The sequence below is a fragment of the Bradyrhizobium tropiciagri genome (assembly GCF_001189845.1).
GTDB classification, from domain to species: domain Bacteria; phylum Pseudomonadota; class Alphaproteobacteria; order Rhizobiales; family Xanthobacteraceae; genus Bradyrhizobium; species Bradyrhizobium tropiciagri.
Genome location: NZ_LFLZ01000030.1, coordinates 1 through 57,671, shown reverse-complemented (window position 1 = coordinate 57,671; position 57,671 = coordinate 1). Strand labels below are relative to the sequence as shown.

The 57,671-nt window shown below is 61.2% G+C and carries 45 protein-coding genes, 1 tRNA gene and 6 pseudogenes (1 of these 52 running past the window's edge); 18 read left to right on the top strand and 34 right to left on the bottom strand.

All coding sequences use genetic code 11. The features are described 5' to 3' along the window. Together AKN84_RS49255 and AKN84_RS50990 are read right to left on the bottom strand one after the other, a co-directional pair. Positions 1 to 321 carry the 5' portion of an IS66 family transposase gene (locus AKN84_RS49255; protein ID WP_244485432.1) on the bottom strand. 66 nt of this gene lie to the left of the window's left edge, so only the first 321 of its 387 coding nucleotides appear in the window; its start codon is at positions 319 to 321; the stop codon falls past the left edge of the window. A 336-nt stretch (positions 322 to 657) separates the two neighbouring features. Continuing rightward, the gene (locus AKN84_RS50990) at positions 658 to 1,347 is read right to left on the bottom strand and encodes an effector protein NopP (RefSeq protein ID WP_488226066.1); all 690 of its coding nucleotides are present in this window, start codon (positions 1,345 to 1,347) and stop codon (positions 658 to 660) included. Between the two features lie 433 nt (positions 1,348 to 1,780). Here AKN84_RS50990 and AKN84_RS50020 point away from each other — a divergent pair, with 433 nt between their 5' ends. Both AKN84_RS50020 and AKN84_RS45885 read left to right on the top strand, forming a co-directional pair. Then, positions 1,781 to 1,903, top strand: coding sequence for a hypothetical protein (locus AKN84_RS50020; protein WP_283805538.1), 123 nt, complete (start codon positions 1,781 to 1,783; stop codon positions 1,901 to 1,903). Between the two features lie 518 nt (positions 1,904 to 2,421). Beyond that, positions 2,422 to 2,787 carry an IS4/Tn5 family transposase DNA-binding protein gene (locus tag AKN84_RS45885; RefSeq protein WP_244485430.1) on the top strand — a complete coding sequence of 122 codons (366 nt, stop codon included), beginning with the start codon at positions 2,422 to 2,424 and terminating at the stop codon, positions 2,785 to 2,787. 98 nt (positions 2,788 to 2,885) lie between these two features. Here AKN84_RS45885 and tnpB read toward each other — a convergent pair whose 3' ends face one another. The 3 genes from tnpB to glmS form a co-directional block, all read right to left on the bottom strand. Beyond that, a complete protein-coding gene (gene tnpB, locus AKN84_RS23290; RefSeq protein WP_050422938.1) occupies positions 2,886 to 3,041 on the bottom strand; it encodes an IS66 family insertion sequence element accessory protein TnpB in 156 nt (51 codons plus the stop codon). Next, complete coding sequence (gene tnpA, locus AKN84_RS50750) at positions 3,038 to 3,391, bottom strand: IS66-like element accessory protein TnpA (protein ID WP_430649923.1); 354 nt, start codon at positions 3,389 to 3,391, stop codon at positions 3,038 to 3,040. Before tnpA ends, tnpB begins: the two co-directional genes overlap by 4 nt. Positions 3,392 to 4,093: 702 nt before the next feature. Continuing rightward, complete coding sequence (glmS, locus tag AKN84_RS23280; protein WP_050422936.1) at positions 4,094 to 5,920, bottom strand: glutamine--fructose-6-phosphate transaminase (isomerizing); 1,827 nt, start codon at positions 5,918 to 5,920, stop codon at positions 4,094 to 4,096. 925 nt (positions 5,921 to 6,845) lie between these two features. On the opposite strand from glmS, the gene gmd reads away from it, so the two are divergent. Next, positions 6,846 to 7,931, top strand: a complete 1,086-nt coding sequence (gene gmd, locus AKN84_RS23275; protein ID WP_050422935.1) for a GDP-mannose 4,6-dehydratase — start codon at positions 6,846 to 6,848, stop codon at positions 7,929 to 7,931. Further along, positions 7,912 to 8,922, top strand: a complete 1,011-nt coding sequence (gene fcl / locus AKN84_RS23270; protein ID WP_128971087.1) for a GDP-L-fucose synthase — start codon at positions 7,912 to 7,914, stop codon at positions 8,920 to 8,922. Before gmd ends, fcl begins: the two co-directional genes overlap by 20 nt. 276 nt (positions 8,923 to 9,198) lie before the next feature. Here fcl and AKN84_RS23265 read toward each other — a convergent pair whose 3' ends face one another. The 3 genes from AKN84_RS23265 to AKN84_RS23255 all read right to left on the bottom strand — a co-directional run bounded on the left by AKN84_RS23265 (position 9,199) and on the right by AKN84_RS23255 (position 16,378). After that, on the bottom strand, positions 9,199 to 10,329 hold the full coding sequence (locus AKN84_RS23265; RefSeq protein WP_050422973.1) for an MFS transporter: 1,131 nt from the start codon (positions 10,327 to 10,329) through the stop codon (positions 9,199 to 9,201). Between the two features lie 1,182 nt (positions 10,330 to 11,511). Further along, positions 11,512 to 12,462 (bottom strand): sulfite exporter TauE/SafE family protein, encoded by a 951-nt coding sequence (locus AKN84_RS23260; RefSeq protein ID WP_244485426.1) that lies wholly within the window; start codon positions 12,460 to 12,462, stop codon positions 11,512 to 11,514. Positions 12,463 to 13,276: 814 nt separating this feature from the next. Then, positions 13,277 to 16,378 (bottom strand): efflux RND transporter permease subunit, encoded by a 3,102-nt coding sequence (locus AKN84_RS23255; protein WP_050422933.1) that lies wholly within the window; start codon positions 16,376 to 16,378, stop codon positions 13,277 to 13,279. 798 nt (positions 16,379 to 17,176) lie between these two features. Between AKN84_RS23255 and AKN84_RS23250 the strand changes: the two genes are divergently transcribed. Continuing rightward, positions 17,177 to 17,252: transfer RNA gene (locus AKN84_RS23250), tRNA-Ile, on the top strand. A gap of 735 nt (positions 17,253 to 17,987) precedes the next feature. Here the strand turns inward: AKN84_RS23250 and AKN84_RS23245 are convergent. The 9 genes from AKN84_RS23245 to sfnG form a co-directional block, all read right to left on the bottom strand. Then, positions 17,988 to 18,773, bottom strand: a complete 786-nt coding sequence (locus AKN84_RS23245; protein WP_050422932.1) for a class I SAM-dependent methyltransferase — start codon at positions 18,771 to 18,773, stop codon at positions 17,988 to 17,990. Positions 18,774 to 19,070: 297 nt separating this feature from the next. Further along, positions 19,071 to 19,193, bottom strand: a complete 123-nt coding sequence (locus tag AKN84_RS50015; protein ID WP_283805535.1) for a hypothetical protein — start codon at positions 19,191 to 19,193, stop codon at positions 19,071 to 19,073. Positions 19,194 to 21,242: 2,049 nt separating this feature from the next. Beyond that, a complete protein-coding gene (locus tag AKN84_RS23230) occupies positions 21,243 to 22,439 on the bottom strand; it encodes an acyl-CoA dehydrogenase family protein (RefSeq protein ID WP_050422929.1) in 1,197 nt (398 codons plus the stop codon). Positions 22,440 to 22,461: 22 nt separating this feature from the next. Then, entirely contained in the window at positions 22,462 to 23,250 is a 789-nt protein-coding gene (locus AKN84_RS23225) for an ABC transporter ATP-binding protein (RefSeq protein WP_050422927.1), read from the bottom strand. A 60-nt stretch (positions 23,251 to 23,310) separates the two neighbouring features. Further along, a complete protein-coding gene (locus AKN84_RS23220; protein WP_050422926.1) occupies positions 23,311 to 24,642 on the bottom strand; it encodes an ABC transporter substrate-binding protein in 1,332 nt (443 codons plus the stop codon). A gap of 27 nt (positions 24,643 to 24,669) precedes the next feature. Continuing rightward, positions 24,670 to 25,713 carry a branched-chain amino acid ABC transporter permease gene (locus tag AKN84_RS23215; RefSeq protein ID WP_050422925.1) on the bottom strand — a complete coding sequence of 348 codons (1,044 nt, stop codon included), beginning with the start codon at positions 25,711 to 25,713 and terminating at the stop codon, positions 24,670 to 24,672. A gap of 3 nt (positions 25,714 to 25,716) precedes the next feature. Then, positions 25,717 to 26,607 carry a branched-chain amino acid ABC transporter permease gene (locus AKN84_RS23210; protein ID WP_050422924.1) on the bottom strand — a complete coding sequence of 297 codons (891 nt, stop codon included), beginning with the start codon at positions 26,605 to 26,607 and terminating at the stop codon, positions 25,717 to 25,719. After that, positions 26,607 to 27,524 carry an ABC transporter ATP-binding protein gene (locus AKN84_RS23205; protein WP_050422923.1) on the bottom strand — a complete coding sequence of 306 codons (918 nt, stop codon included), beginning with the start codon at positions 27,522 to 27,524 and terminating at the stop codon, positions 26,607 to 26,609. Before AKN84_RS23205 ends, AKN84_RS23210 begins: the two co-directional genes overlap by 1 nt. Before the next feature lie 16 nt (positions 27,525 to 27,540). Then, positions 27,541 to 28,641: a dimethylsulfone monooxygenase SfnG gene (sfnG, locus tag AKN84_RS23200; protein WP_050422922.1), complete on the bottom strand. Its 1,101-nt coding sequence runs from the start codon at positions 28,639 to 28,641 to the stop codon at positions 27,541 to 27,543. An 822-nt stretch (positions 28,642 to 29,463) separates the two neighbouring features. Here sfnG and hisN point away from each other — a divergent pair. From hisN to AKN84_RS50740, 3 genes and pseudogenes are all read left to right on the top strand, one after another. Continuing rightward, complete coding sequence (gene hisN / locus AKN84_RS23195) at positions 29,464 to 30,255, top strand: histidinol-phosphatase (protein ID WP_050422921.1); 792 nt, start codon at positions 29,464 to 29,466, stop codon at positions 30,253 to 30,255. A 145-nt stretch (positions 30,256 to 30,400) separates the two neighbouring features. Next, a pseudogene (locus AKN84_RS50745) lies at positions 30,401 to 30,547 on the top strand (DeoR family transcriptional regulator); the annotation flags it as partial. Between the two features lie 53 nt (positions 30,548 to 30,600). Next, positions 30,601 to 30,876 (top strand): sugar phosphate isomerase family, encoded by a 276-nt coding sequence (locus AKN84_RS50740; RefSeq protein WP_430649922.1) that lies wholly within the window; start codon positions 30,601 to 30,603, stop codon positions 30,874 to 30,876. Between the two features lie 342 nt (positions 30,877 to 31,218). Here the strand turns inward: AKN84_RS50740 and AKN84_RS45870 are convergent. The 11 genes and pseudogenes from AKN84_RS45870 to AKN84_RS50985 all read right to left on the bottom strand — a co-directional run. Further along, positions 31,219 to 31,497: pseudogene (locus AKN84_RS45870) on the bottom strand (IS5/IS1182 family transposase); the annotation flags it as partial. Next, positions 31,497 to 31,648: pseudogene (locus AKN84_RS49235) on the bottom strand (type 2 isopentenyl-diphosphate Delta-isomerase); the annotation flags it as partial. The pseudogenes AKN84_RS45870 and AKN84_RS49235, both read right to left, overlap by 1 nt. Positions 31,649 to 31,682: 34 nt before the next feature. Next, positions 31,683 to 32,570 carry a terpene synthase family protein gene (locus tag AKN84_RS23190; RefSeq protein WP_050422920.1) on the bottom strand — a complete coding sequence of 296 codons (888 nt, stop codon included), beginning with the start codon at positions 32,568 to 32,570 and terminating at the stop codon, positions 31,683 to 31,685. Beyond that, a complete protein-coding gene (locus AKN84_RS23185; RefSeq protein ID WP_050422919.1) occupies positions 32,567 to 34,117 on the bottom strand; it encodes a hypothetical protein in 1,551 nt (516 codons plus the stop codon). Before AKN84_RS23185 ends, AKN84_RS23190 begins: the two co-directional genes overlap by 4 nt. 280 nt (positions 34,118 to 34,397) lie before the next feature. After that, positions 34,398 to 35,396, bottom strand: coding sequence for a polyprenyl synthetase family protein (locus tag AKN84_RS23180; protein WP_050422971.1), 999 nt, complete (start codon positions 35,394 to 35,396; stop codon positions 34,398 to 34,400). A 134-nt stretch (positions 35,397 to 35,530) separates the two neighbouring features. Next, complete coding sequence (locus tag AKN84_RS23175) at positions 35,531 to 36,874, bottom strand: cytochrome P450 (RefSeq protein WP_050422970.1); 1,344 nt, start codon at positions 36,872 to 36,874, stop codon at positions 35,531 to 35,533. Further along, positions 36,874 to 37,717: pseudogene (locus tag AKN84_RS45865) on the bottom strand (SDR family oxidoreductase). The gene AKN84_RS23175 and the pseudogene AKN84_RS45865 overlap by 1 nt, the downstream one beginning before the upstream one ends. Further along, entirely contained in the window at positions 37,704 to 38,012 is a 309-nt protein-coding gene (locus AKN84_RS23170; protein WP_050422969.1) for a ferredoxin, read from the bottom strand. Before AKN84_RS23170 ends, AKN84_RS45865 begins: the two are co-directional and overlap by 14 nt. Position 38,013: 1 nt before the next feature. Further along, on the bottom strand, positions 38,014 to 39,303 hold the full coding sequence (locus AKN84_RS23165) for a cytochrome P450 (protein ID WP_050422918.1): 1,290 nt from the start codon (positions 39,301 to 39,303) through the stop codon (positions 38,014 to 38,016). Between the two features lie 94 nt (positions 39,304 to 39,397). Then, a pseudogene (locus AKN84_RS23160) lies at positions 39,398 to 40,593 on the bottom strand (cytochrome P450). Positions 40,594 to 41,360: 767 nt separating this feature from the next. Further along, positions 41,361 to 41,651 carry a hypothetical protein gene (locus AKN84_RS50985; RefSeq protein ID WP_050422917.1) on the bottom strand — a complete coding sequence of 97 codons (291 nt, stop codon included), beginning with the start codon at positions 41,649 to 41,651 and terminating at the stop codon, positions 41,361 to 41,363. 85 nt (positions 41,652 to 41,736) lie between these two features. Here AKN84_RS50985 and AKN84_RS49230 point away from each other — a divergent pair. Next, positions 41,737 to 41,915: pseudogene (locus tag AKN84_RS49230) on the top strand (DUF3606 domain-containing protein). 757 nt (positions 41,916 to 42,672) lie between these two features. Here AKN84_RS49230 and AKN84_RS23150 read toward each other — a convergent pair. The 5 genes from AKN84_RS23150 to AKN84_RS47810 all read right to left on the bottom strand — a co-directional run bounded on the left by AKN84_RS23150 (position 42,673) and on the right by AKN84_RS47810 (position 44,864). Then, the gene (locus AKN84_RS23150) at positions 42,673 to 43,134 is read right to left on the bottom strand and encodes a hypothetical protein (RefSeq protein WP_050422916.1); all 462 of its coding nucleotides are present in this window, start codon (positions 43,132 to 43,134) and stop codon (positions 42,673 to 42,675) included. Positions 43,135 to 43,176: 42 nt separating this feature from the next. After that, on the bottom strand, positions 43,177 to 43,458 hold the full coding sequence (locus AKN84_RS23145; RefSeq protein ID WP_050422915.1) for a hypothetical protein: 282 nt from the start codon (positions 43,456 to 43,458) through the stop codon (positions 43,177 to 43,179). Position 43,459: 1 nt separating this feature from the next. After that, complete coding sequence (locus tag AKN84_RS23140; RefSeq protein ID WP_050422914.1) at positions 43,460 to 43,894, bottom strand: hypothetical protein; 435 nt, start codon at positions 43,892 to 43,894, stop codon at positions 43,460 to 43,462. 128 nt (positions 43,895 to 44,022) lie between these two features. Continuing rightward, the gene (locus AKN84_RS23135) at positions 44,023 to 44,265 is read right to left on the bottom strand and encodes a hypothetical protein (RefSeq protein WP_050422913.1); all 243 of its coding nucleotides are present in this window, start codon (positions 44,263 to 44,265) and stop codon (positions 44,023 to 44,025) included. 212 nt (positions 44,266 to 44,477) lie between these two features. Further along, positions 44,478 to 44,864 (bottom strand): hypothetical protein, encoded by a 387-nt coding sequence (locus tag AKN84_RS47810; protein WP_162240899.1) that lies wholly within the window; start codon positions 44,862 to 44,864, stop codon positions 44,478 to 44,480. Between AKN84_RS47810 and AKN84_RS23125 the strand changes: the two genes are divergently transcribed. From AKN84_RS23125 to AKN84_RS23085, 8 genes are all read left to right on the top strand, one after another. Next, positions 44,863 to 45,276: a hypothetical protein gene (locus AKN84_RS23125; protein WP_128971082.1), complete on the top strand. Its 414-nt coding sequence runs from the start codon at positions 44,863 to 44,865 to the stop codon at positions 45,274 to 45,276. The two genes, AKN84_RS47810 and AKN84_RS23125, sit on opposite strands and share 2 nt — an antisense overlap. Before the next feature lie 172 nt (positions 45,277 to 45,448). Next, the gene (locus tag AKN84_RS23120; RefSeq protein ID WP_050422910.1) at positions 45,449 to 46,849 is read left to right on the top strand and encodes an IS1182 family transposase; all 1,401 of its coding nucleotides are present in this window, start codon (positions 45,449 to 45,451) and stop codon (positions 46,847 to 46,849) included. Between the two features lie 630 nt (positions 46,850 to 47,479). Further along, positions 47,480 to 47,776, top strand: a complete 297-nt coding sequence (locus AKN84_RS23115; protein ID WP_050422909.1) for a hypothetical protein — start codon at positions 47,480 to 47,482, stop codon at positions 47,774 to 47,776. Positions 47,777 to 48,256: 480 nt separating this feature from the next. Then, a complete protein-coding gene (locus AKN84_RS23110; RefSeq protein ID WP_050422908.1) occupies positions 48,257 to 49,057 on the top strand; it encodes an ATP-binding cassette domain-containing protein in 801 nt (266 codons plus the stop codon). Continuing rightward, positions 49,054 to 50,613 carry an ABC transporter permease/substrate-binding protein gene (locus AKN84_RS23105; protein WP_050422907.1) on the top strand — a complete coding sequence of 520 codons (1,560 nt, stop codon included), beginning with the start codon at positions 49,054 to 49,056 and terminating at the stop codon, positions 50,611 to 50,613. Before AKN84_RS23110 ends, AKN84_RS23105 begins: the two co-directional genes overlap by 4 nt. A 761-nt stretch (positions 50,614 to 51,374) precedes the next feature. Beyond that, positions 51,375 to 52,706: a pilus assembly protein TadG-related protein gene (locus AKN84_RS23095; RefSeq protein ID WP_050422905.1), complete on the top strand. Its 1,332-nt coding sequence runs from the start codon at positions 51,375 to 51,377 to the stop codon at positions 52,704 to 52,706. Further along, positions 52,703 to 53,281, top strand: a complete 579-nt coding sequence (locus AKN84_RS23090) for a TadE/TadG family type IV pilus assembly protein (protein ID WP_050422904.1) — start codon at positions 52,703 to 52,705, stop codon at positions 53,279 to 53,281. The genes AKN84_RS23095 and AKN84_RS23090 overlap by 4 nt, the downstream gene beginning before the upstream one ends. A gap of 2 nt (positions 53,282 to 53,283) precedes the next feature. Further along, the gene (locus AKN84_RS23085; RefSeq protein WP_050422903.1) at positions 53,284 to 53,661 is read left to right on the top strand and encodes a TadE/TadG family type IV pilus assembly protein; all 378 of its coding nucleotides are present in this window, start codon (positions 53,284 to 53,286) and stop codon (positions 53,659 to 53,661) included. 265 nt (positions 53,662 to 53,926) lie between these two features. On the opposite strand, the gene AKN84_RS23080 is transcribed toward AKN84_RS23085, so the two are convergent. Continuing rightward, a complete protein-coding gene (locus tag AKN84_RS23080; RefSeq protein WP_050422968.1) occupies positions 53,927 to 54,658 on the bottom strand; it encodes a metallophosphoesterase family protein in 732 nt (243 codons plus the stop codon). Positions 54,659 to 55,008: 350 nt separating this feature from the next. Here AKN84_RS23080 and AKN84_RS23075 point away from each other — a divergent pair, with 350 nt between their 5' ends. Continuing rightward, the gene (locus tag AKN84_RS23075) at positions 55,009 to 57,561 is read left to right on the top strand and encodes a putative bifunctional diguanylate cyclase/phosphodiesterase (protein ID WP_128971079.1); all 2,553 of its coding nucleotides are present in this window, start codon (positions 55,009 to 55,011) and stop codon (positions 57,559 to 57,561) included. The last annotated feature ends 110 nt before the right edge of the window (positions 57,562 to 57,671 follow it).

Below are 57,671 nucleotides of genomic sequence, written 5' to 3'. Positions count from 1 at the left end.
ACGGCCCTCCGCTCCGTCAGGCAGCCTGCCTCCAATCACATCGTCGTTGGCGGCGGCACGAGCCGCCTGCGCGCTGATGGTGAAGAGAGACAGCTGTCCGATATCCAGTGTCTCGGAGCGCGCACCGAAGATCGCGCGCTTGTACTGGGACAGGATCATCAGGAGCTTGTCGTTCTCCTGGATCACAGCGTCGCGGTGAGCGATCGCTGCATCACGCTCGGTCGCCAGCGTGCTGCATTCCTCCGACAACGCTGCAAGCCGTGACGATAGCGCCATCACGGTTTGTCGGAGCAATGCTGGATCGGAAGGCAAATCACTCATGCAGAGTAATTCTACAACAACTCCGCATGAGTGACGAACGCCTCTCGAGAATGATCAACCAGCTCGTACCGGCTGATCCACAGGTCGCATCGGCACACGCTTGCAGTCCGAGCTATCGCCGACCTTCCCGCTTCGCGTCTGCACGAATTGCTGCCCTGGGAATGGAAGCTCCCGCACCAAGCCGACGAGCCCACCGATCAGCAAGCTGCCTAACCTTCACGCAGCGATATCATAACGCTACACGGGTTCGATCCTAGGTCTTGATCGTAAGCCGCAGATGTCGGTTGGTCTGCGCTCCGAGCTCCACCTCGTTCATGGATTGGTGTAGATCTCACGTCACATAAAGTCTCCATCCGAGTCGGACGCTGACGAAGATTCAGGATCGCTGGCGTATTTGGAGAGATACGTCGAATGCTGGGTATCACGCCGCCATTCACCATCCCTGTAGCTCCAGGGTCCGGACCGGGTTGGGTCAAGTACCATATCGTCTCGGTCCACATGGACGAAGCCCATTTGTTCTGCACGGGTTCTCGCTTCGTCATTCGCAGGACGCCAGTTCACCAGAGGCCGTTCGCCGTCTCGCCCAAGTTGATGCTCGAGCAGAATATCGCCGGCATTCGAAACGAGCGGATGAGCAACCTGGAAATCCACGATGGACGTGACGTCAGTTCGACCGGGAAACTGTTCTCGCCAGCCTTGGCTGTTGAAGTCAGTCATAGGAAATCCGCCTTCCGTTCTTTGGAGACCGACGCTCCTATTTCCGAGTTGGTAGCTGTAATATCGGGCGGCGTCCGAATCTCTTCGGATGCCATAATCCCTAGCGACGTCCGCCGTGCGCCTAGCCCTTTCGGATACAAATTGTGAGTATTCCTGTGGATTGTTGGCGATATGATCGATTTCTGCGCCATGAAAAGTCCTCATCTCTCGCCGGAATCTCTCTTGGTTGATCTCGATAATAGGAGGTCTTGGATTGTTGTAGTAACTTGGACCCGAGGATGAGCTGGCGTCGGAATCCTGCAATCGCATTCTAGAAAATGCGTCCGCGAAGTCGTCGGCATTCCCGCGCTCCGGGGAGCTTGCGCGATGATATTCATCATCGGATGGAACATCCGACCAATTGTTAATTCGACCGTACATGACGACCACACTCCTATGGATGTTGTATTGTGTTCAGGTCGTTAGACCTGACTCCGCTGATAAGCAGCTTAGCTGTCCGTAAGCTGACGCGGGCAAATAAAGGGAGAACTAAATTCGGTGAAACGACAGGGCGAGGCGCGCAGTCCGGCGCCGCGCTCGCCGGGGCGTCTTCATAAGTGTCGTCCGTGAAGAAGTGTCCAAGCCGTTGAGTGAGAGTCGGTTTTTGGCCCCGCTGCGATACGAGATTGCAAGCTTTTCACGGCGGAAGGCCGGAAAGCCTGCAGAGTAGCCAGCCGTGATTCCTTCGTAGCGGAGGCGCGCGATGCGCCCGAAGAAGCCGGAAACGACGGGGGAAGGCGACCTGTTTCGCGCCAGGTTCGATCGGATCATCCACCTGAAGCACGAGCAAGGGTTTACTCGTTGCTTTCTTGAGGCGTTTCCGTGATCAGGATCTTTTCGATGCGGTCCGGCTTGGCATGGAACGCGACCAAACTCAGTGGCTCTCGTCGCCATTCAGGGCGGATGAAGCCTGACCACGGGCCGATCTTGAGTAGTCGATTAATTGTAATTGCAAAGTTCGGTGTCATACATCCTGGTGCGCGTTAGACTCAGAGCAGGGGCCGAATGCGTCAATGCTTATCCGTTCCTGTGCCTTGCCAGAAAGAAAGTGGAGACATCGGCAGACATTATAACGACGAGCGGTCCCTGAGCGGTCGGCAGTCACCTCCGATTTTTTCTGCACTATCACCTCGCCGCAATCAGCCCGCAACGTGATGACGCTGTTCACAAACAGGAAGGGGCCGCGGCTGTTCGGCTCAACAAGGAGCCGCTAAGCGATGGCGCCCGCAAGTTCGTTGGTATCCGTCCGGTGAAGCTTTCAATTACCCACATCTTCGAGCGGGCTTGCCCAATCTGAATCGGGCGTGATTCTGTCCATGACGCCGAATCACTGGGGCGTCATGGATGAATGTTGGATCGGAGCCCGGCTCGGCCGGCTGGCAAGATGCCGAGTCGGCTGCGGCGAGTCTTCCGGGTAAGCGTCTGCAACGTCGTTTACGGCGGTTGCTGGAGCAGCTTTCCGCCGCCCCGGGTAAGCCGGTCCCAGCGGCCTGTGGCGATTGGGCTGCGACGAAGGCGGCCTATCGATTTTTCGACAATCCGCGTCACCGAACACGGTGTGATGGCGGGACATTTCGCTGCGACCGCAGCGCGCTTCAAAGCCAGCGGAGGGCCTGTCCTGATCCTTCAGGACACGACCGAGTTCATCTACAGTCGCCAGTCGCCCGGCAAGATCGGGTACACGAAGACCATCAACGCTGGGCGCTATAAAGCCGGACAATGCCCCTCCGGCGTAACGGCGCAGGGGGATCCCACGTCCGCACGAGGGGCAGGCGGAGGAATCCAGCCGTGGCCGACCCTGGCTGGCGTTAGGGCGCCTCCGCCACATAATCTCGTCCGACACATAAGAACGGATCGGCTCCAAAGGCCTCGCTCACCAGCATCGCCAGCGAGTCCATGCCGCGGCGGAAATCGACCGGCTCCGTCGCAATCCAGATCGACAACCCAGCTCGAAGCCCGATCATCGACCAGCCGTCCCGACCGCCGCCAGCACCTCGCACAGTGCCTGCCGGTCGACTGTCGCCCTAACACGGATGCGAACCGCGCCGACCTCGATCTCGATCGTCGCCTGCTCCTCACTAGGGCCGCCACGGCCGGTGATCGCGACCGGCACAAAGCCAACTGGCATGCCTCTGTCCCCGTGCTCCGCGACCTGCGACCGCGTGGTCTGGCGACGCCACAGGAACAACAAGCTTGGACTGATGTCGTGTCGTCGCGCCACCGCGGACACGCTCGCACCCGGCGCAAAACTCTCCGCGACAATCGTCGCCTTTGCATCGGTCGACCAGCGCCGACGCCGGCCCGTCCCGGTGATGATCTCGACACGCTGCAGCGTGTCAGCGCGTGTTCGAGGATAGGTATATGCCTATCCTTATCGCTATCCTTACGACTATCCTTGGACATTGTGACCTCGCGACAAACCATTCCGCGAGATCTTCCTAGCCGACCAGATCAACCTTCAGCGCGTGGTCTCCGCATGACGCTCACCATGCTCAAGTTGGCCGACATGGCGCGCATGCTGGCATTTTGAAAAAAGTCAGTTGCCGCGCCTACGCGCTACCAATGAGCTAGCCGCGGCGGAGGAGCCCGAAGCTCCCTACGCCGGTCTGCTCGTCGGTTTCGGCAAGGGCGCGAGGATACCGAGCATCGGTTCCGAAATCTGCTTCAGGGTGATTTGGCCCTGTAGGAAGGCGGGCCTGGTGCCCATCAGCGTTAGTCAGGGGTTAGGATGATGACCCAAACAAGATTGAATCTGCTCGTCCAGCTAATCGGTCTATGATTGACCTGTTGATGCCGGGATCGTTCCCCTTCGAAGCTCACCTGTCTGGCCGATCAGCGGAGCCAGGGGCGGCGCAACAGGATTGCGTGAGCGCGCAACCAGACAGAAGCTACAAGCAACTTCGGATGCAACTATATCGAGAACTTTTCCGGCTCCGTCATCCACGACCAACACAGCGGAACGCAAACCCAACAGCCCGATGCCGAGGCGGGAGGCTCCGACATTACCACCGCGGCTTCATTCGACAGTCACCGATTTGGCGAGATTACGTGGCTGATCTACGTCCGCGCCTCTTACGAGGGCGGCATGGTAAGCCAAGAGCTGAAGCGGAATGGCATAGACCATCGGCGCAAAGTTTGCGACCATCTCCGGCAGCACAATGGTCATGAGTGTGTCTAGCGTCGCTTCCAAAGCGCCCTTCGCATCGGTGATCAGAACGATCTTGCCGCCGCGAGCTGCAACTTCTTGCATATTCGATACGGTTTTCTCGAAGAGCTCGTCGTAAGGCGCAATCGTCACCACAGGCACGGCCTCATCGATCAAGGCGATCGGTCCGTGCTTGAGCTCGCCGGCAGCATAACCTTCCGAGTGAATATAGGAAATTTCCTTCAACTTGAGTGCGCCCTCCAACGCCAGGGGGGCAGACGTGCCACGGCCGAGATAGAGCACGTCCCTCGAGTTGGCGATATCACCCGCGAGCTTTTCGATCTGCGGCTCGATCAACAGCGCCGCAGCAATCAACCGCGGCACTTCGATGAGCTCTCGGACGAGCTTCGATTCATGGATCTCTGAGAGCTTACCGCGCTCTCTTCCTGCCGCGACGGCAAGCACCGCCAATACCATCAGCTGGCAGATGAATGCCTTCGTAGAAGCGACGCCGATTTCTGGCCCCGCCAGCGTCGGCAGCATGGATTCGCTCTCGCGCGCAATCGTCGACGTAGGGACGTTGACCACAGATATCGTGTGCAGGCCCTGACTCTTGGCGTATCGCAGCGCAGCTAGTGTGTCAGCGGTTTCGCCGGACTGTGAGATGACGATCGCGAGATCGCCCTGACGCAAAGGCGCCTCCCTATAGCGGAACTCGGAGGCTACATCGATCTCAACAGGCAAGCGAGCTAACCGCTCGAACCAGTATTTGGCGATGTGACCGGCGTAGTTTGCCGTTCCGCACGCGGTAATTGAGATGCGCCGAATGGAGTTAAAATCGAACGGCAATGTGAGCGGCAGGGCTACGCGCTCGCCTGCCGTATCAAGATAGTGCGCCAGTGTTTTGCAGGCCACTCTCGGCTGCTCGTGGATTTCCTTGGCCATGAAATGGCGATAGTTCTCTTTATCCACAAGGAGTGACGATACGCCAGGCTTTGATGTCTCCCGCTGCACGACGGAGCCGTCTGCGCCATAGATCACGCAAATCGCTCGGGTAAGCACGGCCCAGTCGCCGTCTTCAAGATAGGTGATGGTGTCGGTCAACGGCGCGAGCGCGATCGCGTCCGATCCTAGATACACTTCGCCGTTGCCATGTCCGATCGCGAGGGGCGATCCCTTGCGCGCACCGATCAAAAGGTCGTCGTGAGCCTTGAAGAGGAATGCAAGCGCGAAGGCGCCGCGCAGCCGCGGCAGCGACGCTTGTACTGCATCCTGCGGCGAGTAGCCATTCTTGAGATAAGATTCGACGAGATGCGCCACCACCTCCGTGTCCGTCTCTGAGCGAAAGTTGGCCCCATCCCGCTCCAGCTCGGCTCGCAACTCGCGGAAGTTTTCAATGATTCCGTTATGAACGACCGCGACATTCTCCGTCGCATGCGGATGAGCATTGCTCTCGGTCGGTTTTCCATGAGTCGCCCAGCGGGTATGACCTATACCGGTATGCCCCTCGGGCGGACAATAGCGCAGCCGCTCCTCAAGGTTTCTCAGCTTACCTTCAGCCCGCCGGAGCTCGATACGTAGCCCTTCGAGCGTCGCAAGGCCTGCGGAGTCGTAGCCACGATATTCCAATCGCTTGAGCGAAGCGACCAACTGCCCGACGACCGGACCACGCCCCAAGATGCCGACAATTCCACACATATCGATTAATGCCGCCCAAGTTCAAAGAACCCGACGTCCCCGACAGGAAATCTGGTCATGAAATTCGCTTTCGACAAAAACTGACTTTCGCTGGATAGCGACGATGGCGTCATTGCCGCACGAGGCCGCCGCAAGGATACGTCGTGCAAGTAGTGTGGCGTCACCTTACAACGTCCTGCTCTCGCATTCACGCAACCGTTCTAGGGTTTGTCGCGCTGGTGTAATAGGCTCATCAGCCTCTGACGGTTTCCAGCTATGTGGGTCGGGATGAGACTAATTGATTGCCACCGAAGCTCCATTGTACGAACGTAAGCTTTCGATATCGAACCTGTTCGAAGAACTATACCAACGTTTGCTGCATTCTCACATTTCGTGCTCGCGTCGACCATCCAACGCTTACGAGAGCGGGCCGTCAGAAGAAGAGCGATGATCATCGTCGATGATCCTGCTGCCCAGACTACGGGTTCCGTTAAGAAGAAGGATCCGGGCATTTTGTAGGGCTAATGTTGTTGATGCGCAGGCTTCGCCGTGCTCTGGCTTACGTGCAGAGTTCAGACGAATACATCGACTACGCGGCTTCAGCAAGTCACCCGCTTGCGCCATGGCCACACCGAGCGAATGCACGCACCCAATGAGAGATAGAGAACACGGACTGCGGCCTCTCTGATTGACGTATGCACATAACGGGGTTCGCCATCTGCGATGGTTCGTTGGTTTTCATTTTGAAGCTCGATGGATATTCCCCCTCCAGCACGATTTAAATCAATGTATATAGTGTGCATTTCAGCACGATGTGTATGACTAGATCTAACGATCGGCTTCCTCTGATTGCGGGTGAAGTGCGCCGGCAGATTTCTCGAGAATCCCGTTTCGCAAAGGAACGATTCGAAGGGAAGCTTTCTTTCCAGCGCAGCTAAGAGAGACCATGGCGGCTCAGGATTCGAAGCGGCGCGTTGCGCTGATCACCGGCATCACCGGGCAGGACGGTGCGTATCTCGGCGAATATCTGCTCGGTCTCGGCTATACCGTGCACGGGATCAAGCGCCGCTCATCCTCGTTCAACACTGCGCGCGTCGACCATCTCTACCAGGATCCGCACGCCGGCAACGTGCCGTTCCTGATGCACTACGGCGACATGACCGATTCGACCAATCTGATCCGGCTGATGCAGCAGATCCGGCCGACCGAGATCTACAATCTTGCCGCCCAGAGCCACGTCCAGGTCAGCTTCGAGAGCCCGGAATACACCGCCAATGCGGACGCGATCGGCGTGCTGCGCCTGTTGGAGGGGATCCGTATCCTCGGCATGGAGAAGGAGACGCGGTTCTATCAGGCCTCGACCTCGGAGCTGTACGGGCTCGTGCAGGAGGTGCCGCAGAAGGAAACGACGCCGTTCTATCCGCGCTCGCCCTACGGTGCCGCCAAGCTCTACGGCTACTGGATCACGGTGAACTACCGTGAGGCCTACGGCATGTTCGCCAGCAACGGCATCCTGTTCAACCATGAGAGCCCGATCCGCGGCGAGACGTTCGTGACGCGCAAGATCACCCGCGCCGTCGCCCGCATCGAAGCCGGCTTGGAGAACAAGCTCTATCTCGGCAATCTCGATGCCAAGCGCGACTGGGGCCACGCCCGCGACTATGTCGAGGGCATGCACAAGATCCTGCTGGCGGACGAGCCCGGCGACTTCGTGCTCGCGACCGGCGAGACGCGGTCGGTGCGCGAGTTCGTTGAACTTGCGTTTGCCGAGGTCGGCCGCAGCATCGAATGGCGCGGCAAGGGTGTCGAGGAGATCGGTGTCGACAAGGCGTCCGGCAATACGCTGGTGCAGATCGACCCGGCCTATTTCCGCCCGACCGAGGTCGATCTTCTGATCGGCGACGCCAGCAAGGCGCGCGCCAAGCTCGGCTGGGCGCCGAAGACGCCGTTCGCGCAACTGGTGAAGGAAATGGTCGCCAGCGATCTCGTCGAGGCCAGGCAGGATGCGGCCAATGGCAAGCACGGCGTTTGAACTGAAGGGCAAGACGGTTTTCGTCGCCGGCCATCGCGGCATGGTCGGCTCGGCGCTGATGCGCCGGCTGGCGCGCGAAGATGCCGATCTGCTGACGGTGTCGCGCAGCGAGGTCGATTTACGCGACCAGGCGGCGGTGAATTCCTGGTTCGCCGGGAAACGGCCGCAGGCCGTGTTCCTCGCCGCCGCCAAGGTCGGTGGCATCGTTGCCAACAACACGCTGCGCGCCGAATTCCTTTACGACAATCTGGCGATCTCGACCAACGTGATCCAGGCGGCCCACGCCAATGGCTGCGAGAAGCTGATGTTCTTCGGCTCGTCCTGCATCTATCCGCGCCTGGCGCCGCAACCGCTGCGCGAGGATTCGATGCTGACCGGCCTGCTCGAGCCGACCAACGAGCCCTATGCGATCGCCAAGATCGCCGGCATCAAGATGGCCGAGGCCTATCGCAGCCAGTATGGCGCCGATTTCATCAGCGTGATGCCGACCAATCTCTACGGTCCCGGCGACAATTATCATCCCGAATATAGCCACGTCGTCGCCGCACTGATCCGCCGCTTCCACGAGGCGAAGGCCGCGGGAGCCAGCAATGTCGTGGTGTGGGGCACCGGCACGCCCCGCCGCGAATTCCTCTATGTCGACGATCTCGCCGACGCTTGCATCCATCTGATGAAGACCTATTCCTCGCCGGAACTGGTCAATATCGGCACCGGCGAGGACATCACCATCGCCGAGTTCGCCCTGTTGGTCGCGGCCGCCATCGGCTTTCGCGGCGAGATCAGCTTCGACACCTCGCGCCCGGACGGCACGCCGCGCAAGTTGCTCGACGTCAGCCGACTGGGCAGGCTCGGCTGGCGCGCCCAGACCTCACTGCAGGAGGGCATTCAGTTGGCGTATCGGTCGTATCTCGCCGACAGCAGATGGACGGCCAGAGTAGCCGCGTGTCCCGATCAGCGGGCGCAGGGCCGATCCCAGAATACTCGGCGGTGAATGTCTCAACATAGCCGGGCCGCTCACGCAGATAATCAACTTCGCCGCGCAGTCGACCGAGTTCGTTAACAACAACGCTCGGTGGGACGCCCAACGCCGAGTGATCCGGTGTGTCAAAGCCGCGGCTCAGCCAGCCGACTTGCAGGGACAGAGGCATAATCTACGTGCCGTTCCACAGCCATTGCGAGCTATCGACGCTCGGCACGAACGCCGCCTTGCGACCGGTCATTAGCTCGACGCGCGTCGCTATTCCCTCTGAGCCGACGCTTAGAGAGACTATGCCATCACCATCCGCGCCGACAGCGTCGCGATGCACATGAGCACACCTAACATCGCGAACGCCAACGGCAAGCCGACCATGTGTGCGACGAGCCCGATGCTGGCGGGACCGACCAGTATACCCGCATACCCGGCTGTGGTGATGACTGCAATCGCAACGCCTACGGGCATCACTCTCTGTTTGCCGGCGCGTCGACACAGTACGGGTACAACATTTGAAACACCCAATCCAATAAGCACGAACCCCGCCATGGCAATCAACGCAATCGGCGCGGCCACCACGGCCAAGAAGCCGGTCAAGATTGGCACGGTCCCGAGCATCAATGTGGTACGGTCGCCGAGCCGAGCTACCATGGTATCTCCGCTGAGACGGCCTGCGGCCATCGCAATTGAGAAGAACATACAACCAAGGCCGCCGCGCGCCTCTGCGAGGAGGCCTTGCCCAACGAGAAGCAAAGCGCTCCAATCAAGCATTGCACCTTCGACGAGAAAGGTGATAGCCGCGAGTACGGCTATCAGCAACACACTACGATTGGGCAAGACAAACAACGGTTCCTGCGGTCTCAAACTCATGGCGAGCAGCCGCGGCCAAGCTGACATAATCGCGATCATCATTAAGGCCGAACAGACCAACGTCGAGATAAGCGGGCCACGCTGCAGCGAAAGGAACGAGGTCACCGCGGCAGAGCCGGTGAATTCGCCAATGCTGTACTGGGCGTGGAAGCCGGACATCAATGGACGTCCAGTGGCGTGCTCCAATTCGATCGCATGAATATTCATGGCTACGTCGATCGAACCAAGTGAAACACCGAAAGCAAACAGCATGGCGCCGAGGCTGAGAGGTGTGCTGGCAACTGCAAGCCACGGCAGGATGAGCGAGATGCCAAGCCCACCCGCGATGATGATGGGCTTGCTGCCGTAGCGCGCATTCGACACACTGGTCAAAAGCATAGCGATGACGGACCCCGCTCCGAGACAGAGTAGCAGAAGACCGAGCACGCGGTTATCCACCCCGAGCCGCTCCTTCGCGAGCGGCACCAAAGGCGCCCAGGCCGCGAGGCCGAAGCCGGCCACAAAAAATGCGAGCCGCGTCCCGAGCAGGCCCGCAGACCAATTAACAGATGGTATCACAGGCACTCCTGAGAGAACGGCTCGCGAGCGCGGCGCGCCTCATCCCGTACGCAACGCCTGCAAGCGGCCCGAAGCTCGATGATGACGGCCTCAAGTTGACAATCTTTGTCTCTGCAAATGCTATGCCGTCGCAAGACGGGCTCAAGTCCTGGCGCGCGAACGTCAAATGAGAGCAATTGTCGATCACCATCCGGCGTATCGCGCAATCTTTCTGGGATAAACTAGCCCCACGAGTGACAATCGTCTTTGCTGGTACCCGACGGAGCGCAAAGCTCAAGGATCCTTGTCGGAAAGCATACAAATCCCAGCGCGCCCTTCCATGCACTGTCTCACCTCGAAGGCGGTCGTCAGTTTTTATGACGTCACTTATCAGCCAATCCGGAAGCTCTCATCATAAGCAACGACACTGCGTTGCAAGATCAATACAACGCGCATCACCAGAGCGGGCTTCCAGATCAACACCTAGCTTTATTCGGCGCTGTCGCGGAGGCCAAGGACCGCTTCATTCGTGGGGCGTGCGCGCCGCCTCGGGCCGTGCGTCTGGCTTCTGCGTAAGCGCTTCCGTCAGCCCAATGATCTCAGCGAATTGCCATCTCGTTATCTGGGAGAGATTGCGCCGAATGCGACGATCGTAGAAGCTGAGCAGGCTGAACGTGCGGGCGGGGATCTCTCGGACGAGCTGGGACGCAGTTAAGTCCCCGCTGATGACGAAAAAGACCTCTCCGCCGATAAAGCCGCCGGGGAAGATTGAGCCTTAGTGAAAGGCGATGACCGATAGGACGGCGGTCGCGCGCAAGCCGTCAATGCCGGTTCAATACTTGTGAGATTCCATCTATTCCCAGCTTCAGGCTGGTGATCCCCTACGCCGTGCCAAATGTCTTCGTATTTCGGGTGATCCGGTCTTTCAAGGTTAGTGTGCACTGACGAAGATCACCCCACCATTTCGAGTGGAACGGCAAGAACATCAGCCTCCAAATGTTCTTGGCTTTCCTCTGATATTGGATATCTGGCTCGTGCGCTGTGTTGTCTTTGGAGCAATCAGCCGGATGTCCATGCCGTTCTCGTCGACACCGAAAGGGGCAGCGCGGCGCCGCGAGCACATCAATTCAATTAGCTCCGCGATCGCTTGGCCAGGTCCAGGACGGGTGCCTTCGACATCAAGGCGCCCGCTGGCATCGTTCAAGCGCTTATACCCGCACCTTGCCGAGGTCGCCGTCCTGACCAGCTCGAACGGCGCGTGGAAAGGAACGAGTATAACAACCAAAGATCGATCAATATCGTCGCGGCCATCACGCTATAAGCCCATCCGCTATGCACTAGATTGAGCTCGATCAGAACCCGTGACAAACCGAAGCCCACGATCCAAGCATCGAAGCTCATGCAGATGCGTCGAAATATCTCCGGATCAAGTCGGCGAATGACGCAGGATCCCAGCGGGATGCCGAGCACAACGCTGGGTATTAAGACATGGAGAAGACTGCCGCTTTCGGAAATGAACAGACCGAGCCTGTAATAGACGAAAGCGGTCACGCTCGATTCCGCCACGCGCACCAGGGCAAGGCCGGCGCGAAATTCGTTTTTGACCAGGCCCTGATTGTTAAACAGCATCGCCAAGGGCGGGCCGGAGATAGTCGTCACCGAATAGAGGATGCCCAGCATCGATCCGAATGGCAGACTGATCAGCCAGCTTGCTTCGATAGGGCGGCGCCAACCGGCGGCTTGCAGCAGGATCAAAGGAAGAATGATCGTATAGGTGGCGAATTTGATCCAGCTTGGCTGCAGTGAAGCCAATGCATAGCCGCCAAGCGCAATGCCTGGCAAGAGTCCAACCAAGATGGGAAACACGCGTCTCCAAATCGCCGGTACGCCCTTCAAATTGACGAGGAGCACGTAGACGTTGACGAAGACTTCGACGATGACGATGGCAGGATTGAGAATGCGATTGGTGTAGAAAACCAGCGCAAGCGGCACAGTGAGCGAGGAAAACCCGTAGCCGATAGCTCCGTTTACGAAAGCCGCAAAACACGTCGTTGCGGCCAGGAACCAGATAGAAGCATCAAACCCAGGCATTTCCTTCACTTTCTCACGCCAGAGGGCGTCCAATCCCGCCAGGGAATCAGGCGTAAACATTGGTCTTCAAGATTGCGAAAGATTCTGACCACTCGCTTACGAGCTCCGACCGCCTTGATAATGACGATGGCCGCGGTCGAGTGCAGAGCTTCTACATTCGCTCCCTGTTACGGGCTGCAGTTGTGCAACAATAAGCGGCGCTGTACTCCCCGCTACCTAACTAAATCACCCAGCCATGCGCCTCAGCTTGCTCAACCAATGGCCTTCGTATCGAAATCGCAACAGCGTCAGCATCCGTGTAAGTGCGGACAACCAGTTCTCCAATCCCACAGAATTGCACTTGCGGTAGCCACCCTAAGGCGGATCAGACCGGAGTTCATCTCTTTCAGCTAGCAATTCAACGCGGCCAGACGAAAGAAAGTAAATTCTCTTTCAAGAGCAATTTGGATGATGGAAAAGCTGCCTTCTACTCGAGAACGCATTAATTCTCTCCGCGCGGCGCGGTGGGCCAACGTTCGGCTGCGGTGAACGTGCGGCAAATTCATCGTGGCGAAGCAACAGCGGATTGTTGACGTGTTCTTCGAGCGCCCGATGCGCAGCAACCTCGGCAGCAATGGCGCGAAGATCTCGATGCAACGGAGCGTTACGCCCCTCCTGAGGCTCCGCCGTTCACGACCCCGACACCTTGAAATGATCTTCTTTCCCCTCTATGAGGCAGTCCTTTGCCGCGGGCGAACGATGGGTCGAGAGGAGCGCCGCCGCGAGAGACCGTCCTTTGGTCCCGCGACGAATTTCGGGGCGCATTACCACGTTTGGCAAGAAACGTCCCTACCGTAGAGCAGTAATCAGTCAATCCAGCCTGATCCTGGCGTCATTACTCGGCCGGCTGGGCCTCGGCAGCGCTGGTGAGGTCGAACTTGGGGCCCTTCTTCGCGTGACCGGCACTCGCATCGACACGGTGATCGGAGGCGATCGCGACATAGACCGCCGGCAGGACGAAGAGCGTGAACAGCGTGCCGATAGACATGCCCGCGACGAGCACCAGGCCAATCGAGAAGCGGCTCGCGGCGCCAGCTCCTGTTGCCGCCAACAAAGGTACCACGCCTGTGACCATCGCCGCCGTCGTCATCAAGATTGGACGAAGTCGGACGCGAGCCGCCATCTCTATCGCCGAGCGACGGTCAAATCTCTCCTTGAGCTGCAGCTCGTTGGCGAATTCAACCATCAGGATCCCGTGCTTGGAAATTAAACCGACCAGCGTCAGCAGCCCGACCTGAGTGTAGATGTTCATCGTCGCCCAGCCAAAGAATAGTGGTATCAAGGCGCCGACAATTGCCATGGGTACACTGATCATAATAATGAGGGGATCGCGCAGACTTTCGAACTGCGCCGCAAGCACCAAGAATATGACGATCAGTGCAAACGCGAAGGTGATGACAAGTTGGTCACCCTCGTACACATATTGCCGCGCGTCGGCAAGGAAGTCGTGGCTGAAACCCGCTGGCAGCTTCTTTGCCTCTGCTTCCAAAAAGTCCACGGCTTGACCGATCGTGACCCCAGGCATCGGCACGGCCTGAAAGGTCGCGCAGTTGAGCTGGTTGTAGTGGGTGAGCGCGTTCGGATCAGTCGCAGTCTCGACAGAGACGACGGTAGATAGCGGAAGCATCGAGCCCGTCGCAGTCTTTACATAATAGTTCCCAATCGCTTCCGGGGCCATGCGTTTCTCGCGCGGCACCTGCGGGATCACTTGGTAGGAGCGGCCCTGCAGATTGAAGCGATTGATGTAGTTTCCGCCAAGTAGGGTGGCGAGCGCGTCGCCGATATTCTGCATGGTAATGCCAAGATCGTTGGCCTTGGACCGATCGACCTTGATTCGCACCACCGGCTGGTTGAATTCGAGGTCAGAGTCGCTAACCATGAACAGACCGCTCTTGCGCGCGGCGTCCTTCAGTTTCGACATCTGCTCATAGACGGATCGGAAGCCAAGCGTCGAATTGATCACCATCTGAACGGGCAGGCCGTCCGATCCGCCCGGAAGCGCCGGTAAGCTAAAAGCAAATGCGTTAACGCCCTCGATTTTCGACAGCTCGGCTTGAACAAGGGACCTAAGCACGATCGATGATCGCTTGCGCTCGTCCCATGGCTTCAGCAACATTCCGGCCATGCCTGATTGCGAGCCGCCACTTCCGTTGAGCACGAAGCTCAAATCGGTCTCGGAAAACTTTCGCAATGCTTTTTCGAGCTTGGCACCGTAATAGTCGAGATAGTCGATATTGGCATATTTCGGCGCCTTCGTTAGTGCGAATACGATACCTTGATCCTCCTCGGGTGCAAGTTCCTTAGAGGTATGCACATAGAAAAAGCCGACAAGGCCCAGCATGGTCAGCGCAAACAGCCAGGTAATTGGGCGATAGTCGAGCGAGCGATCGAGCTTGCGGCCGTACCAGCCTGTCATGGCAGCGAACACGCGGTTCGCGAATCTTGCAAACCGCCCCTCCTCGGCGCTCTTTAGAAAGATCGAGCACATCATCGGCGACAGCGTCAAAGCGATCACGCCAGACACGATCACCGCCCCGGCCAGCGTGAACGCGAACTCACGGAACAGCGCACCGGTTAGGCCACCGAGAAAGCCGATGGGGGCGTATACGGCCGCCAACGTAATCGTCATGGAGACAACGGGGACCACGATCTCGCGCGCTCCCCTCGTGGCGGCCTGCAGGGGCGGCGCCCCTTCCTCTAGATGACGATGGACGTTCTCCACCACGACGATCGCGTCGTCGACCACAAGACCTATCGCGAGCACCATCGCAAGCAAGGTCAGGAGGTTGAATGAGAACCCCAGCGCCAGCATCAAGCTGCAGACGCCAACGAGCGACAGCGGAATGGTGACGACGGGAATGACGACCGATCGCAGCGAGGCCAGGAACAGGAAGATCACCACCACCACGATCACGATGGCCTCGATGAGCGTCTTCTCCACTTCATCGATCGACGATTGGATGAATTTCGTTGAATCGTAGGCCACTTTCATCTTGAGCGATGGCGGCAGGTTGCGCTCCATTTCTGGAAACAGCGCGCGAACACCTCGCACTATGTTCAGCGGATTGCCTTGTGGACCCGCCTGCACGCCGATGACGACCGCGTGCTCGCCGTTCATGACGGCACTGACGTCTGTCGTCTGTGCGGCAAGCTCGACTGTCGCAATGTCTTCAATGCGCACAAAGCCACCATCATTGGCTTTAACGATCATTCGCTTGAAGTCATCTACGCTCCGCAGGTCGGTATTTGCCGTGACGTCGGAGATGGTGAAATATCCCTTGGTCTGGCCGGCGGCCGCCTGGAAGTTATTGGCGGCGATTGCAGCCGAAACACCAGCCGGCGAGACGCCGCGCCCAGCCATTTTCGCCGTATCGAGCCATAGCCGCATCGCAAAACTTTGGCCGCCCAGGATGTCTGCCGCGGCGACGCCGTCAACGGTTGACATAACCGGTTGCACGACGCGCGAGAGATAGTCGGAAATCGCGCTGGTCGTCAGTTCCTCGCTGGAGAAAGCGATATACATGACAGCGGTCGCCTGACCCGTTGCCTTAGTGACGACTGGATCGTTTGATTCCTTCGGGATTAAATATTTGATCGAGTTGACCTTAGAAAGCACCTCGGTGAGCGCCTCGTTGGGATCGAAATTCAGCTTTATGTAGACTTGGATCGTCGACGTACCGAGTACCGATGAGGAAGTGATGTAGTCGACGCCCTCGGCGGAAGCGACGGCCTGCTCCAGTGGAGCGGTGATGAACCCCTGGATCATGTCGGCGGAGGCGCCAGGATAGGAAGTCGTGATATTGACGACCGTATTGGACAGCTTGGGATATTGCCGGATCGGCAGAACGGTGGCCGCGCGAAGTCCGATCAGCAGGATCAGGAGACTGAGGACGACAGACAACACCGGGCGTTTGATGAAAAGTTCGGTAAATGCCATCTCGACTCGCATTCAAGGTAACGCAAATTCGCGAGCAGGTCGCGCTGCCCGCGGCTAATGCGCGTAAAATTTGGGAACTGGAAACGCCTGGTCCAAATGCACACGCTCCCAAGTAGGGAGCTCAGTCCTGCGCTTCTTACATCGTGGTTGCTTGGCCCTGCCCTTCTCATCACTGACCGCGACCTCGAATTGCGGGCGCTCTTCCCAAGTTAAACATCCATGTCTTTTTGCGCCTAAGCAGCCTGCGGGCCGCCTCGAGACGTGGAATTGGGCTCACCTATTTCCATGTAGTTTCGTCCTCAGACCTTGATGGAACGCAACGACTTCCAGCAAGGAATCAAGCCAGCTCAAGGCTTCGCTTCGATCGCTCCTTCGAATGATCCGGCCTCGATGTCGAAAGTAGAAACGATCTGATGGATGCTCAACTCTACAAAGGTGAGTGGGTAATATAGGATGGGCTGTCAAACCTATACCAAGGTTTTGTCAAAACGGAACGCTGAAGCCTCATCGCCCGCCTCAACAGCAGTGAAGAGCTCGCTAGGTTGGAAAAACCGTATCTTATGACTCCGCGCCGGCGCGGCCTGCTGATTCTACGCACGTCGCGCGCCTTCATAACGACACATGATAACTGCGCCAAAGCAGGCCTTCGGACTGAATTCACGCTTCGAGCTACAGAACGGGAAAGGAACCTATGCGGAGAAGTCCGAAGCGCGGGCGCGGAAGTGTGACTGAACCTTGCGGGAGCGGCAGACAACCTGTAACGATGCCAGCATGCCGCGCCGCCGCCTTTTAGTGGCGGGGCCTGTAGCTCAATGGTTAGAGCCAACCGCTCATAACGGTTTGGTTGCAGGTTCGAGTCCTGCCGGGCCCACCAATTTCGTTAATAATAAATAATAATGATATGTGAGGACACTTTTAGAATGACTCGATTTGCTCTTTTAGAGCGACTCGATTTCGTTTTACGAACGAATCGTCACTGAGACGACGGCCGAATTTCCCCTCGTTTTTTTTGCCGATTTTTGAGCTTGAGAAAACCGAGGGTGGTGCCTTCAGGAAATCTGCCTCATGAAACCTGCTGGTCGACGTGGCACCACAGCCGGCGATCCGGGCCAGGCGCCGGCTCGCCCGGAGGGTAGAGGTTACTCCCAAATTGGGAGCGTGCAGCAAACGCTCCTCCGTCCAGGACTTACGCCGCCCCATCTAGTTGTTCCACCAGCTCCCCGGCTTCTCCTCCGCATGGGCGAGCCAGGTCTCCGGCTCATCGCTTCGATTGGCCGACAGCCAATCGCTTCTCCTGTTCTCAGATGCAGGATTGATCGCGCCGGCAATATGTCCGCTCGCGCCGAGAACGAAATGAACGTCTCCACGGAATAGCCAGTAATCTGGTAAGCAGAGCGTTCCAACACGCCTCTACTTGAGGCTTTCCCACAGACGATACAATGGCCATAGACGAGTGTAAAAGCATGCCGCTGCTGCTCCCTGCAGCCTTATGGCGACCAGCAATATCAATGAGTGAAATTGTCGATTGCCAAATTCAATCCATCAAGATTGAAGGCTAATGTAACTATTGCCGCACCGACCACGCATTTCTGCGGCCCGACTGTAGGCACTACGCACCCGTCGTCAGTACACAAGCGGCCTGTTGCCCCGAATACGATATCCAATTAACACCATAGTTGGTCTCACGGATGAATTCGTCGAAAGCTAGTCTTTCATGCTTCTCGAACCCTACGTAGTTGAAGTATTCGTCAAACACGATAACGCATCCTGGACGAATCTGAGACTTGAGCCCCGTAAAGATACTTCTTGTGCTTGAATATATGTCGCAATCGACGTGGATGAACGCAACGGGCAGCTTGCGCTGAGCAAACAACGGAATCGTCTCATCAAACAGACCAACAATAAGCTCTACGTTCTCCGGAACGTCAGGCGCCTTGCCTCCACGATCGAAGTCCACTGGAAGGTATCCATTCCAGCGCTCCGGCAGGCCATTAAAGCTATCGAAGCCATAAAACTTCCGCTCCGGAAATCGCTCGGCCATGGTGCTGATGGTGTAACCGGTATAGACGCCGAACTCGAGAGCAACACCCGCATCCGCTTTTGATAAGGCATCAAACCTGAACTCATCATGATCGGCAAAAAAGACAGCATCAGGCATTTCTGTACGGATTATCTCAATCGCTCGTTCTTGTGCAATCACAGACAAAGTACGAAACAAGCTATGATTTGTTCTGGGTAGCCCGTACATTTCCGCAGCGGTTACAAGTTTGCGCAGGTGTTCATTTGCAATGTCCTGCTTGCTCAGCATTGTCGACAAAGCTTTGGCTACCTCGCTGGAAGATTTCGCTAACCGATCAATTGCTGCCAATAGGCGATCATCAACCGTTTCTTTCATCACGTCATTCCCTTTGACTACACAAAATCAATTGCTCTCGCCGACCCCGACGAAATTATCTCATCGGTCCTCTGAAAAGCAGATGTTTCGAAGAAGCATTTCATGAGACAGGTAAGAGCGACTCGATTTCGGACCATAGAAACAACTGATTTGCTGCTGCTGCGACTACCAAATTCAGCAAAGTCCAAGATTGACGCGGCAAAGATCCCGACGCAGGTGCAATTCGAAGAATGGGCGCCGAATTTCGCATGGCCAGCAGGCGGCTGGCGCCGGTATCAGGCGGGGATGAGCCACTGGTCACGGCCGACACTCGACGATGCCGATGATCGGTATGTCGATGATCATTACCAACATGATGGTGATGCCGTCGAACAGCATGCTCATAGTGCCGATGATCAGTCGATCATCGGTATCTGGCACTTTGGCCTCGGCCCGATTGGCGTTCAATTCAGTCAGGTCTCAGCCGCACTACGTCGCGATCGGGCTGGTAGGCCGACCCGAGAGAATCCTGTCGTCGAACGACGATCGAAAGCCTCGTTTTCGATCACCAGAAGCGCGATATCTGCTTCACCGTACCATTTTGCGCTTCGGTCACTGGTAACTAACGCTCGCGGTCTGACAACGGGACACGCCGACGTACTTTCTGAGAGTCAGATTTCTACTCAACAGACTTGTAATCCTCGTTCGCTTGAATTCGAGATTGCGCCTGACGGGCCCGTTCGTCGATCGCGCGTCTGGCCGCGGGACGCGCGTCCAATTCTGCGGCAGCGACGCTGTTGGCGAACGCCAAGCCGTTCCCTCTTGCGATCCGTATCAGGAAACCTCGCTTTTCGAGGAAGCAGCCCTCGTAGTCCGCCCTGATCCTGCAAACCTGCCGGATGTCGCCGACGATGTGGAAGGCCAAACCGCAAGGAATCTGCGGCGGTCATTTCCTCCAGCTCAACTAGACCAAAACGAAATGCAACCCGGTATCATAGATGGCGGTCGACCAGTTCCGATAGATCCTAAGAACCTTCCGGTTGAACATCGCGCAAGGTCTTGATGCTTCTCGACCACCTCTACGATCCCACTCTTCAGCCCCGGGGAGGCATCACCTGCCTCACCAACGCCATAAGCCCTCCATCCATAGTTCTCACATCGGCGCCGTATCCATGCCGCTGGTGACTCGTTCTGCCCTCCAGAAGCTTAAGCTGGAACGCCGCCTGCGATTCTGACGGAATGCTCGTTCGAGTCCTCCTCAACGAATCCTTGGGAAATCGCCAGAGCCTAGGTCTCGAAGGCAAGGGATTCTTTCCCATTAAATGAACCGGCCCCGCCCTTCGCCGGAACGTTTCAAATTGTAGCGATCGTTCGCGGCACTCGTTCACCGCCGCCGGCCAATCCTCGAAGCACACGCGAGAGCTTCTCCCGCGCACGAAGAAACTTTGCCGCAGGCGACGTGCCTGGCCGGCGCCAAAAATGGAAGTGCGACGTGTCCTCGGCCCCCTCAAGCATCTGCAGGCGGAAACTGCCTTATCGGGACTGCCACGTAATCGTCTCAGGACCGGAAGATCCGGCGGGCCCGGGCACCGTCACCTGTATCGACGTCGAAACCGGCACGTTCGTCGGTAACGCTCGGATCGCCGATCGGTACGATCGTCCGATCGGGGACGAGGAAGTCACGCGGATGGTCGGGGGAGCGTACCGATTGGCCTCGATCGCGGTGGATTTGGAGACGGATCTCCTGTCTCGCCGCAGCAGGCGCATTTCGGATATCCTGCGGACCCGCCGACGTCTCTGGCGTCGCCGCTGCCACGCCCGACGGCACGCTCTCGGCTGATTTTTCGCGCCGCCCGCGTTTTGCAGGGCCGAACCATTAAAATCTTGAGCACGAATGTAGCGCGATCACGGCCACTTCGGACCGGCCGGGAAATCATCCGGATCAGGCTCGTCGGGATCGACCTCATCTTCCTGACGGCCGGTCAGCCGAGCGCAGGCATCGTCGAGGAGCCGCTGGCCGACCTTCTGCCAGACCGACTCGGGACCGTACCGTCGTAGCGCTAGCGCCGGCGCCCGCCGGTCCTTTGTTCGAATCCTGGATGTCCCGATGGCGCCTTTACATTATCTGCCCCTCTCCTCGTTCTCTCTTGGGATGCCCTCAATAGCGAGTTCGGGAAGGCAGGCGATGATAAATATCCTTATCGACCTCAATATCGAAGCAAAATGGCGGATCCAATTATCGCCAACAGGATCGCTCTTGATCTCGGACGCGCCCTAGCTGCCATTCGACAGATAAGGCTCCGTTTAAGGCGCCCTGAGAAGACGGCGGGAGTCTTGCTGTGGACATGGACGCCACTGGTCTGATCGAGACCGTTGACCTCCCGACAGCACACGTCCCGGTCTCTCTAGGATCCCCACCGGCAATGGAGAGCTATTCCACAAGAGAGACTTCTCATGTGCGCCAAGGTTGGGGATGTCCCCCTATTCGACTTACTCTCCCCCGTCGTAGAAGAGCTCCAGCGGCAGACCGACCACTGCCTTCCCGATCCAGTCGCGCGCGATGACATTGGACGGCCCCATCGCGATCGCTGCACGGGCGTCGCGATAGGCGCGCTCGATCGGGCCGCGATGATAACCGTAGCCGCCCGTCACCGTCAGCGCGGTCGCGGCGACCTTGTTGGCGACCTCGGCGGCATGCACCTTGAATTCGGTCAGCGGGATCAGGATTTCGCTTTGCGGCTTGCCGGCGCGCCAGAGCGCGTCGAGCTTGCCCGCGAGTTCGTTGCGCCACGGCCGCAGCGTCTCGACCAGCACCTTGGCCGCGCCGAGCTCCTGGCGGATGGCCTGATAGTCCGACAGGCTCTTGTTCCTGTCCTTGTGCACGAAGCTCGTGGTGTGGGCGATCGCCGCGTTCAACGCGCCGCGCGCCACGCCTTCCCAGACCGCGCCGAGCCCGATCAGATAGACCGGCGAGACGCCGTCATAGATGATTTCCTTGCCCTGCCCCTCGGCGCCGAGCCGGTCGCGCTGCGGCACATGCACATTGTTGTAGCGGATCGCCCCGGAATGGTTGGCCCGCACGCCCAGCGCATCCCAGGGCCGGGACTCGATGCCCTCGGCCTTGCCGTCGACGATGAAGAAGATGATATCGGCCTGATCTCTGGCGCCCGGCGTACGGGTCTGCACCACGTAATAGTCGGCCTGGCCCGAACTCGTCGTGAACGACTTCTCGGCATTGACGCGATAGTCGTCGCCGTCGCGCGAGGCTTCGGACAGATTGTACCACCAGTGCCCGCCGGTGGCGCGTTCGCTGGTCGAGTAGGTGCCGAGCAGGCTGCCATTGTTCGCCTTCAGCCAGCGCTCCTTCTGATCGGTGTTGCCGAACAAATTGATGGTCTGCGCCGCGCCGACATGCATGACGTAGATGAGCCCGGTGGAGGCATCCGCCTGCCCGATCCGGTAGGCGGCTTCCGCGAAGTCAAGATGGCCGAGGCCGAGCCCGCCGAACTGCGGCTCGTTCAGCACGCCGGTCCAGCCGGCCTCCGCCAGCGCGCGAAGGTTCTCGCGCGGAAAGCGGCTCTCGCGGTCGTTGCGGTCGGCATGCACCTTTACCGTTGCGTCGATGGCGGCATCGAGCTTGGCATAAACGTCGTCGTCGATCCTGCGTGCGAGATTGTCGTTGGCCATGGTCAGTCTCTCCGGGTTGCAATCATGCGACAGCCTCGCGCGGCTGCCTTCGGCCCTGATCGCCCTGCGACGATCCGCCGAGATAATGGGTCTTGATGTCGGCGCGCTGCCGCAGTTCGGCCGCGCGACCGGCCAGCACGCTGCGCCCGTTCTCGAGCACGACCGCATGGTCGGCAAAGCGCAGCGCCACGGTCGAGTTCTGCTCGGCAACCAGGATCGACAGGCCCTGCTCGCTGTTGAGCTGCTTGAGCGCGCGAAAGATTGCCTCGACGACCAGCGGCGCGAGGCCCATCGACGGTTCGTCGAGCACCAGCAGCCGCGGACGCGACATCAGGGCCCGGCCGATCGCCGTCATTTGCTGCTCGCCACCCGACGTCAGTCCGGCGAGCGTGCGGCGATGCTGCTTCAGGCGCGGAAACAGCTGATAGATTTGATCCAGATCAGCGGCGATCTCCGCCCGGCGCGCATCGCGCCCCATCGCGCCGGTGATGAGGTTTTCTTCCACCGTCAGCGAGGCAAAGCAATGCCGCCCCTCGAGCACCGGCACGAGCCCGGCGCGCACCAGCGTCGCCGCCGAGGTGCCGGCAATGTCACGGCCATCGAACATGATCCGCCCCGCGGTGACCTGGCCGCGCCGCGCCGAGAGCAACGCCGAGACCGCCTGCAGCGTGGTCGACTTGCCGGCGCCGTTGGCGCCGAGCACGGCGACGATCTCGCCGCGCCGCACGGCAAGCGAGACGTCGCTGACGGCCGCGATCGCGTGGTTGTAGGTCGCGGCCACGCCTTCGACCGAGAGCAGGGTTTCACTCATCTGTTGATCCATCGTCTCGAGGGACGCGGGAGCCGAACAGCTCCCGCGCCCGTTGGGGCGTCAGTTGCTGACGGCCTCGTCGCCGGAGGTCCGCACCTTGATGCCATGCTCCTTGGCATAGCCGGCGGCCGACTTCTCGATGATCGGACGCAGGAAGGCCCAGTCCGGCGCGATCCAGCCGGAGACCACCTTCCATTTGCCGCCGTCCCACTGCTGGAAGGTGACGCGGCCGTCGCCCTCGTGATTGTCCCAGGTGACGTTGATTGAATGGAACAGATCCTTGGCGCCGAGCGCTTCGACCCGCGCCGGATCGAGCTGAAGATGCTCGAAGCCCCAGCGTACCTCGTCGCCGGTCAAGGTGCGCTTGCCGAACTTCGCCTGTGCGATGCGGATCGCCTCGACATTGAGGATGCCGTTCACGATGCCGAGATTGTGGTAGACGCTGCCGATCCGCTTCTTGTCGTCGAGATTGCCCTTGCCGGCGCCATAGACCGTCTTGATCACCTCCTGCAGCACCGGATATTGCTCGCCGGAGGCCTGCGTCGTGATCGCGATATAGCCCTTGGCGGCATCGCCGGCCGGGATCACGTCTTCCTCGGAGTTGGACCAGACGTTGCCGATGATGTGGTCGGCGGGGAAGCCGACCTTCTGCGCGGTCTTCAGCGCCACCGGATTCATCACGCCCCAGCCGCGCAGCACCACGTAATCGGGCTTCGCGCGGCGGATCGACAGCCATTGCGACTGCTGCTCGTTGCCGGGATGCGGCACCTCGATCTGCTCGAGACTGAACTGGTACTTGTTGGCAAAGAGCTTGTAGATCGGGATGGTCTCCTTGCCGTAGGGCGAGCCGTGATAGAGCACGACGATCTTCTTGTCCTTCAGCTTGTCGACCCCGCCCTCGCGGCTCGCGATGTAGTTCACGATTCCGGAGGTCTCGCTGTAGGGATTGAGCAGCAGCGGGAAAACGTAGGGGAACACGCGGCCGTCGGTCGAATCGGTGCGGCCGTGGTTAATGGTGATGAGCGGTACCTTGTCCTTGGTGATGCGGTCGATCATGGCGTAGGCGATGCCGACCGACAGCGGATTCCAGGCGGCAACGCCGGGCCGGCCCTTCAGCCGTTCATAGACCTCGACGCCGCGCTCGACCTCGTACTGGGTCTCGCCCTCGTCCCACGTCAGCTTGACACCGTTGACGCCGCCGTCGCGGATGTTGATCAGATTGAGATAGTCGATGAAGCCGCCGAAGAAGCCGGTGCCGCCGGCTGCATAGGGACCGACCCGGTAGCTCTGCAGCGGGAAGAACTGCTCGTCAGCGCGCGCCGCCGGTGCTGTGGCTAGCACGGAGGCTACCGCAGCGGCAAAGGCAAATTTCAGATATCGGGACTTAATCATCTTTGGTCTCTCCAGTAATGCGAAATGTCAGGTGTTGCGGACGGCGGCCGGCCGCGTGACCGCGCGCCAAAGCCGATCCCACAGCGCGATCAGGCCGCGCGGTTCGGCGATCAGAAACGCGATGATGAGCGCGCCGACGACGATGCGCTGACTCATCTCCAGCACGCCGGAATCGAACACGCCGCCGAGCAAGGCCGCGCCGGCGCGCGACAGGATCAGCGGAAACACCACGATGAAGGCGGCGCCGAGAAACGCGCCGCGTAGCGAGGCCAGTCCGCCGATGATGATGATGAACAGGATCTGGAACGAGCGATCGAGGTTGAAGCCGGCCGGCTCGACCGTGCGCAGATAGGCGAAGGCCCACAGCGCGCCGGCAATGCCGATCAGGAACGAGGAGACGCCGAAAGCGAGCAGCTTGGTGCGTAGCAGCGGCACGCCGATCACCTTGGCGGCGAGTTCGTGGTCGCGCACCGCGATGAAGTTGCGGCCGCTCTGCGCGCGCAGGAGCCGCAGCGTCAGGAACGTCGCGACCACCACGACACTCAGGGAGAACACGTAGCGCCCTGCCGGGCCGGTGAAGGTGAAGCCGGCCACGCTGAGCACCGGGGCATCGATCACGCCGGACGGATTGTCGTTGGAGAACCAGCCGAACTTGGTGAGCGCCCATTGCACGAAGAACTGCGCGGCGAGCGTCGAGACCGCGAGGTAGAAGCCGCGCAGCCGCAGGCTCGGCAATCCGAACACGATGCCGATCGCGGCCGCGATGAGGCCGGCGAGCACCAGATCGACCAACAGCGGCAGCTGCGGCAGCCGCAGGTGAAGGTTGTAGGTCGCATAGGCGCCGACCGCGAGGAACGCGGCGGAGCCCAGCGACACCTGCCCGGCGTAGCCGGTGAGCAGGTTGAGCCCGACGGCCGCGAGCGCCAGCGCGAGGAACGGCGTCAGCACCGCGTCCATCAGATAGTCGAAGCCGAGCAGCGGAACGGCGCCGAAGGCGATCGCGGCCCCGACAGCGATCACAAAGGCTCCGGCGCTGGGCGAGAGCTGGGCCGTCGATGGTGCTGCGCTCATCGCCTAGACCCTTTCGACCAGCTTCTGCCCGAACAGCCCCGACGGCCGCACCAGGAGCAGCACCAGCGCCACGACATAGGCCGCCCAGGCCTCGATGCCGCCGCCGAACAGCGGCCCGACATAGACTTCGGAGAGCTTCTCGATGGCGCCGATCAGAAGGCCGCCAATGATCGCACCGGCGATCGAATCGAAGCCGCCGAGCACCAGCACCGGCAGCGCCTTCAGCACCACCAGCGACAGCGAGAACTGCACGCCGAGCCGCGCGCCCCACAGCAGGCCCGCCACCAGCGCGACGATGCCGGAGGCGGTCCACACGCTGGCCCAGACCCGCGGCAGCCGCAGGCCGACGGCCAACGCCGCGAACGGATCGTCGGCGACTGCGCGGAACGACAGCCCGGTGCGGGTGTAGCGGAAGAACAGCGCAAACAGCGCCACCAGGCTGCCCGCGACCGCCGCGGCGAACAGGTCGAACCGGCTGATGAAGACCCCGGCGATGTCGAGCGGCACGTCGCTGATCCCGATGTCGAGGCCGTGGACCTGGGTGCCCCACAACAGCTGCGCCGCGCCCTCGATCACATAGGACAGCCCGAGCGTTGCCATGAACAGCGTGATCGGCGGCTGGTTGACCAGCGGCCGCAGCACCGCGCGCTCGACGCTGACGCCGAGCACGACCATGATCGCGAGGGTGATGACGAACGCGACCGGAAACGAGATGCCGCGCTCGAGCAGGCTGACGAAGGTCAGCGCCGCAAACAGCAGCATCGCGCCTTGCGCGAAATTGAGCACGCCCGAGGTCTTGTAGATCAGCACGAAGCCGATCGCGACCAGCGAGTACATCACCCCCGACAGCAGGCCGCCGACCAAAACCTCGATCAGAAACTGATAATCGAACATCAGACCGCGAGCTCCGTGACGTCCTGATGCGCGACGCCGAGATAGGCGTCGATCACCGCCTGGTCGGCCTTCACCTCGTCGGGCGTGCCGTCGGCGATCTTGCTGCCGTTGTCGAGCACCGCGATCCGGTCGGAGAGGCCCATCACCACCCCGATGTCGTGCTCGATCAGAACGATGGTGGCGCCATAGAGGTCGCGCGCGTTGCGTACGTGCTCGGACAGCTCGAGCTTCTCGCTCAACGTGACACCGGCGAACGGTTCGTCGAGCAGCAGCAGCGTCGGCCGCGCCACCAGCGCCCGCGCCAGCTCGACCCGCTTCTGCAAGCCATACGGCAAACTTCCGGCGGAGCGCTCGCGGACGTCGCCGAGATGCAGGAAACCGATGACGTCTTCGGCAGCGGCGCGGTTTTCCGCCTCGATCCGGCGCGCCAGCGGCGAGCCGATGATCTGGCGCAGGAAGCCGGCGCGGACGCGATGCGCGAGCCCCATCAGGACATTGTCGAACACCGACAGGCCCTTGAAGATCGCGAGGTTCTGGAACGTGCGCGCGACGCCGTGCGCCGCGAGCTCAGCGGTAGGCACCTGGGCGAAGGCGCGCTCGCCGAGCCAGACCTGGCCGCGGTCGGGCCGGTAGAGACCGCTGATGACGTTGAGCAGCGAGCTTTTGCCGGCGCCGTTGGGCCCGATGACGGCGCAGATTTCACCCGGTGCGACCGCAAGGTCGATGTCGCGCAGCGCAGCGACGCCGCCGAATGTCAGCGCGATATCGCTCAAGGCCAGCACCGGCCGTGCCGCGCAATCTGCGGCCTGCGCAAGCCGCCGATCGGGAGTATCGGTCGTCGCTGGCGCAAGTGCCCTGCCTTGCGCCGGAGCCGCCTCCAGCGCAAGGACGCCGGCATCTGTCGCTATCGCCGTCACGTCGCGCGACTCCCCGTCACTCGGCTGCCTGGGCGTGCACAGCGGCCTTCGCCTCCAGCGCACGGACCAGCGGAATGACGCGGCGGCCGAAATACTCGACCTCCTCCTGGAAATGCAGGAAGCCGAGCAGCACGAGATCGACCCCGACCTCCTTCAGCGCGACGATGCGCTCGGCAATCTGTTCCGGCGTGCCGATCAGATTGGTCTTGAAGCCGTCATTGTACTGGACGAGATCCTCGAAGCTGGATTGCGCCCAATTGCCCTGACCTTCCGGCGAGGCCTTGCCGGCATTCTTCACCTCATGCCCGAACGCGTTGACCGCCTCCGGATCGGCCTTGACGATGATCTCGTCAAGCACGGCGCGCGCCTCGGCCTCGGTGTCGCGCGCGATCGCGAAGGCGTTGACGCCGATCTTGACCGAATGATTGTTGGCGCGCGCCTTCGCCCTGATGTCGTCGACCTGCTTCTTGATCTCCGCGACCGAATTGCCGTTGGTGAAGTACCAGTCCGACACCCGCGCGGCCATGTCGCGCGCGGCGCGCGAGCTGCCGCCCTGGAAGATCTCGGGCAAGGGATACGCCGGCTTCGGCTTCAGCGTGTAGTCAGAGAAGCGGTAGAAATCGCCGCGGAATGTGAAATTGTCCTGGGTCCAGATTCCGCGCAGCGCGCGGATGAACTCCTCGGAGCGGCGATAGCGCTCGTCGTGGTCGAGCCAGGGCTCGCCGATCGCGGTGAACTCGCCGCGGAACCAGCCGCTGACGATGTTGACGGCGACGCGGCCCTCGGTGAGCTGGCTGATGGTCGCGATCTGCTTGGCTGCGACCGCCGGATTCCACGGTCCGGGCAGCAACGCCGCGATCACCTTCAGCTTCGTGGTCGCGGCGAGCAAAGCGTGGCTGAAGGCGACCGGCTCATGCTGGAACTCGGCGCCATAACCGGCGGTGAAGCGGATCTGGCTCAGCGCATAATCGAAGCCAGCCTGCTCCGCGATCTGCGCCAGGCGGCGGTTATAGTCGATGTCCCATCCGGTTCGCTGTTCGATCTTGCTGATTACAAGGCCACCGGAAACATTTGGAACCCAGTAAGCGAATTTGACCTGATCATGGCTGGTAGTCATTGGAATTGCCTCAAACGTTGGACGTGACGGGGTGAGGAAGGCAGCACGAAGCGTTCGCGCGGGCGCCCATCCAGTGGGTTACAGCGCGGCTCATGCGAGCTGCCGGCAGATTTGAACTAGGGGAAGGGTGGCCGATCAGTATCCCTGATACGCGCCGGCACACGCTCGCTGCGTCAACAACACACCGTTCGACACGATGTCAGCGGCGCGGCGCGACTTCGAGATCGGTCAAACGGGCCATTGCAAATCATCCGCATTCCCCTCGCAGGCAGCATCGGCGAACGATCAATAGTCTCAGAGAAAGCAGAGACGAGCGAGTCCAAGGCAATCTCTTTTTCAGCCAGTCCGGGAAAGCGGTATTCTTTTGTTGATGTAAAATGCATCGTTTGATGCTGAGCGGTCGATTTTCTTCGGATTGAACGTGCCGCTAAACACCGAGTGACGCTTATAACGCGCTGGTATTGCGTCTAGCCCCGAGCCTTGCTGCGCCATTCGGTAAGGCGAGCATGCATGCGCGAAGAGATGAGGAGCTGACTATCGCGGACCAATGTGGGTTTTGGCGCCTCCAGGAGGTGTCGGCACATTCTTCCAGCGATTGGTAATTGCCCGATGAAGCCAAAAGCATTTCTCTGTCGAAGCCAATATCAATTACCGCATGGTAGGCCGGAGTGGCCGTCCGGTTAGAGATGCGAGCAATAATCGGGATAGCTTTTTTTTATTTTTGGGTTTCTGCGTGGCAACCGAAGCCACGGTATCAAAAGCAATATGGCAATATGTGTTTTTGTACCTTAAGCTGGATCTGTAATGCTCAGGAGTTGCCGCATGGATGGTGCAGACTCGATGTCTGATTTGGTCGATTTCGCGTTCGAAATCGCTCGAAGCGCAGGTTCTCACGCCACCGAATGGTTTCGACGGCCGATAGACATCAACACGAAGGATGACGAGAGCCCCGTTACGGAGGCAGATCGGCGTGTCGAGGAAGCCATCAGAAGGGCGATTTCCGCTCGATTTCCAGAGCATTCGATTTTCGGTGAAGAATACGGGATCCAGGGTGATCTCGATTCGCCTACGTGGGTGGTCGATCCCATAGATGGCACGCGCAGCTTCATTTCCGGGTCTCCGCTTTGGGGAACGCTGGTCGCGCTCGCTATCCAAGGGCGTTCACAGATTGGCGTCGTCGAGATGCCCGCATTGCGCGAACGCTGGACGGGCGCAACCGGCCTAGGTAGCTGGTTTGTCAACTCGAGCGGCATTCGCACAAAATGCCAAGTTCGCGACTGCCGGCGCCTTGCCGACGCGAACTTCTACACCACGTCGCCCCTCTATTTTGCAGAATCAGAACGCGATCAAATCCTGGGCATCAGCCAAACTGCCCGGATGTGTCGCTTCGGCGGCGATTGCTATAATTATGGATTGCTTGCATCGGGACACATCGACCTCGTCATCGAGACGCGGATGGAGCCTTACGATTTCATGGCGCTGGTGCCGGTGATCGAAGAAGCCGGCGGCATTGTCACCGACTGGGAGGGCAAGCCGCTCACGATCACCTCCGGCAAGCGGGTCATCGCTGCAAGCACGGCAGAACTTCACGCCGAAGTTCTGCCGTTGCTCTAGAAACGATAGAAGCGCGGCTGAGTCGGTCAGTTACGTGGAAGGATGGGCGCCAGCATCATATCGGTTGGACGCATCGAGCCTATTGTCGTATCGCGCTATGGCCCGAAGCCGACGATAGAAACTGCTAAGATACTGGGGAGCATCTATGTGGCAAGAGGAACGACGGCGTCACATTCGATCGATGTTGGCAACGTTCGGCACGCTAAGCGTTGATCGGCTGACGGAAGATTTTGGAGTGTCGCTCGAAACGATACGCCGCGATCTCATGGAAATGAAAGAAAGCGGAGAACTCCGCCGGGTCCGCGAGTCGTTCCGGTTGCCAAGGACAAGGAGGCTCCCTGCCAATTGCGCACTGCCGTACGTAGCCGCGAGAAAAGAGCGATTGCCAGGGCAGCGGCAGCAATGGTCGAGGCCGGTCAGACGATCCTTCTCGACGCGGGAAGCACGACCCCCCTGGCCCAACGCTCAGCTCAGATGGAAGGGCTTATTGTCGTCACCAACTCTCTGAATGCCGCCAAGTGCTTGACTTCCGCGGGTGATTGCACGCCGCGCGGAAACAGGGTTGATCCTGGGTGGGACAGACGATCCGCCCGCAACGCTCGGGGCGAATACCGTCAATGAGACAGCTCGCTACCGAGCAGATTTCGCGATGGTCCCTCCGTTCGGTTTTCGATGCGACCGCTGGTGCGATGAGCTACATCCGGTGTCGTTAGCCGGGTTTCATATTGCGCGCTGGTAGACGCAGACTGCGTGATCGTCGACGTCAGGGCCCGTCACAGCGCCATGTTTCCGCAACTGTGCTCAGTCAATCCGAACGTAGTTGTCGCTTGGGGACTGCGGCGCATCGAGAGGCACGTGAGGCATTTCCTCCATGCCCAACATACCTAGATTCCAAATTTGTAAAAACTTAGCGACCGCTTGCGGCTCGCGCCATTGTGCCGCCATCGAATTGCTCAGAAGTGAGCGGAGCGCGTGTCCGATGCTGCCTTTGCGATACAGCCGCGCATCCGGATCGCTCGTGGACACGTGCGCGTGGTTGCTGCGCGATTGTCCGCGGAAGTCGCTGCCGCCCTCGTCATCGCCGTCCTTCTTGAAACTCTTCTGCCCGGCCCAAGCCTAGATCAACGCGCGATCCACACTGAAATGTTCGCCCGACAACCAGCCCCGGTCATTGGCGATCTCCACCACTTTGTTGAACAGCGCGATCACCGCATCGTGTTCGATCAATCGCTCGCAGTTCTTGCAACCGTGGCCGGCGCCGTTTGCCGACCCAGCACGAGGTCCAGATGGCCGTCCTTACGCCGGCTCAGGGCGCCGTGTCGCTCATGTTCGCTCCGTCGGTCGCATCGGGCGACGGCGTTGCGCCGGATCGGACCGACGGCAGTGCGTGCACGCCATCGCCTCCCGCGCGTTCAAGCCGGCGCACGCTAGCCTCCCCCCGCGGCGTCGCTGCGGTAGCGGCTGGTCGAGGTCTGGTAGTACTGGGCGTGGATGGCCGCCATGGCCTCGATCAACGCTCCCCACGGCGCGGGAAAGCGTTCTTCCGCCATCAGCCGATACAACATGCGCGTATGGCCGGCCAGCTCGTCGTTAAGGAACTCCACGACAGGCATAGCCGGATAGCGCTGCAGCAGCAGGATCGCCGCGTTGCCGGCCTCGCCGGCCAACCTGTCCTTGTCCCGTCCATGCAGATCGTTCTGCAGGCGCCCTATCGCGGAGATGAGCCGCAGGACCTGGCGAAACGCCGGACGCGCGCGCAAGGTCGCCATGTCCAGCCCCCACAGCAACGACAGGCAACAGAACACGTTCGTGTAGGCGATCGAATCGATGCCGTTGTGCAGGTACTCGGCGTAGGACCAGCGTTCCGCATCTGCCGTCCGCGCCTGTCCGGCGCGCAGCGCCGCGCAGTAGCGCCGGGTATCGTCGAGAAGCTGAGCATAGTCGCGACGATCGTAGGCAAGCGCAGCCAGCGAAGCGCGCAGCACAGCGCAGCCCTCGAATCCGGGGAGCGCGCACTGCTCGCCCTGTCCCAGCGCCTGCTCCACCGCGGCGAGTTGTTCCGGCGCGATCAGGCCAAGGTCGTTGCAATCGTCGAGCCAGAACAGCAGCGCCAATTCGCGATAGAACACCACGATCAGCGTTTCGTCCTGCGGATCGCGGCCGGTTCGGGCGCTGATTTCGCGCAGGCTCGGGTAGATGCGCTGCAGGATGTACTGGCCGCCCCTGACGGCTTCCATGGCATGCTCGTCGGCGAACCCGGTCAGGGAACGACCCCACTCCAGCACCTGCTGCAGCGCGCGTTCGGGCTGGATCATGGCGCCGCTCCTGTTCCCTCGGCCAGGCCCCGCCGCTCCCAACGAAGCGCCAGCCACAACCCGGCGAGTTCGGCCACACGCACGACTCGGGTGGGGCAATACAGTTCCTTGCCGATCCACAGCGGCGTTTGCGGCAATGCATGCGCCGCATGGCGGGCGAGCATCCAGTCCAGTGCACGTGCGACCACCTGCGCGATGCGCCAGCGCCCTGTCGGCTCTTCGCTCCCGTCCATCACGCGCAACGCGAACAGCGCATAGGCGGTTTCCTCGAATGTGGACGCGCGACCGGCGCCCCAGCCGCCGTCCTCACGCTGCGCCTGTAGCAGCGCCGCCAGCGTGCGCTCGTCGCGCCACTGCGGCTTGCCTTGCGCCAACGCAGCGAGCGCATGCGCAGTGGGATACAGCCACGAAACGTGCCATTTTTCGTTGTCCCATAGACCTTGCAGGTTGCGATTGGCCTCGACGTAGGCGCTGGTGCCGGCGGCGGGCTTTCCCAACAGCCGCAAGGCATGCAGGGCATGGATGTTGGTCGACACCGAGGCATTGCGCTCGCCGGGGAAGGTGGCGAACAGCTCGCCGATTTCGAAATGGCGCAACGCATCGACCGCCGGGTCACGGCCAGCAAGTCGCAGGACGCACAGCGCAACCGCGGTGTCGTCCGCATCGGCCGCGAAGTGCAAGGCCGGGCCCAGACCGCGCCCGCTCAGACGGGCGTCGAGCTGCGCGACGATCACCCGCACCGCCTCGGCGAGCGCGGGATGCGCGAACAGCCCGGCCAGATGCAGGGTGTACAGCGACCAGCATGGCTCGAACACATTGATCGGCCAGACGTTGGGAACGACACCTTCGATGCCGCTGCGCGTCGCCCGCGATGCCGTCTGCAAATACGCGTCGGCGCGCCCGACCTGCGGCATATTCCCCTGTGTCACGGCGTGCGCGCGCCACGCGGCGGTGGCCGCCGGACTGATGCCGATGCTGCCGTCCTCATCCGGGAGTGCGGCGGTCGGCGACGTCCCCCAGGCTTCCCAGGAGTGCAGCAACGGATGGCCGCTCGGCAACGTCGCCACCGCCGCCAGCTTGACCAGACACGCTTGCCGCAACGGCAACAGCGCCGAGTGGCGCGGAAACGCCACGCCGTCCAGTAAGGATGTGGCCTCGCCGCAAAACTGCGGCAGGATCAGCTCCGCGCCGATCGGCGCGTCTTCCGGGACCGCATGCGCGTAGGGATCGGGCTGGCGCTGGAGGAACCGGGTTGCGGCCTGGACTGCGTCGGCAGCGCCGGGAAGAGGATAGGCCCGCTGCAATGCCAGCAATGCCGCCCACGTAGGCGCATGGCGGAACAGCGGGAAGTCTGCGCTTCCCCATCCGCCATCGGCCTGTTGCTGCGCCATGAGCCACGCGTATGCATCCTGCCGACCGGTGACGTTGCCATGGAACCGCAGAGCTCGCGCCGTGTCGTAGACGGACGGACCGACGCTGCCGCCATCGCTCATCTCGCTCAGCAGGCGACGCAATTCGGAGAGGATCTGTTCGGACAGCGCGTTCACGCGGGATGCTCCTTCAGACGGATGGGCAAACGTCGCGCGCATGTCGCCGCAGGCCGTCGCTTAGGCAGTGCCGGACGGCCGTCCTGCTCCGGCGCGGCGATGCGCCCCGATGCTAGCGCCGGCCCGCCGCATAGGCTTGCGGGCAGCGCGCCGCGTGCGCCGCGGCCGTGCCGGGCAACCGCTGCGATCGGCGCCGGAGACTTCGCACATAGTGCAGCATGCACCGCTGCTGCCGGCCGATCGCAGCGGCACAGGAGCGTCTCCAAGCGGACGGGCGCGCTCATGCGCATGGCGCGTGCTTGAACAGATACGCGTTGGCCCGCTGCAGGATTTGCGCCAACCGTTCTGCACGCGGCCCCAGCGGCGCGATGGCCTCCGCGGCATCGCGCAACAGATCCCGCGCGAACTGGCGCGCTGCCTGCAGTCCCATGATCGACGCGCAGGTCGGCTTCTGCGCCGCCGCGTCCTTGCCGGGGGTCTTGCCCAGCGTCGCGGTATCCGCTGTCACGTCGAGAATGTCGTCGATCACCTGCAACGCCAGGCCGAAACAGGCGCTGTAGCGATCGAGCGCACAGTACAGCGCAGCGTGCGCGGCATCCTCCGCGATGGCGCATAGCGCGCCCATGCGAACGGACGCGCGCACTAGCGCTCCGCTCTTCATCCGGTACATCGCCACGATCCTGTCCAGCTCCACGTGCTTTCCGACCAGCGACAGATCGATGGCCTGCCCGCCTGCGGCCCCCTCGGCGGACACCGCCTGCGCCAGTTCGCGCACGAGCGCGATACGGTAGTCGCCCGGTGCATCCAGGCTCGCCAGGGTCAGGAAGGCGTGCGCCTGCAGCGCATCTCCGACCAGGATCGCAGTAGCTTCGCCGAACTTGACGTGCACGGTCGGTAGGCCGCGACGAAGCACGTCGTCGTCCATCGCGGGCAGATCGTCGTGGACCAGGGTACAAGCGTGCATCATCTCGATGGCGGCGCCGACGTCGTCGAGCATGTGCGCCGGCTTGTCGGCCAGTGCGCCGGCAGCCAGACAGAGCAAGGCGCGGGTGCGCTTCCCGCCATGCAAGGTGGCGTAGCGCATCGCCGTCATCAGCTCGGTCTCACCGTCACGTTCGGCGCAGAGAAGGCGCGCCAGCACCTGTTCGACCCGCTTTGCGCCGTCCTGCATCCAGATCTCGGGCAGCAGCCCGCCGGATGCGCCGCGCACCTGTCCGCCCAATCCGCCGAGCGCGGAATCACCAGTCCTGTCGTCCTGTGGCGTGGAACCGGTCTGCATGTTGTTCATGTCCTTGTTCCTGACAGGCGAGCCGCCGAGGTGTTGTCCGCGTCGCATCGTGCGCGCGCGCCGAGTGCAGCAATGCCGCGCGTCGCCGGCACCGCTGCCTCGCCACAGGAGCATGCGGTGCCAGCTCATGAGAATCCGATGCGGATAGTCATGGACGGATGTGCGGTCGGGTAATAGCGCCGGCCTTTTTCGACGCTGCTCAGCAACCGCGGCCGCACCCCGGCCTCGTGCATGGTCAGCGCCAAGGCGATGCAGAACTGCACCAGTTCCAGCCATGCCAGGTGGTAGCCCATGCAGACGTGTGGGCCGGTACCGAACTGCAGCATGTCCACCGGACGGATCGGCTCGGTGCGTTGCAGCCACCGCGCCAGCCGAAACTGATCAGGCGCCTCGTGCAGCAGCGCCGAGGTCGAGAAATGCAGCAGCGGGATGCACAGATCGGTGCCCACGGGAATGCGTCGTTGGCCGAGTCGCAATTCACGCACTGCGCGACGCACTAGGAGGGGCGTCGGCGGATGCACGCGCAGCGTTTCGCGGAACAGCGCCTCGGCGACCGGACACTGCGCCAGGTCCGCGTGCCGGGTCGGCACCGCGCCCACGCGTTGCGCCTCCTCGACCAGGGCGTCCCACAGCCCAGGCTGCCGCGCCAGCTCGATCACCATCCAGGCCATTGTCGAGGCGGTGGTGTCGTGCCCACCAAGCAGCAGCAAGCGGATATTGGCGACCAGGACGTCATCGGTAAGCGCATCGTCGCTGCGATCGAAGTCGCTCACCATGTCGTTGATCAACCCGGTGCGCGAGGCATGTTCGCGCGCGGCGCGGACGAACTCGCGCAACCGCGCATCGATCCAGTCGCGGGCGGCGCGGCCGCGCCGCAAGGGCAGCCCGGGCAGGTCGACCGGGGGCGCGACGATCAAGTGCAACAGTTGCCGGTACTTGCGATGCCATCCCGGCAGGTCCTGCGCGGGGATTCCCATGAGACTGAAGATGAGCTTGAGCATCAGATCGCCGGTTTCACGCAGGATGGTTACGTCGCCGCGGTCGCGCCACCTCTGCACGCGCGCCCGGATGACGGGCGCGAACAGCTCGCCGATGCCGGCCTGGGTCAGCCCCTTGGGCAGGAGCGCCGCCTGGATCGCATCGCGCGCCTGCCGGTGCGCGATGCCGTCCTGGGCGACCAACGTTCCGCCAAACAATTCGGGCGCGATGTCTTCGATCAGCGCCGATGACACGTCCTTGTGCCGGAGCAGTGCGAGAGCATCCGGGTCCAGACTGGTCATCAAGTGTCCGGCAGGGCCGAAATCCAGCCAGAAGTGGCTGCCCAGCGTCCGTTCCGCGCGCCGCAGCAGGCGCGGCAGGTCGCAGACGACGGCGGGAAGATGCCCGACCAAGGGGAAAGCGCCCGGCACGACCGGGATATCGTGCCGCAGGCGATGCCGACGGTTCAGCGGGTTGAGCAGCATGTCCATCAGCAGCGCCGCGACGCGTCCGCTTCGGCGGTCTTGCCGGAAGGCCACGCGGCGCGGCTGTTGCCACCATCGGCGTACGTCGCACATGCGCCAGCATGCCGGCGTCGATGCACACGACTTGGCCTGTAATGAACGCAGCATCGTCGGAGAGCAGGAACGCCACCAGCGCGGCCACGTCTTCGGGGCGGCCGACGCGCGGCAGAAGCTGGTGCCGGCGCAGATGCCATTGCGTGGACTCGTCCAGCTTGGCGAGGAGACGATCGGTCATGATGAGACCCGGCGCAACCGCGTTGCAGCGGATCTGCGCATGACCGTACTGGGTGGCGAGCGAGGCGGACAGCATGTTCATCGCCGCCTTCGACGCTGCGTAGGACGTCTGCGCGGTGTCACCGCTGAGCCCCTGGCACGACGACATGTTGACGATCGCGCCACCACCGCGGGCGATCATCCGTGGGATGGCCTGCCGGCAGCAGAGCAACGTGCCGCGCAGATTGGTCGCCATTGTCTGATCCCAGACCGCCAGGTCCAGGTCGAGGATCGCGCGGTCGCGCGGAGTCAGGTGCATGGCGCTCGCGTTGTTCACCAGCAGGTCGACCCCACCGAAGTGCCGCTCCGCCGTTTCGAACAGCGCAGCCACCGCCTGCGCATCGGCGATGTCTGTGGCCAAGGCCAGCGCGTGGTCCGCTTCGGATGCAATTTGCGCGGTGCAGGCGATAGCCGCCGAGCCATCAATGTCGGCGACCACCACCCTGCCTCCCTCGCGCGCGATAGCGAGGGCGCATGCCTTGCCGATGCCGGCGCCGCACCGGTCACCACGGCCACCTTGCCTTCAAACCGTCCCATCGTGTCCTCCTGCATGGCGTTGGTCTCTTGCGGCATGCCGCTCGGCCTCCCGTGGAGAAGGCGGAGGGTCGGCGCTGCCGGGCTCGTCATCGCCAGCGTCGCTTTCGATGACCCGAATGGCGGCGACTGGGCACTGGCTCGCCGCGAGCCTCACGGCAGCGTGCAGCGCCTGCGGGACCGTCGCCACGCACACTTCGGCCACGCCGTCCGATTCGCGCTGGCGAAAGGTGCCCGGCAGCGTCAGCACGCACTGCCCGCTGGTTCCGCACAGATCCTGGTCGACCACGACGCGCATCTCAGCTCCGCTGCGCATGCAGCCGCACCGGCAGCGCGCGGAACGTCCGAAGGAACGCGGAGGGCTCCCGGGTCGGCTGCCCGGCCAATGCCAGCGTGGGGAAACGGGCCTGGATCCGCGGCAGGCTCTCGGCCAACTGCACCCGGGCCAGTTGCGCACCGAGGCAGAAGTGGATGCCGTGGCCGAAGCTCAGCATGATCTGCCCGTCGGTCGACATACCTGGACCGGTGCCGTAGAACCGCGCCGGATCGAAGCGATCGGGATCGGCGAAGGCGTCCGGGTCGCGATTGCCGGACGCGATCAGCACGCGCACGTCCGCGTTCTTCGGGATCACCACGCCGCCCAATTCGATGTCGCGCTGTGCGATACGCGGAATGGAGCTGAACATCGCGGGCGCGTCGCAGCGCAGGACTTCTTCGACGAACGCCTTCACCCCCACGGCGCCTCCCTGCAGCCAGTGCCTCTGTCGGGGATACGCCAACATCGCCAGGACCGCATGGTCGATGGTGGCAGCAGTGGTGGCGAAGCCGCCCAGCAGCATACCCCACAACATGCTGATCAACTCCGCATCCGATAGCGTGTCGGCATCATCGTCGTGTGCGCCGACCAGCATCGACACGATGTCGAAGCGGGGATCGGTGCGCTTGCGCTGGATGAGACCGCCGAAATAGGCCTTCACTCTGGCACTGGCCGCGTCCGCCGCGGCGAGCTGGGGATCGCTGGCGTGTGGGCTGAGGCCTTCCAGAATGGCGCCGATGCCGGCGGCGAGCCCGAACATGTCGTCCTGGGGCATGCCAAACAGTTCGGCGAAGACCAGCATGGGCAAGGCCAGCGCGAATTCCCGATGCAGGTCCACGGCCTCCCCGCGCTCCAGTGCGGGCGCCATGCCGTCGAGGCGCGCGGCGACGATGCGCGCGATGCTCGGCCGCAGGTCGTCGATCTGGCGCATGGTGAAATCGCGCGAGATCAGCCGACGCAGACGCGTATGCGCCGGTGGGTTCTTCATCGCTAGCGTGGACGCCAGCAGATTGAGCGACAGGCTGGTCGCCGCATGCGGGAAATAGCGCGCCAGTTCGCCTGGCGCCGGTCCCAGAAACGCATCGCCCGTGGCCTTGAGCGCCCAGTAAATGTCGGCGTGGCGGCTCAACAGAAAGAGGCCCGACGCCGCGCGATGCACTGGATCGTGCTCGCGCAACCACCGCATGAACGGATACGGGTCGTGGATGCACGCCGGCGACGCCAGTTCGGCGAAGGCGTCCCGGTATGCTGCCCTGGTTTCTTGCACGTCCATCCTGATTACCTGTCGGCGGCTTGATCTGAGCGGCGCGCCCCAGGCGCGCCGGCAAATTGCGGAGAGGATCGCGATCCGCGGTGGCGTCCGCGCCTCACCAGAGCACCGGGAACTCCTCGAAGCCGCCAATAATGATCTCCTTGCGCAACTTCAGTTCTTCAGGCGCCACGGCCAGACGCAGCGCGGGAAAGCGCTGGAAGATCGAACCGAACACCGCCTTGAGTTCCAGCCTGGCCAGCGCCCCGCCGATGCAGGAGTGCGGCGCGTAGGAGAACGCCAGGTGCGGCTCTTCCTGGCGTTCGATATCGAAGATTTCCGGGTCATCGAAATGGCGCGGATCGAACGACGTCGCCGCGACCAGCACTTTGCTCTCCGCGGGAATATCCACGCCCGCGATGATCACGTCGGTCCTCGGATATCGCACGACGCCGTCCCAGCCCGCGCCCGGCGGGTACATGCGCAGGATTTCCTCCACCGCCTTGTCCACCAGGGATGGGTCGCCGACCAGGCGTTCGCGCTGTTGCGGATGGCGGAACATGGCCAGCAGGCCGAATTCGATCTGCGCGACGGTGCTCTCGTGCCCCGCCACCAGCATGCCCGCCGCAAGGCCGACCGCCTCTTCCTCGGTCGCCTTACCCTGGTCGACCGCCGCGAGCAGATCCGTCAGCAGGTTGTCGCCCGGAGCCTGGCGCTTGTCGCGCATCTTACCGCGCATGTAGACGCGCAGTTCTTCCCAGGCCCGGCGCGACGCACTGCGCGGGCCGCTTTCATGCTGGTGCGTCATCACCTCGCCGGACAGCCGGGCGAAAAAGGCGCGATCCTCGGAGAGCACGCCCATCAGCGCGCTGATGACCATGGCCGGAAGCGGAAAGGAGAGGTGGCGCCTCAGGTCGGCGGGCTGAGGCTGGGCCGCTAGTTTCTCAAACAACTGCGCGGCGATCGCTTCCACCTGCTGCGCGAGCAGCTTCACCCGGCGGTTGCTGAAGGCCGGCGCCACGATCGTGCGTAACCGGGCATGCTCGCCCCCCTCGTGCGAGACCAGCCAGCCCGGCGAACCGACAATCACCGAATCCGGGGTGAATGCCGCCGGCGCATTCCCGGGGGCCGGAACGCCACGTTGGACAGCATCGCCTTGGCCTCGTCATAGCCTGTCACCCACCAGCCTTCGTGTCCGGACGGGAAGCGCACGCGGTGGATCGGACCGTTGGCGCGTAGCGCCAACATCTCCGGCGAAGGCTCGATGTGATCGGCTCGCCACATCGGCAGCGTCGGCAAGGATTGTTCGGACATGGTGGCAAATCACTCTCTAAGCGATGAAAGGGCGGAAGGTGACCGATAGGAGCCGCAGGCAGCGAATGCATTAGACGGCAGGTAGACGACAGCCTCCGCGGCGTTGGTCCGTACCAGATCTCCCATCCGCACGAGTGGCGCGAAGAAGGCTCATCGCAATTCCAGGCACCCAGCGCACGCTCAGGCAGAAAAGCGGCCCCTAGCCGAACGGCAGGTGCGGGCTGTGCCGCCGCATGACATCGAACCTGCCGGCATCGCCAAAGATCGACTGACCGTAGGGATTGGTGAAGGAGGCTCGAAGTACCCGCCACCAACTTGCCCGCCAATATAGCCTCCGGACCAGTCGCACTTTTCCGGTGGCAGTTTCGCTGGCTCCCAAAAGAAGAACTCTAGATCGCATCCAATCCTTCCCTGCATTTTCTCGGTCCACTACCGAGCGCCAAGTCATGCCACAGCAAGCCGTCCGGAACGGACCAAACGCGAACAGCGACGCGCGCCGTGTCCGTCCCGAAGATCATCGCACCGCGATTGGTGATGATGCCGTGAACAGAGCAAATCGCGTGCCGAGGTGAGTTCGCAGGCTCAGCAGGCACTTCGTAGCGCGCGTATGTCAGGTTTCTGGCATTGGGTCTCAATGCCGACAACGGCGCAGCAAGTGCCCGACAAAGGCCTGCTCTCGCGCTGAATGTGCGGGGCGCCCTTGCGCGGATTTCAAGCAACCGGATTGGCTGTGGAATGTGGTTCGCAGGAATTCCCGCAGCACACCGTCATGAGCAACGGGGTAACGAGTAGCTTCGTTGATTTCGCTGCTTTGTCTTTTGAGTCCGATCGCATTCTTGCATTTTGGCCGAGTCTTTTCTTGTGCGGTCCGTGGTCATTTGTTGAAACCGTAGCCGTTGCGCACGCGCGCACCAGCCGAGTGGCCGGGTCTCCTTGAGCCTGACGTTATCGAACGTTACGAGGATGATGCTCTTCGATTTGCCCTTGAGCTCGTTCTGCAGGATCGAGAAGTCGGTCGTGCCGTCGGCCGCCATCGGTTTGTTACGCTGAAACGCCACTGGAAGAACTCCACGCACAGTTCGAATCGTTCCGGAACCTGCGAATCCCTGTCGCGTTGCTTCAATGTCACAACAGGAGGCACCGATGGCGGCAGCGAAGAAGAGCAAGACGGCGCGCGGACGAAAGCAGGACCGGGCGCGGGTGGCAGGCGGGCAGGACTACGAAGTACAGTACGAGGCGGAGAAGACCGGAAGTCGGCACCGGCGGTGTAGAAGGCCGTCAAAAAGGTCGGCAACGCGCGCAAGCGGGTGGGGAAACGGTAAGGCCGCTGAGTCGGAGACGAATTGGCGTGGATGCTTAGTGCCGGTCCTCCTCGTTGGGGGCATTCTGGACAGGTGTCTCCAATCGAATCCAGCACGTCGCGAACCGCGGCTTCCGGTGCCCCAGCGGAAACGCCTATTGGCGGGTCTCGACGGGCGATATCGAAGGCCCGCTCTCGTGCATGCGGATCGGCGCGGTCCTGCATCCAACCGTGCTCCTCGCGCTCGCGGATGACGCCCGCTATGGAGCACGTGGATCGCCCGTCCCCGGAGCGTCCGTATTGTCGGCCTTCGTTCAGTAGTCATCAGCATTGAAGTAGACCTCGAATACGACGAATCCTGTGATCCGCCATCTGTTCCGGCTCCTCGCACAAGGCTGGATTCCCAGTAAGCAGAGGACAAGGTTCCCCCATTCTGAGATCCTTGTGAAAGATGCCGAGCGGTTCTTGCAGGATGGCCAGCATCACGTTCGCTTAGGTCTTTGCGCGTGCAGCCAGAGCCGCACCGCGCTCTCATGTGTTGGGGGGGGGAAACGGCCCCTGACTTGCAGCCGCAAGTGACCGAGTTCGCGCTCGTCGTGCCAGAGACCAAGCGATCCGCATTCAGATTCAGGAATCTATCGTGTACCTTGATGCCGAATCCGTCGGGCCCCTTGCGGTCGAGAAAGGTCTGGGCCGCATGCGCCATCCAACCCAGCGAGAGGTCGGAGAGGCGGGTTTCATTTTCGGGATAACTACCGCCGACATCGGAGTGGTTTTAATCACTCGCCGACCATCGAGAGCAGCGACGCCTGCGCCTCGGCATAGGCCTTGTCGCCGGGATGGCGTGGCCTGGCCGGCGGCGGATTGAACGTCACATCCGGCAGCGGCAGCGGGTTGCGGCCGTTGACGTAAAGTTCGATCAGGGCTTCGTGGAGCCCGTGTAGGAACGCGAACATGCGCTTCATCTCGTCGATGTTGGTGCGCGCCAGCAGTGCGTCGAGTTCGTCCTTGGCGCCTTTGTTGTGCGCGAGGTGGTCGCGGACCTCACCGTAGACCGGCTCATAGATCTTACGCCACTCGCGGACCTGCTTCCGCAGTTCGCGGACGTCATCGATCGCGGTGTCGTGCTTCTCCTTTACGTAGTCGGCGGCCTGCGCGGGGGTGATGAATTCCTCCTTGCGCTTGCGCAGGGCCTCGCGGTCGAGCTCTGGCAGGTTCTGCTCGACGGCCTTCAGCAGCAAGCCGACGTTGTGCGCAGATTTCGTATCGAAGATGCGGCCGAGTCAGATGAACGTGGACACGAACAACGCGTGGTTGGTCGTCAGCCAGAACATCGAATTCCTGTTAACGGCCGCGAGGACGTCTGGGCGCTTGGAGAGAAGATCGCGGATCCCGATGTAGGCGAAGAAGGTCTGCTGCGCGGACTCCTCCTCCTTCCGGAAGATCTCGATCTCCTCCTGGATGTCAGGAGGCGTCGGCGGGACGTAGGACTTCTTTTCGGGCATCTTCGGAGCGCACCATGCAAGGCCGAGCGACGCGAGGATCCTCGTCAGGCGGCGTCCCATCTCAATAGTCGTTTATAGGCGGCAGCGGCTGGCCCAGCAGCGTCAGCCAGGCGTCGAACACGTTCTGCATCACGGACGACAGCGCGCGTTGCGAGCCGTCCTTGCGCTCGACGATGACCTGCTCGACGCCGCCCCACTTGCCTTCGCCGTATCTCAGCTTGCCCCAGCCCGTGCCTGTCATCACGATCGCGTCGGCGCCGTCGACGGTGGCGTTCCTACGATCGAGCTTGCGGTGCTTGAAGGCGTCGGCCACATCCCGCAGCAGGACCACGTCGTCGACGTACGGTGCCCTCGGTTCGCGCAGGAAGATCAGGTGTGACTGCACCGCAGCCCGTGCGCCGGCGAGATCCGGGAAGGTCGCGCCCGGTGCCGGATTGCTTACGACGAAGTCGGACAGGTGGTGGAGTTTGATCGCCGCCTGCCGTCCTGCCAGCATCGCGGCCGCTTGGCCTCGTCGGCGCCGGCGCCGGCCTTCTGCGCTTCCATGAAGGCGCGGTCGGCCGCCACGTAACCGCGCAGGGCGGGCCGAACGACGTTTTTTCAGGTGGTCAAGAATCGCCCGCATCAGCTGCAGTTGGTGTAGATCGTGTTGCCGTCCACGTTCGAGATACAGTTGCGCGGGGCCGGCGCCGGCGCGGGTACCGGCATGTAGTACGGCTGCGGCGGCGGTGGCCGGTTCGCCTGCTGCGCCAGCAGATACTGGGCCACGAAGGCCCTCTGCTCTGGCGTCATCGGCTCCGACGCGCATCCGGCCAAGCCGGCGGCGACGCAGACGACCACAACCAACTTGCTCCTGAATCCGCCCATTACTCTCCCCCTAGTTGCGACTATAATGGACGGGTCCGGGGCAGGAATCGAGGGGTATCGGTGAATAAATCCGTTTTTTGGGTCTGCTGGCGGCCGGGTGGTCGGGCGCGGCCCAGGCCAACGCGTTCGACGACTGCGTCCTGAAGAACATGCAGGGAGCCACCTCGGACGTCGCGGCCAAATCGATCAAGGTCGCCTGCATCCGGAAGTCCTCAGTCGCGCTCACGGACGACGACATCAAGCACCTGGAGGTCTCCAGCGGCTTCTACGGCACGTTCGGCATGACGCACACGCCCGGATTCACCGCCGAGGTCAAGAACGAGACCGGCTTGATCGTCACCGAGATCACGTTCTCGATCACGATCGGCGACGGCCCCGCCGAGATGCACCGCGTCGACAACTTCAACTACCAGGAGCCAGGCGTGATCTATACCGGACTGAATCCGGATCCCACGTACGACCTCCGCATCGATCCCCTGAAGAGCAAGAAATTCCAGTTCTCTCTCGACCGGCCCGAGATCGACAAGAAGGAGAAATGGGCTGGTCGATCGTCGGCGCCAAGGCATCGTGTCGAACTGATTTTTAAGGGGGGACAACATGACGATGACCGAACACGCACTCGACGCCATCAGCCTCGTCCCGCGCGAGCGGGTGTGCCGGCACAACGAGACCGCCCAGGGCGACGACAAGATCATTGATGTCGACATCTTCGTCGCCGGCCGGAAGCGCGGCACGTGGCGCCGGGGCAGCAACGGCAAGAGCTACGGGATGTACCTCGAACTGCTGAAGCGCGATGGCTCGATGGAATGGGCACTGCCGTATGGCAGCGGCTACTGCGACGACGCCGAGAACCTCAAGCCGGCGACCGCCCAGCTTCTCGTGTCAGGAGAACTGCCGGACCGGCGGGATTACGTCGAGCGTCGCGTGGTGCACTTCCTGATCGACTACCGCTACGCAATCGTTGCCACGCCGATTGCGGTCGGGCTGTGCTACTGGCGGTTCGTGCGCTGACCCGTTGCGAGCTTCGCGTCCACATGTCGCCTTTGCGTCATTAGCGACTGGGGCGGGCCGGCAGCGAGTCTGGTCACGTCCGCTGCGCCGCCGATTGTGTTGCAAAACTCCGGTTGAGGCGACTCGCGAACCGTGATTCCGTTGGTTTGAGACGGCATTTGCGGAGCAGCGGATGTTAGGGCGGCAGGAGAGCGGTCAGGGCCAGTTCTTTTACTCCTTTGATCTCGACAAGGTGGTGCCGCCTGATCACCTGGTACGGCAAATCGACGGTTTGCTGGACCTGAGTTGGGTGCACAACGAGCTCGCTCCGTTCTACTCGCACACTGGCCGGCCTTCGATTGATCCGGTGCTCGTGATCCGGATGCTGGTCTTGGGCTACGTATTTGCGCTTCGTTCCGAGCGGCGGCTCTGCGCTGAGGTTCAGGTCAACCTGGCCTACAGATGGTTTTGCAAGCTCGGCATCGAGGACCATATCCCTGATCACTCGGTGTTCTGCCGAGCGCGGCGCGAACGCTTCCGTGAGAGCGATGCCTTACGCCGGGTTTTTGAGCGTGTAGTGGCGCTGTGTATTTCGGCGGGGCTAGTTGGAGGCGACGCGTTCTCGGTCGATGCGAGCCTGATCAAGGCGGATGTGAACAAGACTAGACGGCTCCCCGGCGACCAGCCTATTGCCTGGCCAAAGGCGGAGGAAGCATCCCATGCGGTTCGCGAGTACATCGCAGCGCTTGATGCCGCCAATAGTGATACGGACAGTGATGAAGACGGCGGCGGTTCAAGTGAAGGCAGCCACCGACGCAAGCCTCCCAAGGAAGTCTCGCTCACCGATCCGCAAGCAACATGGGTTACGAGGCCGGGCGTGGACCCTTTCTTTGCTTATGATGCAAACTATCTGATCGACAACAAGGCCGGGATCATCCTCGATGCGGTAGGCACGCGCGCGAACCGTGCGGTTGAGATTGCCGTCACCCAGACCATGGTGGACCGTGTTGAGCGTCGCTTCGATCTGCGACCCCAGAGGTTGGCAGGCGACACGGCTTACGGCGCGGTAAGGCTGCTCAAATGGCTGGTGGATCGCAAGATCACACCGCACGTTCCGGTGTGGGACAAGTCAGCACGCCCCGATGGTACCTTTAGCCGAGCCGACTTCACCTTCGATCAGAAGCGCAATGTCTACGTTTGTCCGGGTGGCACGGAGCTGACCAGCACCGGCAACATCGATCAAGGTCACATCGTCTACTATAGGGCCCGCAAGAGCGACTGCTCTGGCTGCGCCTTGAAGTCCAAATGCACGACGGCGGTCGTGCGCAAAATTACCCGCGACCTCAACGAGGATGTGCGCGATCGTGTCCGTGCGCTGGCCAATACGGAAGCTTTCCAGCAGTCGCGCCGCGAGCGCAAAAAGGTCGAGATGCGGTTTGCCCATATGAAACGCATTCTCAGGCTCGACCGGCTTCGGCTGCGAGGCCTGAATGGCGTCCAGGACGAAGTGCTGCTTACAGCCACCGCCCAGAACCTGAGGCGACTGGTCAAGCTAATCTGCCGTCCCCCACCACCTCTGGCAGTCGCCTGTTGAACATCCACAAGCAAAACGGAAACCGCCGACACCACTGTACCAAAAGAAACCGCCAAAACTCAAAAGCCAAGCTCGCCACAAGCCAGAAACGAGTTTTGCAACACAATCCCGCCGAAAGCGGAAGTCAAGTTAGAGCATTAGCGACATGGTGACGGGGCATAGCGACGCAGTCCATGCCTCTGTCCGCTATGCGGAGAGAACCGTGGGCGGATACGAAGACGTGCTGTCGAGGGCTGAGATCCGCGCCCGCGAGGGCAAAGTTGTGGATGCGATCTGGCATCTCGGCCCCGACAAGCTGCATACGGAAGTCCACTGCTGATGCGATTCCGAACACCATAATCACAGACAATGGCATTCAGCTGGGACAAGGATGTGCTGCTCGACGACAATAGCCAAGTGCCTGACGTCGTGCTGACCTTAGCGCGTAGGACAATCCAGCGATGACGCGTCTGACATAGGAGACCAAACCCCAGGTCTGGCACGGCAAGTCCAGTTTGGACGTAGTATCCGTCATGCCTCGCGTTTATATAGCCAAGCCGCAGTATGCTCGCTCACGGAATTAGCACCTAGTCCGGCGCCGACTTAGTATGCTTTGGTGTGTGGGATGGAAACGAGACGGGTGGTGCTTCAATGTACATGGTCATTCGCAAGTACACCCAGGTTCGTTCGGTTGCGGATGCCGCCCGCCGCGCGAAAAGCGGAATCGGTCAGATCCTAAGGGAATCGCATGGATTCAAATCTTATTATGTGCTGGACGGAGGTGAAGGCGTCGGCGTCGCTGTCATGATATTCGAGGATCGCGAAAGCGCCAATGCAGCGAACAAAAAGGTCTTGGAGTTCGTTCAAGCGAGTCTGCATGACCTCAATCTTGGAGACCCCGAAATCGTCACGGGGGAGATATTGGTGAATATCCAATCTGATCAGTAGCGCGCACGGCGCGGACGATAAGCTCCGTACGGAGAGCCCCAAAAACAAACAATTTGCGGACTCCGAATATGACCGCAGCGTGCCTGCCGCGCGTACGAACCGATCTCGGTCGTGCCAAGTAGGCGGAAGACATGGTTATCGGCAGCTGTCGCGGGCGGTCGGCCGGGTTAGACCTAGATAAACCGCTGCATTACTTCGAGACCCTCTGCCCTAGCACATTGTTCGCGATTGCCGCGCGAACAGCTTTGTACGGCCCGGACGAACGAACCCGGCCCCTCCGGCAAGCGAGTTCAAATTAACCCACGATGGTACATTCCGTACCTAACGACTACGCCATCATCAATTTCGACATCTCAAATCACCACGTCCCGCGGATCGCATAGACTTGCTAGTGTCCTTCGAGTCCGTAGTTCGCTAACGTGTCCACCGCAAAATGAAGCGAACTCGGATTCGGAACACTCGCGCTGGTCCAGTCCAACCATGGCACTCGCACCGCTGATCGCCTACGCCCATGTCGGGAAGCGCTTTGCCGGCGGTCACGACGGCGAACGCATCACAGCCGTCGACGATGTCTCCCTCGATATTGCCGCGGGCGAATTCCTGGCGATCGTCGGCGCCTCCGGCTCCGGCAAATCCACCTTGCTGCGGCTCGCCAACCGCCTGCTCGACCCCGATAGTGGTCGCGTCACCGTGGAGGGCCAGGACGTGCGCGACGTCGATCCGGTTCACTTGCGCCGGCGCATGGGCTACGTGTTCCAGAGCGGCGGGCTTTTTCCACACATGCGCGTTTTCGACAACATCGCCGTTACGCCGAGACTGCTCGGCTGGCCCGCCGCCGAGATCGCCGCGCGGGTCGATGAGCTCCTCGACCTGGTGCGGCTCGAGCGCTCCCTCCATTGTGATCGCCTTCCGCATGAACTGTCGGGCGGGCAGCAGCAGCGTGTAGGCGTGGCGCGGGCGCTCGCCGCCCGTCCCCGTATCATGCTGATGGACGAACCGTTCGGCGCGCTCGATCCGCTGACCCGCGATACCCTCGGCGAGGAGTACCGCGCCCTGCATCGCAGTCTCGCCTTGACCACGGTAATGGTCACCCATGACATGACAGAGGCCTTGCTGCTCGCCGATCGCATCGCGGTGATGCAGGCCGGACGGGTTGTGGCGCAAGGCCAACCGGCCGAGCTGTCAAACAACAACGATCCCTATGTGGCGGAGCTATTGCGTACGCCCAGGCGCCAGGCCGAGCGGCTGAACGCCCTGCTCCCGGGAGCCAGCGCGCAATGAGTTTCCTGTCCGACCCTCGCTGGCGTGACGCTGCGGCGCACCTGCCGGACTATCTTGGCAGCCATGTTCAGGTCAGCCTGGCAGCGCTGGCGCTCGGGCTCGTGATCAGCCTGCCGCTCGCGATCCTTGCGCGCAACCATGCCGTGATCCGCGGCATCCTGCTCGGCCTCGCCAGCGTCGTCCAGACCGTGCCGGGACTGGCGCTGCTCGCGCTGTTCTACCCGCTTCTGCTCGCCATTGCGTCGTTGACGCTTCATTGGTTCGGCTTCGACTTTTCAGCGTTCGGATTTTTGCCCGCCATGCTGGCGCTGGCGCTCTACTCCATGCTGCCGGTGCTGCGCAACACCATCACCGGGCTGAACGGCGTCGATCCTGCGTTGCTTGAGGCGGCGCAAGGGGTCGGCATGACGCCGCGGCAATCACTGTTCACGGTGGAATTGCCGTTGGCGCTGCCGGTGATCATGGCCGGCATTCGCACTTCTGCGGTATGGGTGATCGGGACCGCGACATTATCGACGCCGATCGGGCAGACCAGCCTCGGCAATTACATCTTCGCTGGATTACAGACCCAGAACTGGGTGCTCGTACTGTTCGGCTGCGCCGCCTCGGCGCTGCTGGCGCTCGCGGTCGATCAATTCTTGACGCTCATCGAGCGCGGATTGCGCGAGCGCAAACGCCTCCGCACCATGCTCGGCAGCGTCGGGATCGCCGCACTGGTCGCGGCGACGCTGATCCCTTCGATGGCACGGGAGCCGTTGACCTACGTCGTCGGCGCCAAAACGTTTGCCGAGCAATATGTGCTCTCCGCGCTGATCGAGCAGCGGCTGCAGGCGGCGGGATTGCAGGCCTCGACGCGCGAAGGCCTCGGCTCCAGCGTGATTTTCCAGGCGCTCGCGGCCAACAACATCGATGTCTATGTGGATTATTCCGGCACGCTGTGGCTCAACCAGTTTCACCGCACCGATATGCCGCCGCGCGAAACATTGCTTGCCGAGTTGAAGGAGATCCTGGCGAAGCAGGACATCACCCTGCTCGGTGCGCTCGGTTTCGAGAACGCTTATGCGCTGGTGATGCCGCGGCAGCGCGCCGATGCACTCGGTATTCATTCAATCACTGATCTGGCTGCGCACGCGCCGACGCTGTCGATTGCGGGCGACTACGAGTTCTTCTCGCGCCCCGAATGGACCGCCCTGCAAAAGGCTTACGGCCTCTCATTCCGTACGCAACGACAGATGCAGCCGGATTTCATGTATGCGGCAGTGGCTAGCGGCGATGTCGACGTCATCGCTGGCTATACCAGCGAGGGGCGGATCAGGGAATACGACCTGGAGACGCTGGCCGATCCCAAGCACGCGATCGCGCCCTATGATGCGGTCCTGCTGCTGGCACCGCGGCGCGCGCATGATGCGGCATTGCAGGAGGCGCTGAAGCCGCTCCTTGAGCGGATCGACATTGCGACGATGCGCGAAGCCAATTTGCGCGCCAGTGGCAGCAATGCGAACTCTCCGCCCGCCGCGGTGGCGCTTTGGCTATGGCAGAAGATCGGTAGGCAGTAGGCGCAGGCCCAGAGTGTCGAGGTACTGGTCGCAAGGCTGCTCGTGCGGGAGATGCTGGCGTTCGCGAGCGCTTTCCCACGAATTGAGCGCCTCCCACGGAGCATTCGGCCTACAAAGTGACTTGGCTCGGTTGCCAGAATCGCAGGCCACTCGCGATCCATCGGACGTACCGGGCGCGATAGCTATCCCACGCCTCTTAGGCAGTCTTGAGCGCTCTGATAATTCGCCATACGCCTTCGCGATCCTTTACGTGGTCCCAGTTCACGTGTGGGTGCCCTTCACGCAAGCGCGTCACCGCCTTTTCATAGCGCTCCTTCGCGTCATCGGGCAGATTCCCGGTCGCAATGACCCAATTTGGCTCGGCATCTGCCTCAGGCCTTCTCTCTCGCATGACAACAGGCTCTCGTGTTTTCGGCCAATGGGCAAATGAGCTATGTGACAAGGTCGGCATCGACGCTCACCGAAGTGAAGCGAACCGCGATCAACTTCTGCCAGAGGGTCGGTGGAATCAAGTGCAGGATCGTTCGGACTCAGGGCACGTCGTTCGACAGCGCCAATTAAGTAACTCAACGCACGAAATGTACGTTCATGCAGGAGGCAACAAGAATTGCACCGTTATCACACGAGTAGGATGCGCTTGCCACGCGCAGGTTTGTCCGCTCCGTACAAAGAAAGGAGCTCAATTTAGCGACGAGGTGCGAAATTCTTAGGTGTTGCGTGTCACTGCTGGTGCAGCGATTAACCCCCTGTCATCGTCGTCAATGATCAACGAGGATCTCTTGGCCTTTTGTTCGATCTTCAATCACATGCGTCGCCTGCACTCGGACGAGCGTGGCGCAGTCAACGTGGTAATGGGGCTTCTGCTCATCCCTTTGCTCGGCGCTTTGGGCATCGGCTTCGAGATTTCGAATTGGTTTCTGACCGCGCGCGGGATGCAGAACGCAGCTGACTCGGCTGTGCTTGCAGCGGCGACCAATGGCGGCTCCAATTATGATGTCGAGGCCAAGGCCGTCGCGGCGCGGTATGGATTTGTCAGTGGGGTCAACAACATCAGCATTGCCGTATCCAATACGGCGGCATGTCCTGGCTCCGGCAACAATTGCTACAGCGTGACCATTTCGGGCCTCCTGCCGCTCTATCTGTCTCAGGTTGTCGGATACAGGGGCGACGCGACGTTAAGCGGGACGCCCGCAAAGCAGTTGGGCGCTACCGCGGTTGCAGGCCATCCGAACTCGCCGACCGATTTTTGTTTGGTGGCGCTCGGGCCCAACGGCATTCGAACCAACGGCGCGCCAAAAGCGAACATGCAATGCAACACCATGTCGAACGCGAACTCTACGTGCAATGGCCATGACCTGGGGGCGCCGGTCGGTGCAGCGCATGGCACGAACAACGGCTGCGGCATAAGACAATATTCGAATGTACCCGCGTTCGTCGATCCCTATGCAGCTTGGGCCGGTAAGATTCCGACAAATCCGTGCGCTTCATATCCGCAGGAACCTGCCAAAAAGAAGGACCCTGCCTTGCCGGCCAGCAACCAATGGTCCGGACTACAATCGCTGAGCGGTACCGTCATCGTCTGCGGCGATCTTCAGTTGACCGGTGACGTCACGGTCGATGCTCCTGCAAATGCCTTGCTCGTTATAGAAGACGGCCAGCTTGATACGAATGGCTATACGTTCGCAAGCACCAAAGGATCCGGGCTTACGGTGGTTTTTTCCGGCGATAATTCGGGTTCGTATACCCACGCCCCCACAGGCGGCGGAACGCTCAACTTTGCCGCGCCGACGTCCGGGACGTGGTCTGGCGTCGCAATCTACCAGGACCCGAAATTGACGAGCGGGGTGGACATCTCGGCCGCCGGCAACGCGCCGGCGTGGGACATTACCGGCCTGGTCTATCTGCCGAATTCCAGCGTCACCTTCAGCGGCGCGGTGAACAAGGCGGGTTTCGGAAAGTCCTGCTTCGTGCTGGTGGTCAAAGACATCACCGTGAACGGAACGGGCATGATCTTGCCCAATGGCGAATGTGTCCCGGCTGGACTGGCGATGCCGTCCACAACGATACCAGGAAGGGCAACGTTGGTGCTATGAAACGCGCGCTCACAGTGTGGCTGAGCTCGCCGCCGAAGTTGGCCTGCGACTTCGCCGATCAAGCCAAGGCGCTCTCGGCCGACCAGCGCGGCGTGGCCGCGATCGAGTTCGGCCTCTTTGCGATCTTGCTAATGTTTATGCTCGCGAACGTCACGGACGTATCGATCTATATTTTCCAACGCATGCAGGTGGAGGCCGCGACGAAAGCTGGCGCCCAGGCGGCATGGAAGGCCTGCGATTTGTCGCATCTGCCAGCTACGACAAATTGCCCTGGGCTGATGACCGCGATACAGAACGCGGTACAAAGCACGTCGCTGCGAACGGGCGTTTCTTTGATCGCGGGCTCTCCGTCAGAAGGCTATTACTGCGTCAATTCGTCGAACGCGCTGCAATACGTAAGCGACGTCTCGTCAAAGCCTGCCGATTGCTCGGCCGCTGGCATGCCCAGCTTGCAGCCTGGCGACTACGTTCAAGTCCAAACAACCTTTCAGTATGCGCCAATATTCGGCCGCCTTAGCGTCGCCAGCGGTTTTGCCACTCCTATCAGCAGAACAACATTGATGCGGTTGGGTTGACCGTGCGAAAACGGCTGAAATCCTTGCATTTCGATCAACAGGGAACCACCGCGGTCGAGTTCGCAATTATTGCACCAATGTTCATCGCGCTGGTTGTGGGCACGCTCGCAGTTTGCGTCGGTCTGTTTCTCATCGGAAGCCTCCACTACGCGGTAGAAGACGGTGCCCGATGCGCATCCGTTAAGACCAGCATATGTTCGGATGCCGCCACAACCGTCGCGTATACCCAAAGTCGCTATTTCGGCCCAAACGTGGCACCCACTTTCACTTATGCTGCTGCCGCCTGCGGCAATTCAGCAAGCGCCTCGGTCAATTACGCGATGAATGTGGGGCTTACGACCTTCGTGATTCCCATGTCGGCGACCGCCTGTTTTCCCTAGCTAAGCGCGGAAATGTTCACCGACGCATATGGTTGCCCAGGTCAATGCGACGCTTGCAGACTCGTCGCCTTCAATCCCAATCAGGGCAGTGAGCCGCTTAAATCCTGCACTCTGGCGCCGGTTCTTGATGAGTGCGTACGGTACCAGCACTCGAAGGGCGGCAGTTCTTCCCGCGATTGCCTTGTGCGGCCGTGCCAGCACGGTCCGCGATCGCCTTCGCTGCCATTGGACCGTCGCGAGCATTGAAGCGAAATCCTCGCTCCTTCTAGTAGCTCGCCTGCAGACACCTCCGAGCGTCACGCTCCAACACAAGGCAACTCAAGCGACCGCTCGCAAATGCACCCGTATCCACGTTTATTCGATTGAGGAGGATTTCGGGCTCCGCAACGGGTGAGTGCCCGTGAATAACGATCTTACCAAAGTCCGTTTTGCTGCTAAGGAATTCGTCTCGAATCCAGAGCAGATCGGTAGGCCGCTGTAGTTCGAGCGGGATACCTGGCCGGACGCCGGCATGGCATAGAAAGTATCTCCCAACCGAGATCGAGAGCTTCAACGAGGAGATGAACGCAACATGCTCATCGGGGATCGCAGCCCGGAGAGCCTTAGAGGCTCTCTCCTTTCCTCTTCCAACCATTAGCGTATCGACCGCAATGCCATACGAGTGAATAGTCTCGAGCCCACCCCAGTGTCTCCAATTGGTACCGATCTCCGGGTCCATCAGGAACAACTGGAGCATTTCCTCATGGTTGCCTTTCAGAGGAATGTAGGGCGTGGGAAACGCGTTTCGCGTAAGTCGGTCGAGAACTCCCCGCGAATCAGGGCCTCGGTCAACGTAGTCCCCCAACGTTACCGTGAGTGCGTCGGTAACGGGGCGATCGGCGAGGTCCTGCGTGATGAGATCAGCAATCTTATCGAGCAAATCAGAGCGACCGTGGATGTCGCCAACTACATAAAGCCTGACATCATCCGTTAATGTAAGGGAAGAATCGCCTACCATCGTCCTCTCGGGTTTTCCGAGCTCTGTGCCGCGCAACTACGGAGGACGCTGGGCGATCGGCATAACGAGCTCACGTTCGAGCTAGACCGGTATTGCGCCGGCCATGATTTGAAAAAAACGCGAACGCGACCTACGACGTAGAGTATAGCTAAACCCAGAGACCGCTCTAGGAGTATATTCTTGGTGCGACACATCAAACGGCTTTTTGATATCGAGTGTGTCAGTAACGCGCCGCTTTTGTACGAAGCGAACCAATAATTTGACTTGTCGGAACCGGCATTTTTACACCCTATTAAGTCGCTTCTCCATTGAATAAACCCGATCAGACAACGTTTAGTTCGGGGCGTGTCATGGGTGCTTCCTGCAAGCGGTCCGCAAAACTCCGCACGGAAATGTTTGACGACGTACCGGTGCTGCAACGCAAATGGCAGGCTGCGCTCAGACCCGGCGAGAGCGTTCCCCGCTACGAAGACGTGATGCTAGGTAGCCTCGGCCGGCTCGCCGATCACATCGTCCTTCTCAAGAGCGATGGTGATGCCTTCGCCGTCTCGCGCGCCGGGCGGTATGCGCAGCAATGGCTCGGCGACGAGCGCTCGGACATTCCGATCCGGGCGCTGCGGCCCGATTGCGCCACTGTCCTCGGCGAGGCGGCATCGAATGCGGTGAGGCACAGCCGACTCCATCTTGCCGCTGCGCATTGCGTGAGTGACGGCATGGTGCGGACCTATGACGTGCTGGCGCTGCCGACGGTTTCGCGCTGGGGCAGCACGCTGGTCGGCGTCTATGTCAACGAGCGCGGCGCGCAATATAATCTCCTGGACGCGATCTTTTCTACGACCGATGACGGCGTGATCTCGCTGTCGACCATTCGTGACGCGACCGGCCAGTCGTCTGACTTCCAGATCGTGCACCACAATCAGGGCGCAGCGAAACTACTCGAGGTGGGCGCGCAGACCCTGCAGTGGCAGCGTCTCAGCGAAGGCAGCCACTTGCTCTGCTCGGAAACCGTGTTGACCCGCTTGCGCGAGGCGCTCGTGGGCGGCGCCCGCGAGCAGTTCGAGATCGACAGCGACGATCGCAGCTTGCGATTGGGGGTGACGGCCTTCGGCGATATCCTTTCACTGGTCATTTCCGACGTGACGCCCTTGAAGCAGCGAGAGGCCTCGTTCCGGCTCTTGTTCGACAGCAATCCGGTGCCGATGTGGGTATTCGATCCTGATACCATGCGTTTTCTGAAGGTCAACGACGCGGCGGTGCGGCACTACGGCTATGCCCGCGAGACCTTCCTGCAGATGAAAGTCCAAGAGATCTGGCCAGAGGACGAGCGGGTCAGCCACAGCCAGGCACTGCAGGATATCGGCGATATCTACCAGTCCGAACGGCATTGGCGCCATGTAAAAGCGGATGGCAGCGAGATTTGCGTGCTCACCTTCGGGCGCCGCCTCATGTTTGAGGGGCGTGATGGCTATCTGGTTGCGGTGGTCGACATCACCGAAAGGCGCAAGGCCGAGGCCCGCATCACCTATATGGCGCATCACGATGGATTGACCAACCTGGCCAACCGCGCGTCCTACCAGGAGCGGTTACGGGAGGCGCTCGAAGGTGGCAATGAAGCGGGCAAACGCGTCGCGGTCCTGTGTATCGATCTCGACCTGTTCAAGAACGTCAACGACTCCTTCGGTCATCCGATGGGCGACCGCCTGCTCAAGCAGGTCGCGGATCGCCTGCGGTCGCTGGTCCGCGGCAATAATCTTCCCGCGCGGCTCGGCGGCGACGAATTTGCGGTGATTCTGGCCGCCGACACCTCGCCGAACCAGGCGAGCGATTTTGCAGCCCGGCTGATCCGAACTTTAAGTACGCCTTACGAAATCGACGGCAACGAGGTGGTGATCGGCGCCTCGGTCGGCATCGCGCTCTCGCCGGGCGACGGGACGACCAGCGAAGAATTGATGCGCAATGCGGACATGGCACTCTACCGAGCGAAAGCGGACGGCCGCGGCATGTATCGCTTCTTCGAGCGCGAGATGGATCGCCAGGCGCAGCAGCGCCGGGAGATGGAGCTCGACCTCCGCCGCGCCTTTGCCAATGGCGAGTTCGAGCTGCATTATCAACCGCTGGTCGATATCGCGACGGACAGGATCTCCGGCTTCGAGTCGTTGCTGCGCTGGCGCCATCCGCAGAAGGGCATGATCTCGCCGGCCGAGTTCATTCCGGTTGCCGAGGATATCGGGCTGATCACCGCGATCGGTGAATGGGTGCTGCGCGAAGCCTGCAACGAGGCGGTGAAGTGGCCGTCCGAGGTCAAGGTCGCGGTCAATCTGTCGCCGATGCAATTCCGCAGCCGCAACCTGGTGCAGGTGGTGGTTTCGGCGCTAGCGAATTCAGGACTGTCGCCGAAGCGGCTCGAGCTCGAGATCACCGAGTCGCTGTTTTTGGCGGAGACGGAGGCCAACCTCGCAACCCTGCATCAGTTCCGCGAGCTCGGCGTTGCCATCTCCATGGACGATTTCGGCACCGGCTATTCCAGCTTGAGCTACTTGCGTAGCTTCCCCTTCGACAAGATCAAGATCGACCGCTCTTTCGTGAGAGATCTCGCGAAGCGCTCCGACTGTGTCGCCATCGTGCGCGCGATCGCGGGATTGGGGCGCAGCCTCAACGTCACCACGACGGCGGAAGGCGTGGAGACCGTCGAACAGCTCGATTGGCTCCGTGCCGAAGGTTGTAACGAGGTGCAGGGTTTTCTCTTCAGCGGCGCCAAGCCGGCGGCGGACGTGGAGCAGCTGTTGTTGCGTTTCAGCGCACGCGGCGTGAATGGATTGCATCCCAGTCTCTATATATCGTCAGGCTCAATGAGCCACCGAGGTCCTGCTGGTAGGAGCAAGGGGAACGGGGGCGTCCGATGATCCGTCACCGCCGACGGCAGGAGCCGCAAGGACTTTGGCCGCTTGTCCCGGCCAGTGGAAACCGCGGCCTTACGTGATTTCATCCGGCTCGGCCGGAAGGGGGGAATTGA

What these genes read in the sequence shown, in the direction of transcription:
- AKN84_RS23255 (WP_050422933.1), bottom strand. Translation starts at nt 16,378, where the DNA reads ATGGCATTTACCGAACTTTTCATCAAACGCCCGGTGTTGTCTGTCGTC.
- AKN84_RS47810 (WP_162240899.1), bottom strand. Translation starts at nt 44,864, where the DNA reads ATGTTGTCCCCCCTTAAAAATCAGTTCGACACGATGCCTTGGCGCCGA.
- gmd (WP_050422935.1), top strand. Translation starts at nt 6,846, where the DNA reads ATGGCGGCTCAGGATTCGAAGCGGCGCGTTGCGCTGATCACCGGCATC.
- AKN84_RS23090 (WP_050422904.1), top strand. Translation starts at nt 52,703, where the DNA reads ATGAAACGCGCGCTCACAGTGTGGCTGAGCTCGCCGCCGAAGTTGGCC.
- hisN (WP_050422921.1), top strand. Translation starts at nt 29,464, where the DNA reads ATGGATGGTGCAGACTCGATGTCTGATTTGGTCGATTTCGCGTTCGAA.
- AKN84_RS50990 (WP_488226066.1), bottom strand. Translation starts at nt 1,347, where the DNA reads ATGCGATTGCAGGATTCCGACGCCAGCTCATCCTCGGGTCCAAGTTAC.
- AKN84_RS23115 (WP_050422909.1), top strand. Translation starts at nt 47,480, where the DNA reads ATGTACATGGTCATTCGCAAGTACACCCAGGTTCGTTCGGTTGCGGAT.
- sfnG (WP_050422922.1), bottom strand. Translation starts at nt 28,641, where the DNA reads ATGACTACCAGCCATGATCAGGTCAAATTCGCTTACTGGGTTCCAAAT.
- AKN84_RS23110 (WP_050422908.1), top strand. Translation starts at nt 48,257, where the DNA reads ATGGCACTCGCACCGCTGATCGCCTACGCCCATGTCGGGAAGCGCTTT.
- AKN84_RS23215 (WP_050422925.1), bottom strand. Translation starts at nt 25,713, where the DNA reads ATGAGCGCAGCACCATCGACGGCCCAGCTCTCGCCCAGCGCCGGAGCC.
- AKN84_RS23210 (WP_050422924.1), bottom strand. Translation starts at nt 26,607, where the DNA reads ATGTTCGATTATCAGTTTCTGATCGAGGTTTTGGTCGGCGGCCTGCTG.
- AKN84_RS50020 (WP_283805538.1), top strand. Translation starts at nt 1,781, where the DNA reads ATGCGCCCGAAGAAGCCGGAAACGACGGGGGAAGGCGACCTGTTTCGC.
- AKN84_RS23075 (WP_128971079.1), top strand. Translation starts at nt 55,009, where the DNA reads ATGGGTGCTTCCTGCAAGCGGTCCGCAAAACTCCGCACGGAAATGTTT.
- AKN84_RS23220 (WP_050422926.1), bottom strand. Translation starts at nt 24,642, where the DNA reads ATGATTAAGTCCCGATATCTGAAATTTGCCTTTGCCGCTGCGGTAGCC.
- AKN84_RS45885 (WP_244485430.1), top strand. Translation starts at nt 2,422, where the DNA reads ATGAATGTTGGATCGGAGCCCGGCTCGGCCGGCTGGCAAGATGCCGAG.
- AKN84_RS23125 (WP_128971082.1), top strand. Translation starts at nt 44,863, where the DNA reads ATGACGATGACCGAACACGCACTCGACGCCATCAGCCTCGTCCCGCGC.
- AKN84_RS23080 (WP_050422968.1), bottom strand. Translation starts at nt 54,658, where the DNA reads ATGGTAGGCGATTCTTCCCTTACATTAACGGATGATGTCAGGCTTTAT.
- AKN84_RS23170 (WP_050422969.1), bottom strand. Translation starts at nt 38,012, where the DNA reads ATGCGCGTCGTGGTCGACCAGGATCTGTGCGGAACCAGCGGGCAGTGC.
- tnpB (WP_050422938.1), bottom strand. Translation starts at nt 3,041, where the DNA reads ATGATCGGGCTTCGAGCTGGGTTGTCGATCTGGATTGCGACGGAGCCG.
- AKN84_RS23145 (WP_050422915.1), bottom strand. Translation starts at nt 43,458, where the DNA reads ATGGGACGCCGCCTGACGAGGATCCTCGCGTCGCTCGGCCTTGCATGG.
- AKN84_RS23245 (WP_050422932.1), bottom strand. Translation starts at nt 18,773, where the DNA reads ATGAAAGAAACGGTTGATGATCGCCTATTGGCAGCAATTGATCGGTTA.
- AKN84_RS23135 (WP_050422913.1), bottom strand. Translation starts at nt 44,265, where the DNA reads ATGGGCGGATTCAGGAGCAAGTTGGTTGTGGTCGTCTGCGTCGCCGCC.
- AKN84_RS23230 (WP_050422929.1), bottom strand. Translation starts at nt 22,439, where the DNA reads ATGGCCAACGACAATCTCGCACGCAGGATCGACGACGACGTTTATGCC.
- AKN84_RS23095 (WP_050422905.1), top strand. Translation starts at nt 51,375, where the DNA reads ATGATCAACGAGGATCTCTTGGCCTTTTGTTCGATCTTCAATCACATG.
- AKN84_RS23260 (WP_244485426.1), bottom strand. Translation starts at nt 12,462, where the DNA reads ATGTTTACGCCTGATTCCCTGGCGGGATTGGACGCCCTCTGGCGTGAG.
- AKN84_RS23140 (WP_050422914.1), bottom strand. Translation starts at nt 43,894, where the DNA reads ATGCTGGCAGGACGGCAGGCGGCGATCAAACTCCACCACCTGTCCGAC.
- fcl (WP_128971087.1), top strand. Translation starts at nt 7,912, where the DNA reads ATGGCAAGCACGGCGTTTGAACTGAAGGGCAAGACGGTTTTCGTCGCC.
- AKN84_RS23180 (WP_050422971.1), bottom strand. Translation starts at nt 35,396, where the DNA reads ATGCAGACCGGTTCCACGCCACAGGACGACAGGACTGGTGATTCCGCG.
- glmS (WP_050422936.1), bottom strand. Translation starts at nt 5,920, where the DNA reads ATGTGTGGAATTGTCGGCATCTTGGGGCGTGGTCCGGTCGTCGGGCAG.
- AKN84_RS23105 (WP_050422907.1), top strand. Translation starts at nt 49,054, where the DNA reads ATGAGTTTCCTGTCCGACCCTCGCTGGCGTGACGCTGCGGCGCACCTG.
- AKN84_RS23225 (WP_050422927.1), bottom strand. Translation starts at nt 23,250, where the DNA reads ATGAGTGAAACCCTGCTCTCGGTCGAAGGCGTGGCCGCGACCTACAAC.
- AKN84_RS23165 (WP_050422918.1), bottom strand. Translation starts at nt 39,303, where the DNA reads ATGGACGTGCAAGAAACCAGGGCAGCATACCGGGACGCCTTCGCCGAA.
- AKN84_RS23120 (WP_050422910.1), top strand. Translation starts at nt 45,449, where the DNA reads ATGTTAGGGCGGCAGGAGAGCGGTCAGGGCCAGTTCTTTTACTCCTTT.
- AKN84_RS23175 (WP_050422970.1), bottom strand. Translation starts at nt 36,874, where the DNA reads ATGGACATGCTGCTCAACCCGCTGAACCGTCGGCATCGCCTGCGGCAC.
- AKN84_RS23190 (WP_050422920.1), bottom strand. Translation starts at nt 32,570, where the DNA reads ATGATCCAGCCCGAACGCGCGCTGCAGCAGGTGCTGGAGTGGGGTCGT.